65 protein-coding genes (1 of these 65 running past the window's edge) are annotated in these 57671 nt (G+C 37.5%); 21 read left to right on the top strand and 44 right to left on the bottom strand.

From position 1 onward, the window contains the following. Positions 1-319, bottom strand: partial view of an erythromycin esterase family protein gene (locus ACVBAX_RS17520; RefSeq protein ID WP_447118162.1) — the start only. 941 nt of this gene lie to the left of the window's left edge; the window shows 319 of its 1260 coding nt (coding positions 1-319); it begins with the start codon at positions 317-319; its stop codon lies off the left edge, out of view. A gap of 132 nt (positions 320-451) precedes the next feature. On the opposite strand from ACVBAX_RS17520, the gene ACVBAX_RS17515 reads away from it, so the two are divergent. After that, entirely contained in the window at positions 452-637 is a 186-nt protein-coding gene (locus ACVBAX_RS17515) for a hypothetical protein (protein ID WP_447118161.1), read from the top strand. A 33-nt stretch (positions 638-670) separates the two neighbouring features. Here the strand turns inward: ACVBAX_RS17515 and ACVBAX_RS17510 are convergent, their stop codons facing one another. Further along, positions 671-856: a hypothetical protein gene (locus tag ACVBAX_RS17510; RefSeq protein WP_447118160.1), complete on the bottom strand. Its 186-nt coding sequence runs from the start codon at positions 854-856 to the stop codon at positions 671-673. Between the two features lie 88 nt (positions 857-944). On the opposite strand from ACVBAX_RS17510, the gene ACVBAX_RS17505 reads away from it, so the two are divergent. Then, a complete protein-coding gene (locus tag ACVBAX_RS17505; RefSeq protein WP_447118159.1) occupies positions 945-1115 on the top strand; it encodes an SE1832 family protein in 171 nt (56 codons plus the stop codon). 108 nt (positions 1116-1223) lie between these two features. Here the strand turns inward: ACVBAX_RS17505 and ACVBAX_RS17500 are convergent, their stop codons facing one another. Then, the gene (locus tag ACVBAX_RS17500) at positions 1224-1397 is read right to left on the bottom strand and encodes an asparagine synthase (protein ID WP_119708622.1); all 174 of its coding nucleotides are present in this window, start codon (positions 1395-1397) and stop codon (positions 1224-1226) included. An 85-nt stretch (positions 1398-1482) separates the two neighbouring features. Continuing rightward, positions 1483-2481: a glycosyltransferase gene (locus tag ACVBAX_RS17495; RefSeq protein ID WP_447118158.1), complete on the bottom strand. Its 999-nt coding sequence runs from the start codon at positions 2479-2481 to the stop codon at positions 1483-1485. A 133-nt stretch (positions 2482-2614) separates the two neighbouring features. Here ACVBAX_RS17495 and ACVBAX_RS17490 point away from each other — a divergent pair, with 133 nt between their 5' ends. Next, entirely contained in the window at positions 2615-3613 is a 999-nt protein-coding gene (locus ACVBAX_RS17490) for an LLM class flavin-dependent oxidoreductase (RefSeq protein ID WP_447118157.1), read from the top strand. A gap of 38 nt (positions 3614-3651) precedes the next feature. Here ACVBAX_RS17490 and ACVBAX_RS17485 read toward each other — a convergent pair whose 3' ends face one another. From ACVBAX_RS17485 to ACVBAX_RS17450, 8 genes are all read right to left on the bottom strand, one after another. Then, positions 3652-4284: a DUF421 domain-containing protein gene (locus ACVBAX_RS17485; RefSeq protein WP_447118156.1), complete on the bottom strand. Its 633-nt coding sequence runs from the start codon at positions 4282-4284 to the stop codon at positions 3652-3654. A 58-nt stretch (positions 4285-4342) separates the two neighbouring features. Then, positions 4343-5299: a formimidoylglutamase gene (gene hutG, locus ACVBAX_RS17480; RefSeq protein WP_447118155.1), complete on the bottom strand. Its 957-nt coding sequence runs from the start codon at positions 5297-5299 to the stop codon at positions 4343-4345. Continuing rightward, positions 5299-6543, bottom strand: a complete 1245-nt coding sequence (gene hutI / locus ACVBAX_RS17475) for an imidazolonepropionase (RefSeq protein WP_447118233.1) — start codon at positions 6541-6543, stop codon at positions 5299-5301. The genes hutG and hutI overlap by 1 nt, the downstream gene beginning before the upstream one ends. Before the next feature lie 24 nt (positions 6544-6567). Then, positions 6568-8238, bottom strand: a complete 1671-nt coding sequence (gene hutU / locus ACVBAX_RS17470; RefSeq protein ID WP_447118154.1) for a urocanate hydratase — start codon at positions 8236-8238, stop codon at positions 6568-6570. Between the two features lie 59 nt (positions 8239-8297). After that, positions 8298-9788 carry a histidine ammonia-lyase gene (gene hutH / locus ACVBAX_RS17465; protein WP_447118153.1) on the bottom strand — a complete coding sequence of 497 codons (1491 nt, stop codon included), beginning with the start codon at positions 9786-9788 and terminating at the stop codon, positions 8298-8300. A gap of 226 nt (positions 9789-10014) precedes the next feature. Further along, positions 10015-10584, bottom strand: a complete 570-nt coding sequence (gene cotJC / locus ACVBAX_RS17460; protein ID WP_430773440.1) for a spore coat protein CotJC — start codon at positions 10582-10584, stop codon at positions 10015-10017. A gap of 16 nt (positions 10585-10600) precedes the next feature. Continuing rightward, a complete protein-coding gene (locus tag ACVBAX_RS17455; protein ID WP_119708630.1) occupies positions 10601-10861 on the bottom strand; it encodes a spore coat protein CotJB in 261 nt (86 codons plus the stop codon). Continuing rightward, positions 10858-11106, bottom strand: a complete 249-nt coding sequence (locus ACVBAX_RS17450) for a spore coat associated protein CotJA (RefSeq protein ID WP_430773438.1) — start codon at positions 11104-11106, stop codon at positions 10858-10860. Before ACVBAX_RS17450 ends, ACVBAX_RS17455 begins: the two co-directional genes overlap by 4 nt. A 148-nt stretch (positions 11107-11254) precedes the next feature. Here ACVBAX_RS17450 and shc point away from each other — a divergent pair, with 148 nt between their 5' ends. Together shc and ACVBAX_RS17440 are read left to right on the top strand one after the other, a co-directional pair. Next, on the top strand, positions 11255-13135 hold the full coding sequence (shc, locus tag ACVBAX_RS17445) for a squalene--hopene cyclase (protein ID WP_447118152.1): 1881 nt from the start codon (positions 11255-11257) through the stop codon (positions 13133-13135). A gap of 86 nt (positions 13136-13221) precedes the next feature. Beyond that, a complete protein-coding gene (locus tag ACVBAX_RS17440; protein WP_447118151.1) occupies positions 13222-14781 on the top strand; it encodes a LysM peptidoglycan-binding domain-containing protein in 1560 nt (519 codons plus the stop codon). Between the two features lie 47 nt (positions 14782-14828). Here the strand turns inward: ACVBAX_RS17440 and ACVBAX_RS17435 are convergent, their stop codons facing one another. The 12 genes from ACVBAX_RS17435 to ACVBAX_RS17380 all read right to left on the bottom strand — a co-directional run bounded on the left by ACVBAX_RS17435 (position 14829) and on the right by ACVBAX_RS17380 (position 23436). Beyond that, complete coding sequence (locus ACVBAX_RS17435) at positions 14829-15314, bottom strand: spore coat protein (RefSeq protein WP_447118150.1); 486 nt, start codon at positions 15312-15314, stop codon at positions 14829-14831. 170 nt (positions 15315-15484) lie between these two features. Continuing rightward, positions 15485-15679 carry a hypothetical protein gene (locus ACVBAX_RS17430; protein ID WP_251519512.1) on the bottom strand — a complete coding sequence of 65 codons (195 nt, stop codon included), beginning with the start codon at positions 15677-15679 and terminating at the stop codon, positions 15485-15487. Positions 15680-15821: 142 nt separating this feature from the next. Then, positions 15822-16421 (bottom strand): response regulator, encoded by a 600-nt coding sequence (locus ACVBAX_RS17425; RefSeq protein WP_430773434.1) that lies wholly within the window; start codon positions 16419-16421, stop codon positions 15822-15824. Next, entirely contained in the window at positions 16418-17548 is a 1131-nt protein-coding gene (locus ACVBAX_RS17420) for a sensor histidine kinase (RefSeq protein WP_447118149.1), read from the bottom strand. Before ACVBAX_RS17420 ends, ACVBAX_RS17425 begins: the two co-directional genes overlap by 4 nt. 106 nt (positions 17549-17654) lie before the next feature. Further along, positions 17655-18164 carry a hypothetical protein gene (locus tag ACVBAX_RS17415; protein WP_447118148.1) on the bottom strand — a complete coding sequence of 170 codons (510 nt, stop codon included), beginning with the start codon at positions 18162-18164 and terminating at the stop codon, positions 17655-17657. 94 nt (positions 18165-18258) lie between these two features. Next, positions 18259-18783 (bottom strand): type 1 glutamine amidotransferase domain-containing protein, encoded by a 525-nt coding sequence (locus ACVBAX_RS17410; RefSeq protein WP_447118147.1) that lies wholly within the window; start codon positions 18781-18783, stop codon positions 18259-18261. Positions 18784-18808: 25 nt separating this feature from the next. Then, a complete protein-coding gene (locus tag ACVBAX_RS17405) occupies positions 18809-19528 on the bottom strand; it encodes a DsbA family oxidoreductase (protein WP_430773430.1) in 720 nt (239 codons plus the stop codon). 166 nt (positions 19529-19694) lie between these two features. Then, on the bottom strand, positions 19695-20609 hold the full coding sequence (locus tag ACVBAX_RS17400; protein ID WP_447118146.1) for a DUF1002 domain-containing protein: 915 nt from the start codon (positions 20607-20609) through the stop codon (positions 19695-19697). Between the two features lie 73 nt (positions 20610-20682). Further along, entirely contained in the window at positions 20683-21255 is a 573-nt protein-coding gene (locus ACVBAX_RS17395; RefSeq protein ID WP_447118145.1) for a branched-chain amino acid aminotransferase, read from the bottom strand. A 36-nt stretch (positions 21256-21291) separates the two neighbouring features. Continuing rightward, positions 21292-22047, bottom strand: a complete 756-nt coding sequence (locus ACVBAX_RS17390) for an exodeoxyribonuclease III (RefSeq protein ID WP_447118144.1) — start codon at positions 22045-22047, stop codon at positions 21292-21294. 97 nt (positions 22048-22144) lie between these two features. Next, on the bottom strand, positions 22145-23059 hold the full coding sequence (locus tag ACVBAX_RS17385; protein ID WP_447118143.1) for a CBASS cGAMP-activated phospholipase: 915 nt from the start codon (positions 23057-23059) through the stop codon (positions 22145-22147). A gap of 83 nt (positions 23060-23142) precedes the next feature. Next, positions 23143-23436 carry a putative quinol monooxygenase gene (locus tag ACVBAX_RS17380; RefSeq protein ID WP_447118142.1) on the bottom strand — a complete coding sequence of 98 codons (294 nt, stop codon included), beginning with the start codon at positions 23434-23436 and terminating at the stop codon, positions 23143-23145. 80 nt (positions 23437-23516) lie between these two features. Here ACVBAX_RS17380 and ACVBAX_RS17375 point away from each other — a divergent pair, with 80 nt between their 5' ends. Further along, positions 23517-23951 (top strand): hypothetical protein, encoded by a 435-nt coding sequence (locus tag ACVBAX_RS17375; RefSeq protein ID WP_447118141.1) that lies wholly within the window; start codon positions 23517-23519, stop codon positions 23949-23951. Between the two features lie 26 nt (positions 23952-23977). Here ACVBAX_RS17375 and dacB read toward each other — a convergent pair whose 3' ends face one another. Beyond that, positions 23978-25459, bottom strand: coding sequence for a D-alanyl-D-alanine carboxypeptidase/D-alanyl-D-alanine endopeptidase (dacB, locus tag ACVBAX_RS17370; protein ID WP_447118140.1), 1482 nt, complete (start codon positions 25457-25459; stop codon positions 23978-23980). 69 nt (positions 25460-25528) lie between these two features. Continuing rightward, positions 25529-26368 carry an SDR family oxidoreductase gene (locus ACVBAX_RS17365; RefSeq protein ID WP_447118232.1) on the bottom strand — a complete coding sequence of 280 codons (840 nt, stop codon included), beginning with the start codon at positions 26366-26368 and terminating at the stop codon, positions 25529-25531. 221 nt (positions 26369-26589) lie between these two features. Between ACVBAX_RS17365 and ACVBAX_RS17360 the strand changes: the two genes are divergently transcribed. Next, complete coding sequence (locus tag ACVBAX_RS17360; protein ID WP_430773547.1) at positions 26590-27072, top strand: ribonuclease H-like YkuK family protein; 483 nt, start codon at positions 26590-26592, stop codon at positions 27070-27072. Between the two features lie 4 nt (positions 27073-27076). On the opposite strand, the gene ACVBAX_RS17355 is transcribed toward ACVBAX_RS17360, so the two are convergent. Next, positions 27077-29632, bottom strand: coding sequence for a helicase-related protein (locus tag ACVBAX_RS17355; protein WP_447118139.1), 2556 nt, complete (start codon positions 29630-29632; stop codon positions 27077-27079). Between the two features lie 236 nt (positions 29633-29868). Here ACVBAX_RS17355 and ACVBAX_RS17350 point away from each other — a divergent pair, with 236 nt between their 5' ends. The 4 genes from ACVBAX_RS17350 (at position 29869) to ACVBAX_RS17335 (ending at position 32584) form a co-directional block, all read left to right on the top strand. Continuing rightward, positions 29869-30129 (top strand): DUF2533 family protein, encoded by a 261-nt coding sequence (locus ACVBAX_RS17350; protein ID WP_430773420.1) that lies wholly within the window; start codon positions 29869-29871, stop codon positions 30127-30129. A 135-nt stretch (positions 30130-30264) separates the two neighbouring features. Beyond that, positions 30265-30795 carry a MerR family transcriptional regulator gene (locus tag ACVBAX_RS17345; RefSeq protein WP_430773419.1) on the top strand — a complete coding sequence of 177 codons (531 nt, stop codon included), beginning with the start codon at positions 30265-30267 and terminating at the stop codon, positions 30793-30795. Positions 30796-30953: 158 nt separating this feature from the next. Beyond that, positions 30954-31571, top strand: a complete 618-nt coding sequence (locus tag ACVBAX_RS17340) for a DUF47 domain-containing protein (protein ID WP_447118231.1) — start codon at positions 30954-30956, stop codon at positions 31569-31571. Positions 31572-31585: 14 nt separating this feature from the next. Next, the gene (locus tag ACVBAX_RS17335; RefSeq protein WP_430773417.1) at positions 31586-32584 is read left to right on the top strand and encodes an inorganic phosphate transporter; all 999 of its coding nucleotides are present in this window, start codon (positions 31586-31588) and stop codon (positions 32582-32584) included. Positions 32585-32616: 32 nt separating this feature from the next. Here ACVBAX_RS17335 and ACVBAX_RS17330 read toward each other — a convergent pair whose 3' ends face one another. From ACVBAX_RS17330 to ACVBAX_RS17295, 8 genes are all read right to left on the bottom strand, one after another. Then, positions 32617-32811: a hypothetical protein gene (locus ACVBAX_RS17330; RefSeq protein ID WP_447118137.1), complete on the bottom strand. Its 195-nt coding sequence runs from the start codon at positions 32809-32811 to the stop codon at positions 32617-32619. Between the two features lie 125 nt (positions 32812-32936). Further along, the gene (locus tag ACVBAX_RS17325; protein WP_430773416.1) at positions 32937-33908 is read right to left on the bottom strand and encodes a ring-cleaving dioxygenase; all 972 of its coding nucleotides are present in this window, start codon (positions 33906-33908) and stop codon (positions 32937-32939) included. Positions 33909-34165: 257 nt separating this feature from the next. Next, the gene (locus ACVBAX_RS17320; RefSeq protein ID WP_447118136.1) at positions 34166-36349 is read right to left on the bottom strand and encodes an AAA domain-containing protein; all 2184 of its coding nucleotides are present in this window, start codon (positions 36347-36349) and stop codon (positions 34166-34168) included. Between the two features lie 94 nt (positions 36350-36443). Next, positions 36444-37487, bottom strand: coding sequence for a glycosyltransferase family 2 protein (locus tag ACVBAX_RS17315; RefSeq protein ID WP_447118135.1), 1044 nt, complete (start codon positions 37485-37487; stop codon positions 36444-36446). Positions 37488-37508: 21 nt separating this feature from the next. After that, complete coding sequence (locus ACVBAX_RS17310) at positions 37509-39182, bottom strand: DUF6044 family protein (RefSeq protein ID WP_447118134.1); 1674 nt, start codon at positions 39180-39182, stop codon at positions 37509-37511. Between the two features lie 109 nt (positions 39183-39291). Beyond that, positions 39292-39984, bottom strand: coding sequence for a CAP domain-containing protein (locus tag ACVBAX_RS17305; RefSeq protein ID WP_447118230.1), 693 nt, complete (start codon positions 39982-39984; stop codon positions 39292-39294). A 505-nt stretch (positions 39985-40489) separates the two neighbouring features. Next, positions 40490-41524: a low-specificity L-threonine aldolase gene (ltaE, locus tag ACVBAX_RS17300; RefSeq protein ID WP_447118133.1), complete on the bottom strand. Its 1035-nt coding sequence runs from the start codon at positions 41522-41524 to the stop codon at positions 40490-40492. Between the two features lie 107 nt (positions 41525-41631). Then, positions 41632-42051: a hypothetical protein gene (locus ACVBAX_RS17295; RefSeq protein ID WP_447118132.1), complete on the bottom strand. Its 420-nt coding sequence runs from the start codon at positions 42049-42051 to the stop codon at positions 41632-41634. 137 nt (positions 42052-42188) lie between these two features. Between ACVBAX_RS17295 and ACVBAX_RS17290 the strand changes: the two genes are divergently transcribed. Further along, positions 42189-42911, top strand: a complete 723-nt coding sequence (locus tag ACVBAX_RS17290) for a hypothetical protein (RefSeq protein WP_447118131.1) — start codon at positions 42189-42191, stop codon at positions 42909-42911. Positions 42912-42952: 41 nt separating this feature from the next. On the opposite strand, the gene ACVBAX_RS17285 is transcribed toward ACVBAX_RS17290, so the two are convergent. Beyond that, positions 42953-45115: a PAS domain-containing protein gene (locus tag ACVBAX_RS17285; protein ID WP_447118130.1), complete on the bottom strand. Its 2163-nt coding sequence runs from the start codon at positions 45113-45115 to the stop codon at positions 42953-42955. 267 nt (positions 45116-45382) lie between these two features. Between ACVBAX_RS17285 and yhfH the strand changes: the two genes are divergently transcribed. The 3 genes from yhfH (at position 45383) to ACVBAX_RS17270 (ending at position 48572) form a co-directional block, all read left to right on the top strand. Then, on the top strand, positions 45383-45520 hold the full coding sequence (gene yhfH, locus ACVBAX_RS17280) for a protein YhfH (protein ID WP_430773408.1): 138 nt from the start codon (positions 45383-45385) through the stop codon (positions 45518-45520). A 146-nt stretch (positions 45521-45666) separates the two neighbouring features. After that, entirely contained in the window at positions 45667-47481 is a 1815-nt protein-coding gene (gene pepF / locus ACVBAX_RS17275; protein WP_447118129.1) for an oligoendopeptidase F, read from the top strand. Between the two features lie 839 nt (positions 47482-48320). Beyond that, the gene (locus ACVBAX_RS17270) at positions 48321-48572 is read left to right on the top strand and encodes a transcriptional regulator SplA domain-containing protein (RefSeq protein WP_430773406.1); all 252 of its coding nucleotides are present in this window, start codon (positions 48321-48323) and stop codon (positions 48570-48572) included. A 30-nt stretch (positions 48573-48602) separates the two neighbouring features. Here ACVBAX_RS17270 and ACVBAX_RS17265 read toward each other — a convergent pair whose 3' ends face one another. The 4 genes from ACVBAX_RS17265 to ACVBAX_RS17250 all read right to left on the bottom strand — a co-directional run bounded on the left by ACVBAX_RS17265 (position 48603) and on the right by ACVBAX_RS17250 (position 50170). Continuing rightward, on the bottom strand, positions 48603-48890 hold the full coding sequence (locus ACVBAX_RS17265; protein ID WP_430773405.1) for a cold-inducible protein YdjO-related protein: 288 nt from the start codon (positions 48888-48890) through the stop codon (positions 48603-48605). Positions 48891-48926: 36 nt separating this feature from the next. Beyond that, a complete protein-coding gene (locus ACVBAX_RS17260; RefSeq protein ID WP_430773404.1) occupies positions 48927-49040 on the bottom strand; it encodes a YjcZ family sporulation protein in 114 nt (37 codons plus the stop codon). A gap of 32 nt (positions 49041-49072) precedes the next feature. Continuing rightward, the gene (locus ACVBAX_RS17255) at positions 49073-49180 is read right to left on the bottom strand and encodes a YjcZ family sporulation protein (protein ID WP_084361915.1); all 108 of its coding nucleotides are present in this window, start codon (positions 49178-49180) and stop codon (positions 49073-49075) included. A 141-nt stretch (positions 49181-49321) separates the two neighbouring features. After that, a complete protein-coding gene (locus ACVBAX_RS17250) occupies positions 49322-50170 on the bottom strand; it encodes a formate/nitrite transporter family protein (protein WP_447118128.1) in 849 nt (282 codons plus the stop codon). A gap of 356 nt (positions 50171-50526) precedes the next feature. On the opposite strand from ACVBAX_RS17250, the gene ACVBAX_RS17245 reads away from it, so the two are divergent. Both ACVBAX_RS17245 and ACVBAX_RS17240 read left to right on the top strand, forming a co-directional pair. Further along, the gene (locus ACVBAX_RS17245) at positions 50527-51228 is read left to right on the top strand and encodes a Crp/Fnr family transcriptional regulator (RefSeq protein WP_447118126.1); all 702 of its coding nucleotides are present in this window, start codon (positions 50527-50529) and stop codon (positions 51226-51228) included. Positions 51229-51406: 178 nt separating this feature from the next. Continuing rightward, positions 51407-52891: an aldehyde dehydrogenase family protein gene (locus ACVBAX_RS17240; protein WP_447118125.1), complete on the top strand. Its 1485-nt coding sequence runs from the start codon at positions 51407-51409 to the stop codon at positions 52889-52891. A 50-nt stretch (positions 52892-52941) separates the two neighbouring features. On the opposite strand, the gene ACVBAX_RS17235 is transcribed toward ACVBAX_RS17240, so the two are convergent. Further along, the gene (locus ACVBAX_RS17235; RefSeq protein WP_119708667.1) at positions 52942-53043 is read right to left on the bottom strand and encodes a YjcZ family sporulation protein; all 102 of its coding nucleotides are present in this window, start codon (positions 53041-53043) and stop codon (positions 52942-52944) included. A 161-nt stretch (positions 53044-53204) separates the two neighbouring features. Between ACVBAX_RS17235 and ACVBAX_RS17230 the strand changes: the two genes are divergently transcribed. Beyond that, entirely contained in the window at positions 53205-53807 is a 603-nt protein-coding gene (locus tag ACVBAX_RS17230) for an SCO family protein (protein WP_447118124.1), read from the top strand. A 30-nt stretch (positions 53808-53837) separates the two neighbouring features. On the opposite strand, the gene ACVBAX_RS17225 is transcribed toward ACVBAX_RS17230, so the two are convergent. After that, entirely contained in the window at positions 53838-53972 is a 135-nt protein-coding gene (locus tag ACVBAX_RS17225; RefSeq protein WP_340904102.1) for a hypothetical protein, read from the bottom strand. A 209-nt stretch (positions 53973-54181) separates the two neighbouring features. Here ACVBAX_RS17225 and ACVBAX_RS17220 point away from each other — a divergent pair, with 209 nt between their 5' ends. Next, positions 54182-55801 (top strand): ABC-F family ATP-binding cassette domain-containing protein, encoded by a 1620-nt coding sequence (locus tag ACVBAX_RS17220; protein WP_430773398.1) that lies wholly within the window; start codon positions 54182-54184, stop codon positions 55799-55801. 28 nt (positions 55802-55829) lie between these two features. Here ACVBAX_RS17220 and ACVBAX_RS17215 read toward each other — a convergent pair whose 3' ends face one another. Continuing rightward, positions 55830-55961 carry a YuzL family protein gene (locus ACVBAX_RS17215; protein ID WP_447118123.1) on the bottom strand — a complete coding sequence of 44 codons (132 nt, stop codon included), beginning with the start codon at positions 55959-55961 and terminating at the stop codon, positions 55830-55832. Positions 55962-56107: 146 nt separating this feature from the next. Between ACVBAX_RS17215 and modA the strand changes: the two genes are divergently transcribed. Both modA and modB read left to right on the top strand, forming a co-directional pair. After that, a complete protein-coding gene (gene modA, locus ACVBAX_RS17210) occupies positions 56108-56878 on the top strand; it encodes a molybdate ABC transporter substrate-binding protein (RefSeq protein ID WP_447118122.1) in 771 nt (256 codons plus the stop codon). Between the two features lie 4 nt (positions 56879-56882). Continuing rightward, positions 56883-57536 (top strand): molybdate ABC transporter permease subunit, encoded by a 654-nt coding sequence (gene modB, locus ACVBAX_RS17205; RefSeq protein ID WP_447118121.1) that lies wholly within the window; start codon positions 56883-56885, stop codon positions 57534-57536. A gap of 55 nt (positions 57537-57591) precedes the next feature. Here modB and ACVBAX_RS17200 read toward each other — a convergent pair. Continuing rightward, positions 57592-57671: IS3 family transposase (locus ACVBAX_RS17200; protein ID WP_447117691.1), on the bottom strand; the 80-nt coding region annotated here is incomplete at its 5' end.

Here is a 57671-nt window from a genome sequence, read left to right as displayed (position 1 = left end):
TCCAAGTTGGCCAGCGGTTAAAATGAGAAAAGGCATTTTTTACTTCCCCATCACGATAGCCCTTAACATACTCATTAACCGTAAAACAAGAGGGCCAATCTCCCTCGACAGCAACAAAGGAAAAGCCCTTTTCTTCTATTAATTTCTTTGTAATTTCAGCTCGAATTTTATAAAATTCACTGGTACCGTGGGTAGCCTCCCCTAATAAAACAAAGTCAGCTTCCCCAGCTACCTCCACTATTTCGGATAAATCATCATAGGTGTCAAAACGAACAGAGTGATTTTGTATATCTTTAATTCTTTTGTCATTAATATGCATATGTCTCCTCCTAATCATCACTTTATTTTTTCCATACAGAAGATGAACAAAGCATGGAAATTCCTGCAGAACACATTTGGGCATAAACAATTAAAAATTGTCAAAGCCTATTAAAAAAAGGAGATGATATGGTTGAAAAAAAATAACGAATACTTAACCAATGCAGTCAGTCAAAATCAAGTGACCATCCAAAATGGGGGGGATTACCCTAATTTGAAAAATATCCCTGGTGATTCGGTTGATGAGCACAAAGTTCAAGAAGTAGCAAACCAAATCATTACGGGAGATGAAATCAAACAGCAAAATGAAAACTTATAAAAAGCACCCCATAAGGGTGCCTTAGCAAACAGATCAGCCCATGCCTGGCGGGTGGCTTTTTAATTGCTTGTTAATTAGATCGTCTCTCTCTCCCCCATCTGCTAGCTCTTCTGAAAATGTATGGGTGTCTGCACCCTTCTGTCCAACAAGCTTAGATGTACGAATGGTTTTAGGAGAAAGATTATTATTTGGTGCCGCTTGTTCGTTCCAGTCACTCACTTTTCATACCTCCTTACTTTTTTTGTACATCTTAGGTTTCTGCGTTACACTAAAACTATGCATAAAAAATAGAAAGTGGTGTGAAAGGATGACAAATCAAGAAATTGAAGTAAAGATTTCAGAACTAAAAGTGGAATATGTACAAATTCAAAACGATATTGAAAAGCTTGAATCATTTGATCAATCTGTTGAAAAACTAGAAGGAAAGCTTCAGGAAATTGAGAAGGAATTAGCGTATTATCATTCGATGGAGAAATAAGAGTAAAGTGGCTCATTAAAAGCCACTTTGAATTCTGATTTTAGTTTACATAATATAATTACTGTTAACTAAAAAAAGAAACGAGCAGCATTCGCTGCCCGTTTCTTTTTAACGACGGTGTTGGACAAGGTCAATGACCCCTAAAACGACATGTGCTAAGCCGAAACCAAAAACCGTATTCGCAACCATTTTGTTTGCTCCACGTTTTTGTTTCAGTGCATACCCAGTGGCTGTCACAGCAGAACCTAATGCAGTTGGAATTAAACCTTCGCGTATATTCATCGCTTGAATCCCTCCACACATCGTTATTGGGTGTTGTAACACCCTCCTTATTTTGCTCTTAGGTTGGGTTGTTATGCTAGCTACTTTATTTGATCCACCCATTGAAAAATTTATCATATCCTTTTTTCATTACAGTACTTGAGAATGCACTAAACGCATAGTCTCGATTGGCCATTGATGTCTGAATAGAAGAATTTAACGCCATATTTACTAGCTCAAACCAATTTTGCTCATTACCAGCAAAAGAATGTGGTGCACTAATATGGTTGTAGCAAGGATGTTCAGGCTTTACAACAATCTTGCCCATAGCTAGTGCCTCGGTTAGCGGCATGGCAAATGTGTCAAACTTTGAGCTGCTCCAATAGACTTTGGAAGAATTCATCAAAGCAAAAACTTCATCTTGTGAAAGTGCAAATTGTAGTTTCACGTTTGAAGGAATATCATATTTTTTCATACTTTCCCTATAACGCTCACCCCCAAAGACCATGTACACTTCCGTTTGAGGGTTTTGTTTTGCATATTCAATCACTAGATCTGGACGCCTATTTTCTTCATCTCTTCCAATCCAAAGGAGACGATTGTTAACTACTTGGGAAGGGTCATAATATTTAGTTGCCATCTCCTCATTAAAGCCAATCGGTATGACTGTCACATCGTGAACACCAAAATTTCTCGCCATTTCCCCTTTTAAAAATTCAGTTTGAACAATAGCCTTGTCCACAATGGAGTAAAACGGCTTCATCATTTCATATCCTGTTAAAGCTGGATCTGGGAAGCTATGTGGAAATAAAACACTATTCTTTAAGAACATATTTAAAAAAGTAAAACCAGAGACCGTGTAAATCACATGGTCTATTTTTTGAGAATAGATTTGGTCTAAGACGATATCATAATTGACAAGATCTCCTTTTTCATGTTCATAACCTGGAAGCCAATCATATCCACTTACATGTCTTTCAGGAGAAATAAATACAATTTCTATTCCAAGCTCACTTGAAATTGATTTTAAACGTTCTGCAAATATTCGAGGACCTTGTGCCTCGCTAAACTGTATCTTTCTCATAACTAACCCGACTTTTGTCATACACTTCATCCCCAATATTTAATTCAATAAAATGATTTTAACATATTTACAAAGCAAATTATTTTGATAACAAGCAATTACTTGCTAAAATACAACTGCTCATTATTTAGGAAAACGAAAGAAGATGATAGATATGATTGAAAATAAAAACATTCCTCTGTCTGTATTGGATTTAGTTCCCATTGTACAAGGAGGATCTGCTTCACAAGCATTGCGTAATTCTGCCTCTCTTGCTCAGCATGTAGAATCATTAGGTTACCACCGCTATTGGCTAGCAGAGCATCACAATATGCCAGGGATAGCAAGTGCAGCGACCTCTGTCGTTATCTCTCATGTGGCTGGCCATACGTCAACGATCCGTGTTGGTTCAGGTGGAATCATGCTCCCTAACCATGCTCCCCTTGTTATTGCAGAACAGTTTGGTACTCTTGATGCTTTGTTTCCTGGCCGAATTGATTTAGGACTTGGCCGTGCTCCTGGAACCGACCAAATAACGGCTCATGCATTAAGAAGAGAGAGAAGAAGTGATGGCAACGATTTTCCTGAGCAGCTCGAGGAATTACAATCCTACTTCATACCGAGTGATGATAAAAGGGTTCGTGCCTTTCCTGGTGAAGGTCAAACCGTTCCTATTTGGCTACTTGGTTCAAGCGGTTTTAGTGCGCAACTTGCTGGACAACTAGGGCTACCTTTCGCCTTTGCTAGCCATTTTTCACCTTTATATACTTTACCTGCTTTGCAATTATACCGCCAACATTTCCGTCCATCTGAAGTGTTAGACAAACCATACGCTATGGTTGCGGCAAATGTCGTTGCGGCAGATACTGGTGAAGAAGCAAAAAGACTAGCAACCAGCATGCAACAACAATTTCTTAATCTAATTAGAGGTAACCCTGGTCAGCTTCCACCACCTGTTGAAAACATGGATGAGATTTGGAGTCCGTATGAAAAGGCAACTCTACTGCAGCAGTTTGGTGAACCAATTGTCGGGGACCGTGACACGGTAAAAGCAAAACTCGAGGACTTTTTACATGACACACAAGCAGACGAGTTAATGATTCATACGCAAATTTTCGACCATGAAGCAAGACTGAAGTCATACGAGATTGTTGCAGATACACTAAGAAAATAATAGAAAGGAGTAGCTATTCAAAAAGCTACTCCTTTCTATTATTGTAGATGCTTCGGTACATCATATTCATGTGATTTGTTTTTAACCTCTTTGAACAAGTCACTATTGTTTTGTAAAGGATCCTGCTTTGGAACACTTGTATCTGATAGCATAAATGCCTCTAACAAAGTCTTTATCGTTTGTACGTCTTGTTTTAGAGATTCAAACTGTTTTGTTGTAACTGGTTGTGCTGATGTTTTTAAAATGAATGCAACTCTTCCATTTGGCTCTAATGTTGCCCACTCTACATCTGAAATCTTATTTACACTTGATTGTCTTAATGCCATTTCAAGCTGATCAACAGTCATACGTAGCTTTCTCAGGGCTTTTTCATTTAATTGACCTTTTTCTATTAGTATCTTAGATTTACCGGTAATAAATTTTTCAATTTTGTCTGATTTAATCTGCAAAAATTCTATTACGACAAGAGTTAAGACAAGTACTCCTCCAACTGCAAAGGTAACAAAAAGACCTCGTCCAGTGACTGGTTGTATCAATAGTGACCCAAGCCCAATCATTATCACTGTCTGAGCAAGTGTCATCTGCGAAATGGATTTCCTACCCGCAACGCGAAGGAGTAACGTGCCAACAATTACAATTAATATGGCGTGCCATACCCAATCAAACTGCAATACTCTTCCTCCTAGGTGATGTAATTTATGGGTATAGTGTTCCAGTCACTCACTCTTTTCATTCAAATGTTTCCCTTTTCGAGTACATAAACTTCAACATTGAAAAAGCAGCAAGTCTTGAAGTCATCTCACGAACATCCTTTGATGGGTCAACTTCAACAATATCCATAGCCTTTACCTTTGGATGAGCAGAAGCTATTTCAATAGAAGATAGTAACTCTCTACTCGTAAAACCTCCGGGACCGATAGCTGGACAGCCTGGAGCAAAGGCTTGATCCACAACATCCATATCAACAGACAAGTATAGATAATCTACTTCTTTCTCTAAACGTGTCAATTCATTTATTAGAATCGCAGCTAATCCTATTTTTTCTATATCACCCATTGTGTAAACCTGTATCCCTTTTTCTCTTGTGTATTCACGATAAACCTTTGAATTAGAAAAATCTCTTATTCCAATTTGAACAAGGTCATCTCCCTTAAGATATCCACTTTCAATTAAACTACGAAAAGGGGTACCATTTGTTCGTCCACTATCTTCAAAATTTCGTACATCATGATGAGCATCCCATTGAATGACTCCTATTCGGCCAAGGTTTTCCGAAAAGGCACGAATCGAGGGAAAACTCACACCATGGTCACCACCTAAGATCACATAACGTTCACAGGATTTCTCCTTAAGCATATCTGACACACTTTGATATATTCGCTCAATCGACTCAGTTAAATCAGTTGGATGAGTGAGGCAATCACCATAGTCTAGTATTTTCATGTCATGGTGATCCTTGTCTGTTTCCCCAGAATAGGTGGTGAAGCTTTTAAAGTGAGAACGAATTTTTTGCGGTGCCTCGGCTGCCTGTGAAAGAGAGATAGATGTTTTCGAGAGTGGGAGACCGATGATACCAATCTCTCCTTTCTCACCTTTACTAAATGGCACTATGGTTTCAGACACCTTTGTCACATGTCGATCTCGGAAGACAGCTTCCTTCCCAAACGTTACGTATTCAAAGCTCATTACTCATTCCTCCGAATCATTTTCCCTGCAACATACACGGAGTTTGCATGATTCACACCAAAATGGTACGGAAGATATTGATAATTGGGAATATCCCATATAACAAAATTGGCTAGTGCACCAATTTTTAATGTTCCTGCCACATTCTCTTTCCCGATAGCAAAGGCTGCGTTTATCGTTACAGCGTTCCATATCTCCTCTGCTGACATCTTTAGTTTTAATGCTGCTAAAGACATAATCATTTGGAGATTCTCCGTTACACAGCTTCCTGGATTAAAGTCTGTTGCCAAAGCCACAGCTGCACCTCCGTCGATCATTTTTCTCGCCTTTGCATAATGCTCTTTCCCCAGATAAAACGTAGTACCTGGTAATAACACCGCTACCGTATTACTAGCACCTAGCTGTTTAATTCCTTCTTCAGAAGCTGCCACTAAATGGTCGGCACTCGTTGCGCCTATTGATACCGCTAACTCTGTGCCACCAAGTGAATCAATTTCATCTGCATGGATTTTCATTCCAAAACCAAGCCTCTTCCCTTCTTCTAAAAACCGCTTAGATTGGTCGACAGTGAAAACTCCTGTTTCACAAAAAATATCTACATACTCAGCAAGTGACTTCTCTTTAATGTCCTTTAACATAGAAATCATCTCATCTAAAAATAGATCACTTTTCCCCTTAAATTCGGGCGGAACTGCATGAGGACCTAGGAAGGTTGATACCAATTGAATGGGATACTTTTCCTGTAGTTTCTTCATTACCCGTAGCTGCTTTAGTTCCGTTTCGCGATCAAGACCATAACCACTTTTACCTTCCACCGTTGTTACTCCATAAGAGATCATTCGATCTAGATGAAAAGAAGACTTTGCAAGCAATTCGTCTTCAGTACTGTTTTTTGTGGATTGGACCGTTGATAGAATTCCTCCTCCAGAGGCTAGAATGTCCAGATAAGGAACGCCCGCCTGTTTTAGTGCCAATTCATGTTCCCGAGATCCTGCAAATACAAAATGGGTATGAGGATCAACTAGACCAGGAGAGACCACTTTACCCTGGACGTCTAGCAAAGACAAAGCTTCTAGCTTCTCCCCTTCTTCCGAATGACCTATCCATGCAACTCTTCCCTCTTTTACCGCAAGTGCTGCTTTTTCGATTACGTGTAGATGCTTCATTTCCTCGCCTTTTAGTGGACGAGATGAGGAAGCAGGGAGAATCAGCTGACCGATATTAAATAAAAGCAAATCGTACATCATGATCACCTTTCCCTAAAAATATCATTTTTTATAACGGACCATCGGAATATCCACGCCCTTTTCTTTTGCTACTTCAATCGCTTTTTCATATCCAGCGTCAGCATGGCGGACAATCCCCATACCAGGATCCGTTGTTAACACACGTTGTAATCTTTCCTCTGCAAGTTTTGTCCCGTCAGCTACAGCAACCATTCCCGCATGCAGGGAATAGCCCATGCCAACACCTCCTCCATGATGAACAGAAATCCAAGATCCGCCAGCAGCCACATTGATTAATGCATTTAATATAGCCCAATCACCAACGGTATCACTTCCATCCTTCATTGCTTCTGTCTCCCTGTTTGGAGATGCCACTGAGCCACAATCTAAATGGTCACGCCCAATAACGATAGGTGCTTTTAGCTCTCCTTTTTTCACCAACTCATTAATCCCAAGGCCCATTTTCACTCGTTCACCATATCCTAACCAGCAAATACGAGACGGAAGTCCTTGGAAACTCACCTTTTCTTGAGCCATGGTAATCCATCTTTGCAATGGTTCATTTTCAGGAAAAAGCTCCCTGATTAACTGATCAGTGCGGTAAATATCATTGGGGTCCCCTGATAAAGCTGCCCAGCGAAACGGTCCTTTTCCTTCACAAAACAATGGCCGAATAAAAGCCGGTACAAAGCCTGGAAAATCAAAGGCGTTTTGTTCTCCTTCATCAAACGCCACTTGCCGAATATTATTTCCGTAGTCAAAAGTGATCGAACCTATTTGTTGAAACTCAAGCATCGCTTGAACATGGGCCATTATAGATTTCTTTGACAAACTTATATATTTTTTAGGATCTTCCTTTCGAAGGATTTGAGCTTCTTCAAGTGATAAACCAATTGGAATATAACCATTTAGTGGATCATGCGCGGATGTTTGATCCGTTACAATGTCTATAGGTATCTTCTTTTGTAACAATTCGTGATGAACATCAACAGCATTACCAACGAGAGCAATGGAAAGTGGTAATCCCTTTACCTTTGCCTCCTGCGCCCAGGCAATTGCCTCATCAACTGAGTGTGTAAAACGATCACAATATTTTGTTTTGATTCTTTTTTGCACCCGCTCAACGTCTACCTCAACCGCAATACAAACTCCTCGATTCATCGTGACTGCCAAAGGCTGAGCACCTCCCATACCACCCAAACCAGCAGTTAAGGTAATCGTACCTTGCAAGGAACCACCAAAATGCTGCCTTGCTAACTCAGCAAACGTTTCATACGTACCCTGTAAAATTCCTTGCGTTCCGATGTAGATCCAGCTACCTGCCGTCATTTGTCCATACATCATGAGTCCCTTTTGATCCAACTCGTGAAAATGTTCCCAATTTGCCCACTTCGGAACAATGACCGAATTGGATAAAAGTACACGAGGTGCAGCATCATGTGTTTTGAAAACGGCTACAGGTTTCCCAGATTGAATGAGCAACGTTTCATCGTTTTCAAGCCTTTTTAACGTTTCAACGATCGAGTCAAATGCCTCCCAATTTCGAGCAGCTTTCCCAATTCCACCATAGACGACAAGCTCTTCCGGTTTCTCCGCCACATCAGGATCTAAATTATTACAAAGCATGCGAAGTGCCGCCTCCTGTTCCCAACCTTTGCACTCCAGTTCGTTTCCTCGTTTGGCTATGACTATACGATTTTGATTTGCATTCATTGAACATATCCTCCTTTTTTTGAAGCAGTGGGTGGTGGTCCATTATTAAAATTAATTGTTCATTTTATATCCGTTTCCTTCAACCAGGCCGCCATCTTTTCAATATCTTTCGAAAATATTCGATCACTATCAATAGATGGGACAATGTTTCTTGCTTCTTTATAAAAAGCTAGGGTAGTTGGGGCCATTTTTTCAATCCCACGGTATTGGACAGCTTGAAGCGCACATATGCATTCGATTGCTAGGACACGTCGTACATTTTGAATTATCATATGAGCGTGCCGGGAGGCAATTGTTCCCATGCTTACGTGGTCTTCTTGATTGGCTGAGGATGGGATGGAGTCTACACTAGCTGGATGTGCTAGCGTTTTATTTTCAGAAACGAGAGAAGCAGCACAATACTGCATGATCATTGCTCCAGACTGTAATCCTGGTTGGGGACTTAAAAACGGTGGGAGGTCATTTAATCCCGGGTTTACGAGCCGTTCAATTCGACGTTCTGATATATTAGCGAGTTCAGCCATGGCAATTTTCATAAAATCCATTGCGAACGCGATCGGTTGACCGTGGAAATTCCCACCTGATATGACCATTTGGCCATCATCAAAAATTAGTGGATTATCGGTTGCTGCATTCATTTCAATTTCGAGCTTTTCCTTTACATAATCAAGCGCTTGTAACGTCGCACCATGTACCTGAGGAATGCAGCGTAAAGAATACGCGTCTTGAACTCTCTTTTCGCCTTGACTTGTTATTAGCTTACTTTCTTTAAGCAGCTCACACATTCTTGCAGCAACTTCTGTTTGCTGCACATATCCACGTGCTTCATGAATAGCAGGATGGAAGGCATCAATAATTCCTTCTAATCCTTCAATGGTCATAGCTGCAATGATTTCACTTTGATAAAACAATCTCATTGATTCAATCCAATTGATGACACCTTGCGCAGTCATTGCTTGTGTTCCATTAATTAAGGCTAACCCTTCCTTTGCCTTTAAAGAAATAGGTTGAATTCCTTTTTCTTTTAGTATGAGGTTCGCTTCATATATTCCTCCTTCAACATGCACTTGTCCTTCACCAATAAGCACAAGTGCTAAATGTGATAAAGGAGCTAGGTCTCCTGATGCGCCTAACGAACCCTGCTGGGGGACAACCGGATGGATTCGCTCATTCAATAGGGTTTGGAGCTGCTGGATAATCTCTACCCTTACTCCTGAAAACCCTTTAAGCAGGGCATTTAAACGGAGGAGCACCATTGCACGTGAGACAACTTCTGGAAATGGATCACCCACTCCACATGCGTGAGAGCGGATCAAATTTAACTGCAAATCATTCACATCTTTTTCCGCAATCATACAATCGCTAAATTTCCCAAAGCCGGTAGTGATTCCATAGATCGTTTTCTTTTTTGATACAATTTCCTCAACAGAGTATCGAGATTGCTCAACTTTCCTTATACTTTCTTCTGCTATCTCTACAGTTGCAAAACCATAACAAATATCCTTTATTTGCGATAACGTTAAGGACTGACCTGTTAACACAACCTTCATGTTGCTCCCTCCACCTTCACCACTTTATGCGACTAACATTCAAATAATATATTCTGAAAGTTTTAATAATTCTATTGTAAGTGGATGTTTTTAGAAAGGTCAACAAAAAATTGGTAAATTTTAGTATGTTAGAATGTTAGTTTACTACTCTGGTAAAGGGACAGAGCAAGTTAAAAACAAGAAATGCCAGCTATAACATTTAGCTGGCATTTCTTGTTTTATTATTTTAAAATATCTTCTTTCGATCTCTTTCTTCCTTCAAGAGTTCAACAGCCTCACGAAATCTTTGCGAATGAATCACCTCCCTTTCCCTTAAAAAGCGAAGTGAATCATTTAAATCAGGATCATCTGACATATTTATAATCCATTGATAAGTGGCACGAGCCTTCTCTTCTGCCGCAATATCCTCGTAAAGATCGGCAATAGGATCTCCTTTCGCTTGAATATACGAAGCGGTAAAAGGAACCCCAGCAGCATTATGATAAAAGATAGCTGAATCATGGTTCGCATAGTGATCAGATATACCTGCAGCCTTTAATTGCTCTGGTGTGGCATCCTTTGTCAACTTATAAATCATCGTTGCAATCATTTCTAAATGTGCAAATTCCTCTGTCCCAATATCAGTTAACAGACCAACCACTTTGTCTGGAATCGTATATCTTTGGTTTAAGTATCTTAACGCAGCAGCCAATTCTCCATCTGCTCCGCCATATTGTTCTATTAAAAATTTTGCTAAGGTTGGATTACAGGTTGTTACTTTTACCGGGTATTGCAATTTCTTTTCATATACCCACATTTTTTACCCTCCCTTTCTACACCTGCCAGGGCCAAGGAGATGTTCCCCAACTCCAATTTGCATCTGTATAACTATTTCCATATTGAAGAAGTGGACCGAACTCTGCTTCAAACTGTTGTTTAATCTGTTTACTGTATTGTGCAAATTGATTAAATTGCTGCATCGCTTGTTGATCGGTTTGGTGAGTATCTAAGTACAATGTGAGTTCTACTAGGACGAAGTCAACGGCTTGAATTTCTTCCATTAATTGATAGTATCTTTCAGGCAACTGCTTCATAAGCCCTCCCTCCTTTTTGATTCATAAGGGTTTTCATAATAATCATAAAAAATAGGCCATAGCGTGCCTTTTTGTAACGCTTCTTTCGGAGAGAATTGCTGAAGATTAGGCGGTTGAAATCCTACATAAAGATTTGGTGGTGTTGAGTAAAACTTAACTCCAATCGGACGACAAGGATCGAACGGACTGTGGTAAGGTTGGTACGTTTTCATGTGAGTAAATACTTGTTTAGGCTGGTTAGCCATAATTTCCACCTCTTTTTACCCAGTTTATAAAATATACTCGAATACCGCTTGTCACTATGTCTAAAAAGTTCTTTTCATTCAAATCGTATGTTTTCTTATCCAGCCACATATTTTTAACTGACAATCTCGAATAAGAGGTGTGGTGCGAATGAGAAATGAAAAGGTAAAGAAGACCAAAGATCAATTAATTGAAAGTCTGAGAGGTAAGCAGAGAAGAGATGGTTCGTGGAAGTTTTGTTTTGAAGGAAGTTTAATGACAAATGCATATATGATTATTTTGTTACGGTCATTGAATATCCAATCTGAGGAGATGCTCATTAAACGACTGGTGCATGAGATATGTAAAAAACAAGAAAACAATGGGGCATGGAAATTATATTATGATGAAAGATTCGGAAACTTATCTAATACAATTGAATGTTATTTTGCACTACTTTATTCCGGTTACTTACCAAGGGATTCTGATGTTCTCCAAAAGGCAAAGTCTTTTATTATCAATAATGGGGGAATTCAAAAATCTGAGTGGTTAACAAAATCCATGTTAGCTATTACGGGACAAATCCCCTGGCCAACCATTATTAAACTCATTCCAATAGAAATCATGCTTTTACCAACATGGTCACCCATTTCCTTGTTTGAAATCGTTGGCTACGCTAGAGCTCACTGGGTACCTATTATCATTTGTTCGAATAAAAATTATAAAAACGTTCACCCACAACGTCCTTCACTAGAAGACTTGAATTTAGGGAGAGGAGATGATCAGTCGCAAGTAGATGACCGTTCAATGAAATTGATCTCAAAAATTAAATCAGAAGCTATCAAACTAGCAGAAATACCAGAACAAATTCATGAAGAGTCATTTCATAAAGGTGAAACGTACATGCTTGAAAGAATAGAATCGAATGGTACATTATATAGCTATTTTAGCTCTACCTTTTTTATGATTTACTCCCTGTTGGCACTTGGATACAAAAAAGATCATCACATTATTAAAAATGCCATTGAGGGGATGAAATCTTTTCTTTTTGAAGAGAAAGACCTCTATTTTATTGAAAACTCACCATCTACGGTTTGGGATACCGCACTAATAAGTAATGCCTTGCATATTGCTGGTGTAAAGGATACGGATCCAATGATAAGAAGATCAACTCAATATTTATTAAACCACCAGCATACTACCTTTGGTGATTGGATGATAAATTGCCCAGACACTCCACCGGGTGGATGGGGTTTTTCTCCAATCAATACAATGATTCCAGATATAGATGATACGACCGCTGCTTTACGTGCGCTTACACCTTCCACTATTGCAAAACAAATCCCTTCAACTGCTTGGGAAAAAGGAGTTAACTGGGTAATTTCCATGCAGAACAACGACGGTGGGTGGGCAGCTTTTGAAAAAAATACCACGAATAAGTGGCTCTCCTTTATCCCTTTCAGATACGAGGATCGAGTTCTATTTGACCCTTCCACTGCTGATTTGACTGGTAGGACACTTCATTTTCTTGGAGAATACACGAATATCGAAAGAAAATCAGCCACAATCAATAAAGGAATTAACTGGCTTAAAAAGCATCAACTCGAGGATGGCTCATGGTATGGTCGGTGGGGAATTTGCTATATTTACGGTACTTGGGCTGCCGTTACCGGATTATTAGCTTGCGGAGTTAGCCGATCCGATCCTACCATCAAACGGGCGGTAAATTGGTTGGTTTCGATTCAAAACAATAATGGTGGATGGGGTGAATCATGCTCTAGTGACATGAAAAAGAAATATACGCCACTTTATGCAAGTACCCCCTCACAAACCGCATGGGCTTTAGATGCACTGATTTATTATTATGAGAAACCAACAATACAAATAGAGAATGGAATGGAATTTCTTTTTTCGTCACTCGAAAAATCGAATTGGACGATTGAGTATCCAACAGGGGCAGGTTTGCCTGGAGGTTTTTATATTCATTATCACAGTTATAACTACATTTGGCCCCTCGTTACAATTAGCAATTATCAACGAAAATATTTATAGAATTCAAGTGAATAAGACCGTTTATGCATAACATTTTTTTTACTGTGGAAAATACCTCCTAAGTAGTCTTACTAGGAGGTATTTGAATGGACACTTTTATCAGGCATAAGTTACTCCAAAATCGTGACGGAGCATATGAACTCATTCTTTACTTAGACGATACTTTAACGGAGTTTTCACAGGAACTTGGCACTAAGTCATCCATCCGCTCTGATATTATGAAGCAAGCAACTCTTTTAATAAAAAATCGTTATCCTTCGATCAGAATTACAGTTGTCAAGATTGTGTTAGGTGGTTTCGTCATGAGCACCTTGCCAATAGCAGCTGATCGCGCATTTGCTAATGCTTCTATTCAGCAAACAAATTCAAACGTCTTTTACTCCGTTTCTCCTGGAGATACACTATGGGGATTAAGCAAAAAATTTGGGACCTCTATGGATCTTATAAAAAGTGCGAATAAGCTATCCTCTGACACCTTAACGATCGGACAAAAGCTAGTTATACCAAAAGCGATACATACGGTCCAAGCTGGAGATACATTATATAGTTTATCGAAAAAATACAATACAACCGTTGATAGCATTAGAGAAGCCAATCAAATGCCATCCACTACATTATCTTTAAATCAAAAACTGATTATTCCAGCTGTACTAGAAATACCTCAATCACATGAAGTTACAGACACCCCAGCCACACCTACTAGTGTCACCCACACGGTTGTTGCTGGAGATACACTTTATAGCCTTGCGAAAAAGTATCATACTACGGTTGTTGCTTTAAAAAAGGAAAATCAGCTAACAAGCGACATATTAAGTTTGGGACAGAGATTAACCATTCCTTCAACACAAACGGTAGATCCAGCTCTCATGCCGACCTCAACTGCCCCATCCGTTCCTGACACTTATACGGTTGTTAGCGGGGATAATCTGTATTCAATTGCACTAAAATTTGGATTAACAGTTGATGAACTTAGATCTCGAAACCAACTAGTTAGTGATGTATTACGAATTGGTCAAGTTTTACAAATTAGTGATAAGTCAGCTTCCACTCCTATCAGTACAGTTAGCTATACCACGCATAAAATTCAAGCTGGTGATTCGATTTGGAGTCTGAGTATTAAATACGGAATTCCACAGGCAGAACTTTTACAAGCGAATGGGTTAACCACGTCAAGTATGCTCTCGATCGGTCAAGAGTTACGAATTCCCGTTCATAATATACCTGTGAAAGAGACCGTCAGTCCGAATCATGGTGAATTATTAAATTGGTGGACAGAAGCCCAATATGTATTTACTATTGGCAAAGTAGCAAAGGTAACAGATCTTGCTACAGGCAAATCATTTAATATTAAACGGACAATCGGTGCGAATCATGCAGATAGTGAAACGGTCACAGTAACTGATTCAAATACTGCCAAAACCATATGGGGAGGCTATTCCTGGACACCACGAGCTGTCATAGTGGAGGTTGATGGAAGAAAACTGGCCGCCAGTATGAGCTTCTACCCTCATGAAAGAGAATACATTATGAACAATGGAATTACGGGTCACTTTGATGTGTACTTTTCAGGTAGTTCAAGACATGTGGACGGCAAACCAGATCCTTCCCACCAAGCCCAAGTGGAAAAGGCTGCTGGAGTGAGATAAATAAAGAAACAAGGAGCTTTTAATCAGCTCCTTGTTTTTTCTCATGATTATAAGATGTCTAATCTAGCAACTAGAGCTAGTAGAACTTGTAAAAGCACTTGTACGTTAACAGCTAAATCTGTATCAGTAGTTGTTACTTTTACACCACGAGAGTTTTCAATATACGTTTGTTGGCGATTCACTTGCTTATTGATTAGTTTTTGCGTTAATTCTTGAGTTAATACTTCAGCTTGATCGCTACTTGCAATTGAGATGCTGATGACTAGTTGAATAGCTGCTTGAAGAGCAACTTGAAGGTTAATGGCTGCTTGCGTGTCAGTAGTGATTACTTCAACATCACAAGAATCTTTGATTACGATTGACTCGTAAGATGCTTGCACGCTTTTAGTTGTTTGATCTGCTTCTTGTGTGTCGTTATCACATTCCCAAGGGTGTGTGCTGCTAGGGTCTAATGCATTAAATCTTTGAGGTGCTGCGCATCCTCTGTTGTCAGAAAGAACTGGCGCCTGGCCTCTCCATACTTTTGAACTCATATATGATTTCCTCCTTATTGAATTTAGTTATTACACTATTGGTATATGTAAGTTTGACCCGGTCTGGCAGGGCAAAAGACTATATTTATAGAAAAATGGACTATAGACTAGTCATTTTTTTAGGTAAAAAACTAGAAAAAGTGGTTGCTTGTCACAACCACTTTTACAACTTACTTTTTTGTAATATTAGTAAGAGACTCTACATTTTGCTTAAGTCCTTCAATCAGACTTCTTAATTCAGCTCTATCTTCATCTGAAAGCTGTGGCTTTGTATTAAGATTGATGCCATGTCTTTTTAAAGTAGCATTAATCAATAAATCCATACTTTGTTTTGAAATTTTTTCAAATTCTTCTTTATTGCTCATTCAAATCCCTCCTACCTTTTTAATATAGGTTATGTCACGATACTTCTTGATGTGTTAAGGGTATATGACCAATTTTCAATGAAAAAATAAAAACCATAGGAATTTATCCTATGGTAAGTTAGGTGGACATGTATAGAGGTTTTTACTTAAACCAACCTTTTTCTTTCGATTGTGTAATGGCTTCAATTCTGTTCGTAACTTCAAGTTTCTCCAAAATCGCTGATATGTAATTTCTAACTGTTCCTGTTTTAATGTTTAACTGCTCAGCGATCTCCTTCGTATTCCTTCCCTCAGCAACGAGCTCAAGAACCTCACGTTCTCTTTCCGTCAAAGGATTTTCCTCTGTATAAAGATCATCCATTAGTTCTGGTGCATAAATTCGCTTGCCAGCTACAATATTTCTAATCGAGCTTGCCAATTCTTCACTTGGACTATCCTTTAAGAGATACCCTCTTACACCCGCCTTTAACGCACGCTGGAAATAGCCTGAACGCGCAAATGTCGTTAGAATAATCACTTTACAGTTCCCACCCTTTAGCTCTTCAGCCGCTTCAAGCCCTGTCTTTTCTGGCATTTCAATATCCATGATACATATATCAGGTTGTAATTGTTTCACAAGGGAAACAGCTTCATTTCCATTATTCGCCTTCCCAATCACTTCCATATCATCCTCTAGGCTTAAAAGTGATCCTAAAGCGCCTAACAGCATTCGCTGGTCCTCTGCAATGACAATTTTGATCATACTAAATTTTCCTCCTTTGCGACCTGGACAAGAGGCACCTTCATAATTAGCTTGGTTCCACCATCACCGATAATTTTAAGACTTCCATTCACGAAATCAAGACGTTCTCTCATCCCAATTAACCCATGTCCTGGTGATTGGCTCTGCTTTTGCCAAAGACCTATACCATCATCTTGTACAATAATCGTTATGTCTTTTGATGATTGTTTTATTGTGAGTTGAACGACATTTGCCTGACTGTGCTTAACGACATTCGTTATTGCTTCTTTGATACACATGCTTAAAATATTTTCAAGAAATAGTGATACATGTGTAACTGGTTTTTCTTGACTATAAATAAACTCAATATCTGCTGCTTTTAATATTTGTCTAACGAGTACAATTTCTTCATCCAGCCGAATCCCTCTCATTTGTGATACTAATTGTCGAACCTCATTTAACGCAGTTCTTGCAGTTTGCTGCACATCCCTTAGCTCATCCTTGGCCTGTTCAGGATCCTTTGTAATCAATCTTCGAGCTAAGTCACTTTTTAAGCCGATAAGGGAAAGCTTCTGTCCCAAAGTATCATGTAAATCGCGAGCAATCCGTTGCCGTTCCTCTTGTTTCACCAATTCGGCAATCCGCTTGTTGGCATCCTCCAACTTTTCTTCAAGTACCTCTTGTTTTTTACGATTATATATATTAAAAGGTAATAAAATAACACTTATCCAGATAATAATGACAAATGGCAGCTGTCTTAAAAACTGAGGATCTTGTAGAACCACATTGTAATTAATTGCGAATGTGGTTGCGACAAGATGAATAACATATAAAGTCATAAAAGCAACACGTTTTTTAATATTACCGTTGTAATACGCTATGTAAAAGGCAAAGTACACAAACGAAAAAAGTATAGCCATGGTAATAGAAATACTGATTAATATCATCGTCCATAAGTAGACTGGCCATCGTTTAGATAAGAACGCAAATCGTAAGGTAATGAAAAATATAACAGTCAGAATGATTCCTGCGACAATTTCAGGAGTGGATGATGATTGGAAGATAAAATAAAAAGGAAGTATACTGATAACGCTCCAAATATATGGCGAAATGCCCCAATTTCTTTTTGATATTGTATTTTTTAACACGAACCAAACCTCATTTTCTTACCAGCTTTTTCTATATAGTATCATATCTTTTAGAAATGAAAAGAAGGTTGCCTATAATAGGCACCCTTTGTAAGTGAACATTAAATTATGTTGCGGCATTTGATGAGTTATTACGCTTTTGTATAGCGTTTACCCCCATGATTACAGCTATTAATTCTGGTGATGTTATCGTATTAGAGTGATTGTCTAATTCGTAAGCAGCGGAAGAAAACATACCACTTACTTTCTTAAAAGTCGCAATTACCGTTTCGTCTGCTTCTCGCTTGATCACATATTCCTTTGAAAACAATTCTGAATCAATAAAAAAAGTGTCTCGATCATATGCTTCATACAAATATTTTTTTGAAAAGAAAGCAAATTTCTCCTTTAACTTTCCTAACTCTGAACCTTCACTATCTAATACTCTCCAATGAATACCTAACATCGGAAACTTTCCACTCACTAAAACCTCTTGTTTTCCATTCAATATATCTACAGATGAAGAAAACATACTTTTAAGATCGATCTCTCCAATCTTTTCTTCCTCTTCGGTTAATATATCCGTCTTCCCCGTAGAAAAGAATGAATCGGAAAAGTACAGTTTCTTTTGGTTCACCGGAAATCCCCCTAACTTGCTTTTAACTTATCTTTAATACGGGTCAACTTTTAAAAAGATTCAAAAATTAAAAAACCACTCAAATGAGTGGTGACTACTTACTGGCTAAAACTGCAATAAATTCTCTCATATAATCAGGTAAGTCTGGTGGACGGCGACTTGAGATAATATGTCCATCGACGATAACTGGAACATCTACCCACTCAGCTCCCGCATTGATCATATCATCTTTTATTCCTGGAGTACTTGTTACCTTTCTACCTGATAGGATTTTTGCAGAGATTAATACCCATCCGGCGTGACAGATTTGACCAATCGGTTTTTCAGACTGATCCATGGAACGAACCATGGAGAGAATACTTTCAAATCTTCTTAATAAATCCGGTGACCATCCACCCGGTACAAGAATGGCGTCATAATCTTCTGGGTTAATATCTTTAAAGGCCAGATCAGATTTAATAGGAACTCCATATTTCCCGATATACGTTTCTCCAGCTTTTTCTCCAACAATATCAACGATTGCCCCTTCTTCACGAAGTCGCAGAACCGGATACCATAATTCTAAGTCCTCGAAATCATTGCTAACCAACTGGATGATTTTTTTTCCTACTAACTTCAATCCTTCTCACTCCTTTTGTATAGTCTTACTTCTCTGGGATCTCACATGAATCATCTGTACATACTCCCGCAGTGTCGGAAGACAGATTTTGAAGTGGAATATTTGCGTTTTCCTCTTCCCAAACCTTTTCTAGCGCGTTTTTAAACGTTTCCATAGGCTGCGCTCCGGAAATTCCATATTTATTATTCACAACAAAGAATGGTACGCCTGTTATTTTGTATTGCTGGGCAATCGTTTCATCGATACGAACATCATTCGCGTAAAGAGTGTTATCATCTAACACTTTCATTGCGTCCGCTCTTTCAATACCCACACTTTCAGCAATTTCTACTAATACTTCTTTTTTAGATAACTGTTTGTTCTCCGTAAAATAAGCATATAAAAGCTTTTCGGTCAGTTCCTTTTCTTTCCCTACCGTTTTGGCATACTTGGCTAAACGGTGAGCATCAAAGGTATTACTAGGCATCATATCGTCAAAGCGGAATTGTAATCCGACAGAATCCGCTTGCTTCGCCATATTTTCATTTGCTCGTTTGGCTTCGTCCACACTCATCCCATATTTCTTTGCCAACGACTCATGAATTTTCATAGTTGGCTCTAACGGCGAGTTAGGATCCAATTCGAAAGCTTTAAACTCTACTTCTACTTGGTCTTTATGTTCAAATTGATTAATTGCTTCCTCTAGTCTTCTTTTGCCAATATAACAAAATGGACAAACAAAATCTGACCATACTTCAATCTTCATAGAAACCCCACCTACTACAATATTTATTTGCATATGAACCATAGTTTGCAACAACAAAAAGTAATTAAACACACTTGTGATTTGTTAATTGTACCCCTCTCATATTATGCTGTAAATTATTCTGCTCACATGAAAAAATCCCACTCTCACAGGTGGGATCCCAGTTTTATGAGAACAAGCTTTTCAAACTATCTATAAACGACTTAAAGAAATTTGCAATGGTATCCAAAAACCCTTTATTTTCACTAATTGCATTCTCAATACGATTTTGGATATCCTTTGATAGATCTTCAAGCTGTGATTGAACATTATCAAAATTAATATTCAGATTACGCATTTTCTCAAAAAGGTCAATTAATAGCTGACGATCTTCTTCACTTAATTGAACATTTAAGGTTTGGAGCTTTTCGTCAATCAATTGCTCCAATTCTTCCTTTGTTGCTGGTTTTTGTTCGGCAATTTCTTTCTTTATTTCCGTTAGCAGCTCACTTACCTTATCTTCATCGAGCCCTTCTTTTTTGGCTAGATCTGTGGCTAGCGTTAGTTCTTCATTCGCTACTTCAGTTCGCTCCTGATTCAGCTCGGTCCCTTCACCCTCGTCGTAAGCTTTATAAATACCAACAAGAGCGGAGTGTCCACTTACCTTAACCGGAGATGCTACATCTACGACTGCGTCCTCAATCCCCGCAGTCAATAATGCATTGGCGTACATTTCTCTCGTTACTTCTGTAATGTTTTCTGGTGTAACTTGGTTAATAACCAGTCCTTCCCCTTTTTCCTTACGAGTAATCTTTGCGGAAGAGTACATATTTGAGTTTTTATCTCCATCAATATAATAAACAAGGTCTTCACCTGTTACGGTGATTTCAGTTACTTTACTTGTATCCTTCACCCCGAGCAGGTCTCTAACCTCTGTTTTCTGACTGTCTGACAAGGCTTCACCATATACAACAATCGGAAGACCAAATTTTTCATTAATACTTTCTTCGTCATTTGAATCAGTAGAGGCATAAACCATTTGAGTTGAACTGACCACTCCAAAAGCTAGGGCAATCATACAAATCCATTTTAACAACTTCATTTATCTTTCCTCCTAATAGTGGGTAAGCATGTACTCTCTATCCTATGTTCTTGACTTATTAATATTTCATTAATTAAATCGTTTGAACAAATGAAAAGATAAATGCGTATACCAGTTGGTAAGCCTCCGCAACGGTCATATCCTCTCGAAAACCTGGAAGTGTATGTAGGGAAAAGTTAATATTCCAAATGCCTTCTTGCGCGTCGAACATTAAGTCTACAGGCTCTTCAGGAACTTCTGAGTGTTCCGTAAAATAGTCTCTAAGCTTTGAGGAATACTTCTTTTGAATTTTGAGACCGAGCATCACATCGTAGGTTCCAAATAAGTCGTCAACTTCAAAGGAAATCGCATCGATTCCAATTAACGTAAACCATTTTGATTCCATATATAAAAACTCATTCATATGCTCCTTAAAATACGTAATCCGCTCATTTAAAAAGCTCGCATTTTCCTCTGCCAGAAATTCTTCTGTTTCCTTATTTGAGCGCTCCATATAGGCATCATGAAATCTAGATTTCCCGTCAATTTTAACTACTTCCGTATCTGAGTTGATTAATCCATTGTCTATTACAAAATTGTATTCCTCTGGATACAATTCAACCTTGCTTTGATTTTTCATTAAATTCTGTAATGACTCTTTTAACATGAGAGAATCCTCCTAAGTAATTGCTATTTTCAGTTTTTACAAACTCACTTCAATGCATACCGGGCAGTGGTCACTTCCCATTACATCGCAATGAATCTGTGAGTCTAATAAATTCATAGCAATCCTATTTGATAAAATGAAATAATCAATACGCCATCCGATGTTCCTTTCTCTGACCTTACTCATATATGACCACCAAGTGTACGTATCTTTTTGTTCTGGGTATAAATAGCGGAAAGAGTCTACAAAGCCAGAACTGAGCAGGTTGGACATTTTACCTCTTTCTTCCGATGTAAAACCAGAGTTTCCGATATTGCTTTTTGGATTTTTCAAATCAATCTCTTCATGGGCCACATTTAAATCCCCACAATAGATGACCGGTTTTTTCTTATCTAGTTGTGTTAAGTAGTCTGATAATTCATCCTCCCATTTCAAACGAAGGGGCAATCTAGCTAAATCACGTTGTGAATTCGGTGTATACACATTTACTAGATAGAAGTTTTCATACTCAAGGGTAATTATTCGTCCTTCTGACTGCGATTCATGTTCACCCACACCATAAGAAACAGAGAGGGGTTTATATTTTGTAAAGATGGCAGTACCTGAATAACCCTTCTTTTCCGCGTAATTCCAAAATTGATAATAACCGTCTAACTGTAAATCAATTTGACCTTCTTGCAGCTTCGTTTCTTGTAACGAAAAAAAATCTGCATCCATTTCATTAAAATAGTCTAAAAAGCCTTTTTTTACACAAGCTCTTAAACCATTCACATTCCAAGATATAAACTTCATCTATCTTTCTCCTCTATCTAAATCTGAGGCTCATTTTACTATAATTTAAAACGTCTGTCCAAATTGAATAAGGATGCACGTTTATGCATCCTCATTTTTAGGTTTGTATAAACTGAAGAATTTCCCGCTTTTTCTCCTTGTAAACTTGTCTGCCTAATTCTATTAGCCATTCAATTGTCTCTACCTGATCAAAAGGAACTTCCTTGCCTAAATCCGTATTTAATCGTAAGTAGTTTTCTCCAAGTAAATGTTGACACTGATACGAGATTGATTCAGACGATAAATGAAGGGCAAGGTCCAAGAGCTTTGGCGTAAAGGTCATTGTATGTAACCGGAAAGGCATCCAATGCTTAATCCCCCACAAATGAGATTTTTTAGAATTGAAATTGATTTTTTGTTGACCAAGTCCAATCGATAATATTTTTATTTGTTTCATTTCTAATTCGTAATGGTCTATCGCTTCCGTAATACATACGAGTGAAGGATTGTTGGCCCAGAGACCTCCATCAATAGTAATGACTTCATTATTAATATTGTTTGGTGGAAAATAGATAGGAGCAGAGCAGGAGGAAAGTACAGCATCCCAGAGCATGATATGATCATTTTCACCTTTCTCATGAACGGCATAATGCGACCGATGAACATATGGTTTCCCCTCTGTTACATTTACTGCAGGAATTAATAGTGGAATACCTACCTCGGCAAGTGATTTATCCTTGAATGCTTTTTGAATAAAACGGCGTAGATCCCGATCACTATAAATACTGCGAAACAAGCCAATTCTTGCTTTTCGTTTAAAAATTCTTCTTCCATAGTGGCGGTACCCTTCGAGGAGTTCATCCATTTCCCTTTCTACAGCAATTGAAGCAGCTATGATTGAGCCTGTACTTGTACCTGCAACAAGGTCGATGGAATCTCGAATGCTCATTCCTATATCCTTTTCTAATTCCTGAAGAATGGCAACGGCAAAAACCCCACGAATTCCTCCACCATCAATACATAACATCTTCATGTTTTCACCTTTCCTCCATTCTTCTTAACTTCCCCAAACAAAAAAAAAACAACCAATTACATGATTGTTTTTTATTATGAATATTAATTTTTCTTAGTTGCTTCAAAAACAGACACAACAGGTGGAGCTGCAAGATAGGTTGAGCTTACCTTCCCCCAGTCTTTATAGTGCGGAGTTTCATTATGAAACTTAATCGCTTCCATGTCTTTCCATTCCTCTAACACGACAAATGTATTAATGTCCGTTGTTAACTCATATAGTTCATAACGGATATTCCCCTCTTCCGCTTGTGAACCCTCTACTAACGGCTTAACCACTTCCAAAAATTCTTCACGTTTTTCTGGCTTTATTTTTAAATGTGCATGAATAATATTCATTACGAATCCCTCCTTTTTTCAACTTCTTTTATTTTAGCAAAATTTCGGTTAAATTGGGAATAATAGCTATGAGGTGATGCATGATGAAAATAAAAACTCTAGTTATTTGTTTCGTATTTTTCCTTCTAGCCCCACTTGTTAGTTTTGCCGAACAAAAGCCTATTGAAATTTTTGATATCGAAGAAGGAAAGGTGGTTCAGGAAAGTCCTACAACTTCTGATATTCAAAAGGAAACAGAAAAAATCATTAAAAGTATTTCAGGCGTATACAAAAATCTAGATCCCCTTCCGAAAAAAGGTGTGATGGTCAAGATACCTCTAGATCCACCCATCACGTTAAAAAATGAATGGTTTAATGATTTTGTCAATGAAGCTGTTCTTATTTTCTCATATGAGGAGAAAGATCCGTATATCCTCATTTGGGATGATGAAAACCATCCTCACTTTTACACCTTTAAAGGTCCAACCGAAAAGCTAATGAAGTTATTAAAGTTTCAACCCAAAGAAAAGGAATAGAACCTAGGGCTGTTTCCCTAGGTTCTTTATTGATTCGCTAATATCGATATCATTCGGTCTTCTACTTTTTTGGCTTTTTCTTCATCCATTACATTATTTATAAGAATTGAAAATATCAAATTAGCCTCTGATCTTGTTTTTACATAACCGGAAATGGAGCTTACTGTCGTTAACGTTCCGGTTTTTGCCACAACATTCCCTACTAAAGGTTCTTGCTTCATCCTATATCGTAATGTTCCACCTATCAGCTTTTCTTTTGCCCCAGATACTGGCAAGGCACGATAATAGCTTGGAAACCAGCTCTTTGATTGAATGGAGAACAATAGCTTCGTAATTTCATTCGGTTGTATTAAATTCACATGAGAGATCCCTGACCCATCTCTTATCACTTGGTTGGCAAATTCCATTCCAAATGGGGTTAGCTTCTCATTCATCACAGCTAATCCTGCTTCAAAACTCCCTTTTCCTTTTATAACCTTTCCCATTTCCTTCACTAATAGCTCCCCGTGGCCATTATTGCTAAGCTTCATAAACGGTAGTAGTAACTCTCTTAGGGTTATCGATTTATGCTCATTGACTAAACGCGCATGACTGGGTGTCACTCCTAATCGGTATGCTTTATCTACTTTGATACCAACTTTTTTTAACTCCTCTTCAAATAGATGTACAACAAACTTACTAGCATGAAAAACAGCTATCCACTCACTTTCACTTGTAGCACCTTGAGGAATTTGACCAGAAATCGTAATCGTATTGGTAGAGTGATCCCTTGAGAACGTAAGGTCCTCCTTACTATCTTTTGCGCTAGTTACTGCCTTATTTACAATCTGAACATATGTATTATCTGGCCTCATCGTAAAGCTTACTTTTTCTCCAACCTTTTTTGCAGGCTTTACTTCTAATGCTACTGTCCCCGCATCATAATCTTGATCGGGCGATAAAGTTAATGCAGATATTTCTGCGCCATAATAGGCTTCTTCATCGCTCCAAGGCATATCGATGGAATAACGAATATCATCATACCTTGTATCGTCTCCTACGATTTGTCCACCAATTCTTTTAATTCCGATCTCCTTGAGACTTTGAGCAAAAGCTTGTAAATCCGCTTGCTGTAGGGTAGGGTCCCCACCCCCTTGTAAGATTACATCTCCCTTTAGCACTCCTTTTTCAACCCTTCCATTTACAAAAAGCTTAGTAGAGAAAGTATAGTTTTCCCCAAGCACTTCCAAGGCACTAGCTGCCGTGAATAATTTTAAATTGGAAGCAGGCCGAAGTCTGGTTGATCCGAGATGATCATAAATTAATTCACCTGTTTGTTGATTTCTAATACTAACACCGACCATTGCTCCCGCAAAAAGTGGCTCTTCATTAATAAACGAATCCAATTGCTGACTGAGAACTGAGCCTTGAGTATTTGCTTTTACATGGGGAGCAGTAGCAGTGAGAGCAGGTAAAAACCAAGTAAATAGTATACTTAAGACGATGACTGTAATTTTATACCGGGACAATATCTCTGCTCCTTTATTATTCGTTTCAGTCCTACTAATATATGTTACAGAAATTCAATCTATGTAAATCTACTCTATTTTTTTCCTTACCATACGCTCCCAAAGCCCCCATGGAAGACAGCCCTTTAGGAACAAAGTAAGTCTTACTCCCTTCCCTATTGGGTACCTAAGCTTAGTCGAGGAATATTGGCATATTTTTGCAATGAGGTTAGCTACCTCTACTGGGTCGCCATAGGAGGCTTCTCCCTTTTCCAGTTGTAACGAAAGTTTTTTCATATAAGAAAAATAGGGGGATTGCATCTGTAATGATTTATCTGTTATATGCTTTCCAGACGACCAAATACTCGTTTGAAACGAACCTGGTTCCACTAACACCACATCAATGCCAAAAGGTCCTACCTCCAATCTTAAGCTTTCGCTCCAACCCTCTAACGCATGTTTGGACGCTACATAAGGTGAAAGCCCCGGAAAACCAACTCTTCCACTAATGCTGCTAACATTAATAATTTTCCCCTGCCTCTGATCTCGCATCAAAGGAAGGCATAATTGAGTGACAGAAATCGCCCCGAACACATTTGTTTCAAACTGCTGTCGATACTCTTCAATCGGTATCTCTTCAGAAAACCCAGCGCCAGCATAACCTGCATTATTGACTAACACATCTACTCGACCAAGTTCTCTAAGTTTCTCTTTAAATACAAATAAAGAATGGTCATTGGTTACATCCAAAGGAAAAATCTCTACAAGTTTGGTAACCTTTGCTTCTCCCGCCCTCTCTAGTAAAGCTACCTTTTTATCTACATTTCTCATTGTCGCCACTACATAATAATTTTGTTTAGCTAGCTCAATGCTTGTTAACATGCCAAAACCACTTGATGCACCTGTTACAACGGCTATTTTTTTACCGATCATAAATGTCCCCCATTCACTTTATATTGCTTATTTTAGCAAAAATAAAGCCAAGGACCCATCCTTAGGACCCCTGACCATTTATAAGGTAGAAAAAAAGAAAGATGACAACTTCCTCGAGTATAAGCCATATACTTTTCTAAGAGCATGCGAAAGTAGGTGGCGGTTTGTCTCACAAACAAAAGGAAATAATTCTGTTTCAAAACCTTCAAGAAAATCACATGTCATTTGAAGATATATTTGAAAGAATGATTACGTTTATGAAGCTGCACCCCAGTGGAAACTACCGTCTGATGGTTGGAACAGACTCCCAGGTTCACCATAATCGTACCCTTTTTATCAGTGGAGTTGTCATTCAAAACATTGGTAAAGGTGCCTGGGCCTGTATCCGGAAGGTTGTAGAACCCAGAGAAATGAAACAGCTTCATGAACGGATTTCCTATGAAACGACTCTTACCGAAAGAATTGTCTCCCTCTTTACCGAAGCACATAAAAATCGACTTATCGATATCGTGCTTCCCCATATATACCATGGTGCCTCATTTACGATGGAAGGACATATTGATATCGGTTCAGGACAGCGAAACAAAACCCGTGAATATGTGGAAGAAATGGTGACAAGAATCGAATCAATGGGTTTTGAACCTAAGATCAAACCTGACTCCTTTGTTGCATCTAGCTATGCGAATCGTTATACAAAATAAATCTTTATGACCTTTTATAGCGTGCTGCATGGCATTGGTCACAAATTGGAAATTCATAATTCCATGGCAAATGCCGTCCACAACTACGGCATCTTTTTGCAAAAGAACCAACATCTGTTTGAAGCTTTTCATGGACCTCGTCACTCAACTCATCCCTTACTCTTTCCCAATAAATTGCCTCTGTTCTCCGATCTAAGCGATATAAAAACAATAAATGCAATCCTAATTTCTTATACGATAATTCGAGGTCCTCCAAGGTTCGCTTTTTTATATTTGGCTCTGGTAGGTCTTCGTTATTAATGATTGCAAATATGGTTTCATACCATTGCTGAATTAAGGCTTGCTCCCTTGAAGCAAAAGGAAGATGTAAAAATCCATATAAATCCTGTAAAGAAAGGCGGGCTTCAATTTCACTTCCCTTTACAATATCGTAAAGCTCCCGCTCTTCAGCTAAACTCGCCTTTTCCGTACCCCTTGGATTTTTAAAACGATCCCATAATTCAAAAAAATTACCAAGGTCACGATAATACGTTTGAAATCTTTCCAACACACCGGTTGTAGGTGCAATCGCAAAAGTATGAACAGGTTCATCTTCTTGTTCTAGTTTCCTTCTCATAAGACGGATATCCTTTGTAAATGCCACTTTTCCAACATCATAAATCCCTTTTCTGCCTGCCCTCCCTGCAATTTGCTTGATCTCCTGTGAAGTTAAAAGTCTTCTTTTTGTACCATCAAATTTCTCATTTTCCAAAAATACAATTCGGCGAATCGGTAAATTAAGACCCATCCCAATTGCATCCGTTGAAACGATGACCTTCGACTTTCCTTCGATGAATTGTTGAATTTGTTTTTTTCTTGTCTCAGGAGGCATGCTACCATAAATCACACTGACCGAATGACGATCGTTTTGAAGTCTTGATGCCGTTTCTAATACTCTTCGACGAGAGAAGCAAATTAGTGCATCTCCCTTTCGCACATGTTTGATGGAAAATTCATTTCCTTCCACCTCAAGCGGAATGTCTCGTTTATATTCATGAATTTCCGTTTTTGACTCTCCTAGTAATTGCAAAATCATATTTTTTGAATTTCTGCTTCCTATGATATGAACTTCCCGAGCTCTTGCCTTCGTAATCGCCTTAAACCACGAAAACCCTCTATCCTTATCAGTGATCATTTGAGCTTCATCAATGACTATACAATCGTATCGATCTTTTTCATGAAACATTTCAACAGTTGAAGCAATATGGCTTGCTCCTGGAGTCAATTTCTCTTCTTCTCCTGTTTTTAAAGAACAAGGTATGCCTTCCGCATTTAATTTATCATATACCTCAAGTGCAAGAAGTCTGAGTGGTCCAAGGTAGAGACCGCTTGTTGCTTTTTTCATTCTTTCAAGAGCGTGATGTGTTTTACCCGTATTAGTTTCTCCTACATGGATGACATATTCGACATTTGGATCATAGATCACTCCATATTCCCTGCCAAATATATCGTCCATCATACGCTCTTCTTCTTCAATCTTTCTTTGTCGTTCAGCCTCCTCATCGGCTTTCCGTTTCTCTCTTTCAGCTTTTTGCTCTATATATAATTTGCTATGAAAATCAAGATCATAAGGTGTTTCCACTGCTTGTAACAAATGATCAATATATTCTTCTTCTAAATCAGAAAGCATTTTCGAAAATAGAGTTTCAAGCTCTTCTTCCACAAGTTCCTTCATCTTTGATTTCGACAGAGCTTGACCGGTTAGCTGGATGTAATCATTTTTTGTTTCTTCATCAAGATTTGTCATCACTTTTGATGGAGCAAGAGACAAAAGATTTTTCCAAACAAAGGAACTATACAGGTCGCCATAGGTTTCATATTCATAATAAAACCTACCATCATAATTCGTTTTCTGAATATCCCCTGTTAGTTCATCCAAAAAGAAAGAAAAGGGCAAATCACGAAGCTCCTCGAAGCTACCTTCTATTTCAAGCTTCTCTTCAAGTGCATATGTATCCAGCCTTTTATATCTTGGCTTAGCTTGAAGATCTGCTTTCATCTGTAAACCAACTAAATATCTAATATACAAATAAAGACTTTGATAGCCACCTGTGAATACAAACGAAGCTTTTTCCTTTATCGCTTCTAAGACAGACTCCTTTTTTATTAATTTCTGAGTCGCTTCTTCTCTCTTTTGCACTTGCTCCATTGTACGATCATATAAATCATTCCATTTATCATAATCATGAGCGTATGTTTCTTCGAGCCAGTCTGTTACAATAAACGGTTCATACTCTCTGACTTCTGTTCGGAACAGGTGGTCAATCATTTTTCTAGCCATTCCCTCTGTTTCAATTCCACGGTCCTGCAAAAATTCTTTTTTATCTAATCGAGGAACCTGGTTAGACACTCTTGTAAGCCAAACATTTAGCCAAATTTGATTCAAATAATGACCCCTTGTGCGTAAGTACTCTTCAAAGGTTGGTCTCTCTTCCTGTTGCTCGAAGAATGACTCTATATCCTGATGGATCTTCATCTTTGTATGTACCATACTTTCATCATGTATTTTTTGTAATAACATTTTTCACCCTCCAAATAACCTTCTAATCGATTAACCATACCATTATTTGATATTGTTTTAAATCATATGGTTTTTTATCCTTTTATTGACCTTTGCGTCATCTCAAAAAAGATGCTATGATTATATTGCTCCCTCCGAACATTCGCTTGTTGCGGGACACTTAACCATGTACGGACGGAGGGAGTTGGTGTCTGCTTAGCAGACACCATTTTTAATAACTAAAGGGGCGAATTTCTGTGAGTGTACATAAAGCATTATCTGATCATGCGAAAAAACTAAACGCTATACTAACCCAATACGCAAATCTTGACCGGGAACGAGAATCCTACATAGAAGAAGCATTATCTCTTTATAAAAGAGGACTCCCTTTCACTACCGATCACATTAATTCTATTACGATTCAAATGAACAAACTTTCTAATAAAATTGAAAATCTTCCACCTCGAAAACTTGTAACCAAGGAAATGGTCGAAGAATATGCAAATAGACGAAAATAAGTGAAACAGAAGGCCGTGACCTTCTGTTTTTTGTTTTAAAAAATTGCACTTCTTTTGGCGAAATAAAAGAAGTTTTGTCGCCAAGATAGGAATTCAATTTTTAAAGCAGAACATTACTGTAAAGGAGTTGAGAATATGAATACAAGTTCGGTTGCGAAACAATTAGGAGTTTCTTCAAGTACCGTAAAACGTTGGGTAAAACAACTAAAACTAAACTTAGAGAAGAACGAAATGGGGCACTTCACCTACCGGCAAGAAGATATTGACCTATTAATGACTTATAAGGAACAGCAAAACGAGGCTTTACTCGTTTACAATGAGATAGCAGCTGGTAAAGACTATTTACGAAGAGGCTCCGTTCATACATCCATTGTTGATGAAAATTCGGTTCTACTAAATCGTATTAACTGTCTAGAGTCCATTGTTCAGTCAAAGGCGGACCAGGTCGTTGAATATCAGATACTCCAGCATCGGAGAGAAATGGAAGAAATGCAAGCTACAATTGAAAAACTTGAAGAAAGAATTCGGTTATTAGAATCACAACAAGCACCTCCTTCATCCCTTAATCCCCATTCCGAACAATCCATAAATATAAAGCCGCGAAGAAAGAAAAAACAGAATATCCTACAAAGTGTTTTCCGTTCTTCCACCCAACACAGTTCTTAGCATCTAAGATGTTTTTTTTTTTTTGCGTTTTACAGAAACTTATATGAACAATTTGTGAAAAAACCTGTATTTCTTCGACAAAATTCTTTCCTATTTAATAGTTTTCGTATAAAATTAATCTCGTTTGGATGAAGTGATATATTACTGGAGGTTACATGATGGTTTTCAAAAAGAAAGACAAGTTTAATACTTTGTTAAGCAGCATTGCACTAAACCTTAAAGAAGGTGCAGATTATTTCGCTGATTACAAGTTGAAAAATGTGAGCGATCTAAAAATATTCTCCGAGACATTAAAGGACTACGAAACAAAAGGAGATACATATGTACACGAAGTAATAAAAGAGTTAAATAACGCTTTTATTACTCCAATTGAGCGCGAAGATATCCTTGCTCTAGCTATGAGTATGGATGATGTAATTGATGGAATTGAGCATTGTGCAGCTATGTTTGAAATGTACAATATCACTCAAGCTGACGAATTTATGATCAAGTTTGTAGAAGCGATCAGAAATTGTGCGATTGAAATTCAGCAATCGGTTGAACTACTTTCAACAAAAAAACTTCCAGCGATTCGTGAACACGCGATTAAAATTAAAGACTATGAGTCAAAATGTGATGGAATCCTTCGTCAGTCAATCAAGCATTTATTCTCAGTTGAAAAAGATCCAATACGAGTTATTCAATACAAAGAAATTTACGAAGAACTTGAAGAGATTGCTGATAGCTGTCAAGGCGTGGCAAACACACTTGAAACCATCATCATGAAAAATGCATAAGGGGACACACTAACATGGATGCATTATTTGTGATAACGATTTTAATTGTGATCGGTGCCCTTGCATTTGACTTTATCAATGGTTTTCACGATACAGCAAATGCGATTGCAACCGCTGTTTCTACAAAAGCGTTAAAACCAAGGCACGCGATTATCCTTGCTGCAGTCATGAACTTCTTGGGAGCAATGACATTTACAGGTGTAGCCAAAACAATAACAAAAGACATTGTTGATCCCTTTACTCTTCAAAACGGATCTCTTGTTATTTTAGCCGCCTTAATTGCAGCCATCTTTTGGAACTTACTAACTTGGTATTATGGTATTCCAAGCAGTTCGTCGCATGCCATTATTGGATCTATTGCAGGTGCAGCCATTGCTGCTGCCGGATTCACTGCATTAAATTACACTGGATTCTTAAAAATCTTACAAGCGTTGATTTTTTCTCCGATCCTTGCGTTTGTCGCTGGATATATCGTTTACAGTATTTTTAAAGTTATCTTTAAGAACAATAATTTAGCTAAAACTAACAGAAGTTTCCGTACTTTTCAAATTTTTACCGCTGCCCTGCAAGCTTATACACATGGAACAAACGACGCTCAAAAAGCGATGGGGATTATTACGATGGCATTGATCGCCAACGGGTTTACTACTTCAACAGATATTCCTTTGTGGGTTCAATTTTCCTGTGCATTAGCCATGGGATTAGGAACTAGTGTTGGTGGTTGGAAAATCATCAAAACAGTTGGTGGAAAAATCATGAAAATTAGACCTGTTAATGGGGTTGCCGCTGACTTAACTGGAGCAATGATCATTTTTGGTGCAACGTATATTCACCTACCAGTAAGTACAACTCATGTTATTTCGTCTTCTATTTTAGGAGTCGGTGCTTCTCACCGTCTGAAGGGTGTGAAATGGGGAACAGCTCAAAGAATGTTAATCACTTGGGTTATTACCTTACCAATTTCAGCAACTATCGCAGCTCTATGCTATTTTATCCTTAATATGATTTTTTAAAATAAAACTTCGAGTTCACCACTCGAAGTTTTTTATATTTTTCTAATATTTTTCTTTTGTTTATTCATTACCTCATAAGATTTATCAATAATATCCGTAAGTACATCACCTTTATAGACTCTTCCTATTTTTGTATGCTCCTGATAATACTCAACAATTTCATCAAGTTTTTCTAATGTTTCTTTGGTCACTCGTACATTTAGTTGGATTCTTTTCTCTTCTCCCATCCCTGTAACCATCCTCCTAGTTCTTTTTTATCAATTTGCTAGCATCTGCTAACATAATTATATCAGTATAAACGACATTGTCTATCAAAAAAGATGCCCATTTTCTACGGACATCTTTTAACTCTTTATTCTTTTGTATCTAACGGCTTTAATTTAGCCTCTATGCTGCTTCTTTGTGCTTCAAAATATGGAGGAAGAGCAAGACGCTCTCCAAGATTCTCAAACGATTCATCACCCTCAAACCCTGGTCCATCCGTTGCTAATTCGAATAATATTCCATTAGCCTCTCGAAAATATAAAGACTTAAAGTAATATCTTTCTACAAATCCTGAGCTAGGGATACGCAACTCTTTTAAATACTGAACCCACTTTCGCAATTGTTCTTCATTTTCCACTCGAAAAGCTACGTGATGAACACTTCCACGTCCTGGTCTTTCCACAGGAAGATCTGACTCTTCAAGAACATGTATTTCGGCTCCAGTTCCTCCTAATCCGGTTTCAAATACTGTCACTTTCTTCTCTTGTATCATATAGGTTCCTACTTCATTAAATCCTAAAACCCGAGTTAAAATCATAGATGTGGATTCAAGCTTTGCTACCGTCAGCATCACAGGCCCCAATCCTATTATTGCATGTTCAACGGGAACTGGGCTTTTCTCCCAAGGTCTTCCCCCTTCAACCCCATGATTATTCTCATCAGATACAAGCATCAATCTTTGCCCTTCAAAATCCTTAAATGCAAGAGATAATCTTTCGTATACGTTTTGTTCCTCATATTGTATACCTAAGGAATCAAATCTTTCCTTCCAATACTGAATCGCAGAATCTGATGGAACACGTAAAGAAGTGGTTGAAATACTATTTGTACCGTATCTTGTTTGGGCTGCATTAGGTATTTCAAAAAATGTCAGATCGGTGCCAGGATTCCCTCTTTCATCTGCATAAAATAAATGATAGACAGAAGTATCATCTTGGTTTACAGTTTTCTTCACAAGTCGTAAACCTAGAGTTTTAGTATAAAATTCATAATTCCCCTTCGCATTAGCTGTTATGGCCGATACATGATGTTGTCCTTTTAAAGGTAATAATTGCTCCATCATTAGCACTCCCTTATCTCTAATTAAAATATCTCAGTTTAAAAGTATTTATTTTATTGTGCACTATTTTTCATCTGATTGCAAATAAATAAATTTTTCTTGTACTAAATGATAAGACATGCTATAGTAATAAAGCGATGAGCTGAATTGCATAAGTCGAGAGACACTCCTTAATTGGAATACACGAATGTGGCGTGTAGTCTCGTCGCCGCAATACGCAGAAAAGACTCCTACGGGGGTCTTTTCTTTTTTTACTTCTATAATTGTGATAAAAAATAGGTACAAAGTCTCTCTGAATGGACTCGGACAGATATATATGGTGGTAAAGTTCCAATGGCAGCCTCATAAGGGACTCCAAGCCAGAGTATTTTGTTATCAACCATGACAAAAGGAAACGGTGGTTGTTTCTCTTCTTGTTTAAATATTTGCTTTATGGAAGCACCTTGTAGAAGCCGGTTCCACTCATTTGATAATTCTTTTCCTTCTGGAAGTGAAACGAGAATTTCAGATTTGGCTGACCTTACATCGCTCGTTAATTTCTCAAGTTTTTTCGCATGCATCCAGGTTACTTCTTCATGTTGATTTTTTATCCAGCTGCCTATTTGTCCAGGAGTGATAAGCTGATTCGTACTTTCCTGAAATTCTACTAACTTTCGAATCGTTTTATCTCTATATACCTTCTGTTTTATGTAATTTCGGTTAGCAAGATGAACAAATTTTCCCTTTGTCCTTGTCACTGCTACATTAATTAACCTCTCACTCTCTTTTCCTGTTAATAACATACTAGGTCTACTCTCAGGAAACGAATCAACCGTATCAAAAACCATTACTTCCCTTTCACTACCTTGAAACTTGTGTACCGTTGCAGACAGGATTTCCCCTTTCTGAAGCTGTTGATTATATAAATCTTGTAACAGTGTATCCATCAGTTCTGCTTGGGCACGGTACGGAGTCGTATACCCTATATTTTTAGAACCACCCACATATAATTCATGAATAACCTGAAATGAGAGCAAAACCTGTAACAAATTAAATCGTGAACCTGAGGTGGAACGCATACAATACTCCCCCATATGGCTCGTATCTAATAAGATCGACGCCATCTTTGGAAATGGAGCTCTATTTGCGATCGGCTCTCTTACGGTATACATACTTTTGTAGTCTTTTACCAAATCAAAATATACAAACTGATTTGTGAATGCTGAGATGTCAGGATGCATTCTCCTTTGTTCTGATAGCAAGAATATATGAGGATGCAATGTTCCCTCTTTCAACCCCTTTACAACTCCAGATTTATGAAACACATCCTCTTTTAACCATTCATTTACTAGAGGGTGATTGGCATGTGCAATAGGCGGAAGCTGTTTGAAATCACCACATACAATGCTCTTTTTTCCTAAAGAAACTGAGAAAGCAACTTGCGGGATATATGCCATGCTTACCTCGTCAATAATAACGAGATCATATTCCTTTTCATAAATAGCAGGATCTGATGCAGCTTTAGCAAGTGTAGTACCGATTACCTCAGCATCTTTTAGAAAAACCATTTCTTTCGCGCGAATTTTATCTAGTACTTGAGCTAACTTTTTTTCTACTTCTAAAAGTGTTTCAGAGTCTCTTGTGGAGAAAGAACCTACTAAATCTTTTTTTAATAGTTGCCGCTCATTCCTCATTTCTTCTTTTTGCTCTGAAAGTTCAGGGTGATTTTTCTTTAATAAATAATCAATGGTTAAAGGAGTGTCCTGTAATAGTTCACTTACTTGCGATCCATATCTTAGCAACTCTCCAATTTGTAGCTTGTTTTGTTTGTCAACAAAACGCAGTATCTCTAACATAAGCACATCAACAGCTTGGTTACTTTGAGACAAAACAAGAACCTTTTTTCCTTTTAAATATTTATTTGCAACGACTCTAGCTAGTGTATATGTCTTTCCAGTTCCAGGTGGGCCCCAAACAAAGGTAATCGGATTATATTTTGACCGAAGCACAAGCTCATGTACATTCGTTTTTATTTTTTCTATTGGATGGAGAGGGTCCATGTTTGGCTCCATCAATTTTTGAATCCTGGCCCTTTTCTTCTTGCTTGAACGAATGTCTTGAAGCCGATTAATTAATTCGTCTAAAAGTTCCCACGGGTCATATTGGAGCATGAGTTCACTTAAGTTAGCTCCAATATATTGTTCGAGTTCTACCATCATACTTTTTCCTTCTGATGATAAAACTCGACCTGCTATTTTTTGCTCTCCCCACCATAATGTCACCTTAGATCCAATGGGAATATTTGTCGTTGTTGATGCTGTATTAAAATAATAAATATAAGGTGGCCTTTCATTAATCGCATAGCCATAAGTAAGGCGATACCTTGTACTTCCGTACTTTTTTAAATATGAAATCTCCATTTGCAGTGCCTTTTGCCATAGTTGTAAATAAGTTGCCATCATTGTCTTCCCTTATATTAATAGTAAAAACTCAGAGAGTACACACTGAGTTTTGTCCCGAGCCCATATTATACCTTAATTGGACCAAAAAAGTGGTTTAATTGTTATATTCAGTTAGGCTATGGATTGGCATATGGTCATCCTTGAACAACTCTTGATCCTCTTCAAGCGCAAAGTTTCGTCCGAGTGGCAACTTAAACATATCAATATCAACGATGTATTTTGGACGTCGTTTGGACTCTTTGTATATTTTTCCGATATATTCCCCGATTAATCCAATTGCGATTAATTGAAGACCACCAATCAGCCAAATAGATGTGATAAGGGAAGTCCAGCCAAGCTCTGTATTTCCAAAAAACTTTAAACTTAGAAAATAAAGGGCAAAGAAAAGACTGATAAAAAAAGATACTAAACCTCCCACGAGGACTAACCGAATCGGAGTAACTGAAAAGGAAGTAATTCCATTAAATGCAAACGAAAGCATTTTACGCAAAGGATATTTACTCTCACCTGCTGTTCGTTCTTTTCTTTCATAATATACCTTTGTAGATTGAAAACCAAGAAGGGGAATAATTCCTCTTAAAAACATATTCACTTCTTCAAATCCTTGAAGGTACTCTGCTGCACGCTTGCTTAATAAACGATAGTCCGCATGATTATAAATAAGCTCTACTCCCATTTTGTTCATTAGCTTATAAAATGATTCAGCAGTAAATCGTTTAAAGAATGTATCTGCATCACGCTTCTCCCTTACACCGTAGATAACTTCATATCCCATCTGATATTTCTCAATAAACTCCCGCATAACATAAATATCGTCCTGTAAATCTGCATCAATCGTAATAATAGCATCCGATGAATCTGTTGCTATGTGTATTCCTGCTAATATGGCATTTTGATGCCCTACATTTCTAGACAGCTTCACTCCCTTAATCTTTCCGTTTTTTAACGTTTCTTTATATATTAGTTTCCATGTTTGGTCTATACTACCGTCATCTACAAACAGTATCTTACTCTTTGAAGAGACTAGTCCATCATCAATCATACTAGTCAACAAGTTCGATAACTCAGAAAAGGTTTTGTGTAATATTTCTTCTTCATTGTAACAAGGTACAACAATCGTTACGTTTGTTGAATTCAAAGTATTGCTCCTCCTAGCTGTTTAATATAATTTGTATAGATAAATGGTCCAAGCAGAGCTTTCAGATTGAAATACTTTTTCAAGTTGTAATTCGTTTTCATCCGCATTCTTAATAGGCATTGCTGAAAATACATACTCCCCACCTAATTCCTTTAATTTAGATGACTGCAGCTGCAGATTTTTGAGAGTTTTAGATGAATTCTTTTTGACCATATAATGCTTTCCAATTTGGGCAGTAAAAATATAGCATCTCCCCCCCCATTCATCGAAATACCTTTTGATTTTTTTATTTTTCCTTAATTCCTTTTCAATAATGGTTCGAAATTGATGCTTATATGTTAAAGGATAGAAGTTATTATACGTATCAAGTGTGTAGAAACCGTTATACTGTGCGATTGCTGGGTGAATACCGATACTTACCACACGATAGTCGGTTACTGGTCTTCCAATAAACGTTTTTATGTTGGCAAATTGTTCGGTGGCGTAAAATTGTTTTACGGTTGGCTTTCGATAATTAATGATCTCTTCATTAAAAGCAAATAACAGCAGGATCTGCGCAACAAGGATGTATCGAATATATCCGTTTTTTTGAATGTATGTCTTAATAATAGACAAGGCTTGTGCGAAATTGATATAAATAATAAGCGGTCTAAGAAAGTGAAACCTCGCGAAATTAAACGTATTCAAAAAATGAAATCTTTCTACGATTGGAGCCCACCCTTCATAAAACCAAAATGCATACCAAAGGGATAAGAAAAAGTTTAAAACGAATAAGGTAAGATACACTTTATGAACTTTCCAACTCTTATTTTTTAATATTAAAAAAAGAGCAATTAAGAGAATCGGAAGGATGACTAAACCATGAACAGTCATCACATGTGTATGTCCTAGGATGAAATTCTTAAAGGTTAAGCGAATCACGCGCCATAATGGAAGCGTGGCATGAATATATTCATCTCGACTGTTTGGTTCACTGGCCACGAGGAAGGAACTAACCAGACGATATTCTACGAGCAAAAAAACCACTGTCATATACACGATAGAAAGAAGAAAGCGTATTTGAAGTTTTTTTCTCGTTAAAAGCTCGTAAAACCAAAAGATGCCCACCGCTACCAAAAAGAAGAAAAAACCTAGTACAAAGCTAGAGTAGAAAGGTAAAAAAGTAAAAATGATTACGTTACTCCAAGTTTTCTTTCCCCTACGAACATTAAGCAATGCCCAAAAGGCCAAAGGCATACCAAGTGTACTTAACATCCCTGATGGCCAAAAGGGAGTTAACGCAAACGCTAAAGCGACACCTATACGAATCAGCGTTTCAGGGCTCCTGGTCACAAAGTAATCCCGAAGCAATAAGTACATACCAAGAAAAGCAAAAAAACGAGTGATCGCTTGGCTAATGGCATACGCTGTCATCGTTGGAAGAAAATGATGAAGCCAAACGATTCCACTAAATTCAGTTCCAAATGCATTTCTAGGCAGACCGTTTATGACTTGTGGGATTACAGCATCAATCCCTCCAAATAGTTCGCCACTCCGGGAAAGAACTTTATACCAAGCAAGATTCGAATCCAAGTTATCATGAACTCGTATATGTGCATTTTCTCCTAATACAAATAAAGGCAGTAAGTACACAGCTATTACTACTAATGCGAACACGAACATTTTCCGCTCAAAAACAGTTGAAGATTTGAACAAACTAGCCACCTCATTCAATAAAGCTCCATTTCTAACTTTTGCATTATTACCGTAATTATTCCATTTTGTTTTTCAAACTAAAAAAGCCCCCAAGATGGGAGCTTTTTTACTATTTCTTTATAAACATTTGGGTCCAGTGATTTCCAGCTTCGACATAACCAACACCAATATGTGAATAGTTACCACTTAAAATGTTTTTACGGTGTCCTTCACTATTCATCCATGCTTGGACAACTTCCTCAGGAGTTCTCTGTCCCTTTGCAATGTTCTCTCCAGCACTTTGATACGTAATTCCGAAATCACGCATCATATCAAATGGAGAGCCGTAGGTCGGACTGGTATGTGAGAAATATCCTTTTTGTTGCATATCACGTGATTTCTCACGAGCTACGTTACTTAGCTTAGTATCTGCTTGAAGCGCAGGTAAACCAGCTTTTTTACGTTCCGCATTCGTTAACTCAATTACTCGCGATTCAATCGAGCTAATGGAACCAGCAGCAGGTGTAGTTTTTGGTGCTGGAGCTGGGGTAGCAGGAGCTGCTTGGTTTTGATTTTGTGTTGGCGCTTGTTGCGGCTGTGTCGCCTTCGGCTGTTGTTGTGTAGGTTGTTGCTGTCCAGCTTGACCAGTAACAATCTTCCATTGACCTTGCTTGATAATCTGGCTATGAGGATATTTACCACTTGGTGTACTTGTACTATAAGCATTTGGGTCAATTGTGATAACACCCGTTTTAATTTTTAATATGTCACCGTTATGTGCTAATGCTTTGGATTTGCCTTGTTCGTTTTGCGACCCGTTCATCCCAGCGGCTCCGGAGCCTCGATTCTCTCCTCGGCCTTTTTTCACATACCGATAATCATCGGTTGGGGACGGATTAGTTCCCACATCTGTACGGCCAATCTCTCTTCCGCCTCGGTAATCAGAGTCCATATGATATTGATGATCTCCTCGACCTAAACGAACAAGAGGATTCATATCGGTATTATTCACTCGTTGAGTTCTGTTTGTTGTATATCTTGATGCTTGGTCACTTGTAAATCCTACATCTGAAGTACCGGTCGTGCGGTTATTAGTATCTTCGGCTGCATTGTTGTTACAAGCAGTAAGCAACATTAAAGAAAAACCTACAGAAATTAGACGCTTGTTCAATGTAAACCCCTCCTTTTAGTAAATAAGTGTTACATATGTATTGTTTCTTCTTTCGAGACAAAACATAGATGGGAAAAATCGAGAATAAAAATGGCATAAACAAGGAAAAATGACATAAAAAAAAGATAGCCTTATTAAAGGCTATCTCAGGTGTCTTTTATTTTGATGGTACAGCTGATATCTTTGCAACCAGATCAATAGTACGTTCGATATCCAGTTTGTTCACTTGATGATGAGTAGTAAACCTAACAGAGGTTGGTCCAAAGGTGACAGCTAGCACTCCCTGTTTTTCTAATTCATTTACAAATGTTTGAGAGCTCATTTGTAAATTTGCTACATCAACAACCACAATATTTGTTTCTACTTCATTGACCACTTGTATCCCCTTTATATTCTTTAGGGCATCAGAAAAGCCCCTAGCTAACTGATGGTCTTCAATTAACCTTTCTCTCATAGTCGTTAAAGCTACATACGCTGGTGCCGCAATCAGCCCAGCCTGCCGTAATCCTCCACCTAATCTTTTTCTCCACTTTCTTGCTTTGACAATAAAATCTTTATCTCCAGCCAAGATGGAACCAACAGGTGCGCCAAGCCCTTTTGATAAACATACTTGTACAGTATCACAGTACTGTGTAAAATCAGTTACAGAAACACCTAAAGCTGCAGCTGCATTAAACAACCTAGCTCCATCCACATGTACAGGTACATGATTTTCTACTCCTATTTCATAGATCTGTTTCATGTTTTCAACAGGAACGACCGCACCACCTGCGCGATTATGTGTATTTTCCAAGCAAATTAAGCCCGTATCCGGAAAATGAATGTCCTCGGGACGAATAGCCGAACGTACTAATTGTGGATCCATCGCTCCTCTAGAGCCTTGTATCGTTCTAGTTTGCACTCCAGCTAACGCGGACACCGCACCTGACTCATAATAAAAAATATGTGATTCTGCTTCTAGTAAAAGCTCTTGTCCCGGACGGCAATGGGTTAGAACAGCAATTTGGTTCCCTTGTGTCCCACTTGTTACGAATAGTGCCGCTTCCTTACCAAGAATGGCAGCAGCTTCCTCTTCTAATTTATTAACAGCTGGATCCTCTCCATACACATCGTCACCAACCTCTGCATTAAAAGCAGCCTCTCTCATTTCCTTTGTCGGTTTTGTCACTGTATCACTTCGTAAATCAATCACTATGTTTACACTTCCTTTTATTTCGTATCTCTAAATTATAAAACTTGATCCACCATTTTTGTATAAAAAAAACCAGATCTTAAAAAAGTTCTGGTTATGACTAAGATTTAATGACAGTTTTTTGGGTTAATGTCCTGAAATAAAGTAGCGAAGGTGGACTTATAATTCTTCGTTATCGTTAATAATTCATTCTCTCCATAAGCTTGACAATAATGAATAAAATCATCTAGTTCATAATAGATGTTTTCAACCACCTGTAATGGCAGGGAAATTGTAGTCAACTGCTCTCCTTCGTCAGCTTCTGGAACACACATTAAAAACTTGTGGTATAGAAAGTCAAAAAACTGTAACTCATGATGAAGATGCTCCCTCTCCACATCATCAAGACCCTCGTTTTCTTCCACCTCATAACCACGCCAATGCAAGTGAAAGGAAGAAAAATGAATCCAAAACATTAATATCTCCGAGTTAATCATTAGCTTAATATCATTCGTTTCAACAGAAGAATCTAAAGAAAATAACTCCATAAAAAATGCCCCCTCATTTTAAAGACATTTTAACTTCACAGTTTTGCAGAACGCCTATAAACAAATAACCGATACTCATCATAACATAAAGGAAGGGTTCCACCTATTTACTTTTAATTCCATAAAGGAGAGATTTGATGACGCTTAAAAATCAAAATCCGTTAATACTTTCCAACCAAGGAGAACCAAACTCCAATCAGACTGTATTCCGCTATTCCTACTTTGAAGACGTCCTGCAAAACCAAAAAATAACTAACTCTACTTTATCTCAATCCATTGAATCATTTCATAGCACGCTTAGTGAAACCACCTCCTCTCATCAGATAAAATTTAATGAGTTATTACAAGAAATCAGCCGATCAGAACAATCTTTACGGGACATTGCATCAATAATGATTGAACAAAGTAAAACAAATCAAAAAATTCTTGAGAGACTCGATAAGCTTGAAAAAGAAAATGAACTTGTCCTTAATGAAATTACAAAAGAAGGGCTTATGCACGAAGCAATGGTGGATCAACTGTCTTTACAAGATCAACGTTTACTCGAGATTAGTTCAACTCTGTCTGCACACGAACAACAAACAGTTGAGTTAACAAAACAACTACATGTACATGAAAATATGTACGAAGAGATTTCAGAAAAAATGGGATTACAAGAGGTATTTCATCAAACAGTGATGGAAAGGTTAGACCATCAAGAGGCCATGTCGGAAAAAATTCAAAGACAACTCGATCATTTAAAGACTGCCATTTATGAGAGAGCCTCACACTTGGCAGAAACAATTGAGACGAACATTAGCAAAGTTACAAAACCCGTTCATCGATTTTTTGTACAAAAAGTAAAAAGTGAGCAAAAATAATAAAGAAAAAAACCCCAGTTTAAAATGACTGGGGTTAAAGCTTAAGCAGTTTTTGCAGGTAATATGATATTAAAGGTGGTGCCTTTGTTTATTTCACTTTCTATATATACTTTCCCTTGGTGGCTCTCAATGATTTTAAAGCTAACCATTAACCCAAGACCGTTGCCTTCCTTTTTGGTTGTATAGAACGGTTCACCAATCCTTTTCAGCTTATCCTCTGGTATCCCAACTCCCGTATCTTGAATTGAGATTTGTACTTGGCTACCCTCGACACTTACTTTAACGGTTAGTTCCCCACCATTTGGCATAGCCTCAATACCGTTCTTTACAAAGTTTAGAAACACCTGTTTTAGTCTATCCTCATCACACTCAATTTGAATGATTTCCTCGTTTGCTTCAAAACTCATTTTTACATTCTTTTTTCGTGCTTCGAATTCTAATAGTGAAAATACATTTTTTATAATCGTGATGATATTTTTTTCTTCAAGTTCTACAGCCTTAGGCTTGGCAAGAACCATAAAATCCTCAACAATCGTATTTACTCGGCCAATCTCATCAAGAATGATCTCAATAAACTCTCTTCTTTGTGGATCGGTTTCATCCTCTAGTAAAAACTCTCCATATCCCTTCATAGAAGTAAGCGGGTTTCTTATTTCATGGGCAACCCCAGCAGCTAACTGACCGACAGCAGCGAGCTTATCCTGACGATGAAGTGTTTCTTCTGTTTTCTTTCTTTCAGTAATATCATTTCTTATAGCAAGATATTGATACGGTTTCCCTTTTTCATTCATAAACGGAATGATGGTTGTATCTACCCAATAATATGTTCCGTCCTTTGCTTTGTTTCTTATTTCACCTTTCCAAACATGTCCGTTCCCTATTGTGCTCCACAACTCCTTAAAGAAAGCTTTGGAATGTAACCCAGAATTTAAAATTCTGTGATCTTCCCCAATAAGCTCTTCACGTGTGTATTTAGAAATCTCACAAAATTTATCATTCACTTTTGTAATTTTTCCCTTTTCATCCGTAAAAGCAACAATGGAAGATTGATCTAAAGCAAAATTTATGTCGTTGACTTCTTTTAACGAATCTTTTAATTTCTCTTCTGCTAATTTTCTATTGGTGATATCATGTCGAATCGCGACATATTGATACGGTTTGCCATTTTTCCCTAGAAACGGAACAATGGTCGTATCCACCCAATAGAAACTTCCATCCTTCGCTCTATTTTGAATTTCACCTTTCCAAACTCTCCCTGAGCTAATCTCTTTCCAGAGTTGTTGGAAATAACTACGTGGATGGTAACCTGAATTTAATATCCGATGATCCATACCGAGAAGCTCTTCTCTTTGATACTTAGAGATTTCAACAAATTTGTCATTAACAAAGGTAATTTTCCCTTTTGGATCTGTAATAGCAACAATGGAAGACTCGTCTAATGCAGCTGTGATATCTTTAAGATTTGTGTCAGTAATAACCAACTTTCTGCTGATAAACGCTGAAGATGAAATTAACCCTATTAAGATGACTATCGATAAGAAGAGTACAAAATAAATGAATAACCTTTCATCGTACATATTCTCTAATTGATCAGTATTCTTAAACCTAATAATTTCAGCTGATTTTACAAGTAAAAAATGCCCTTCCACAATAGCTATCGTTAATACTAAAGCTGCTAAAGGCTTCATCCATATACGATGACTTACTGAAAAGTTTTTAGCAAAAAACAGCATCCAAAATACAAACCAAAAAGAAGCACACATTAAAATAAGAGCAACGACAAGGATAAGAGGATTATAAGAAAAAACGATTTCCAGTCCTAGCATCCCAACCATATGAACGAACAAAACTGCACAAGTCATAAAAATACTTCCTAATATCAGGCTCGTTTTATGGAAGTGCTGTGTTGTAACAGTATAAAACGCAAGCCCTACAAAGCTAATACCAATTATCAGTGATAACAAAAGTAATGGAATACGATAATGAAAGGAAGCTGCTCCATCTATAGTAAGCATTCCAATAAAATTCATTAACCAAATACCAACACCCATTGATAAGGTACCGGCTATTAATAAAAACCTCCTATTTCGTTCAGAGGAATGCAGCATTGCAACAAGGTTCATTGAAGTATAGGAAGCCATTATCGTTAAAATAAATGCAGAAAAAATTAAAATAGGATTGTACGATCCAATAATTTCTTGCATAAAAGAGATGCCTCCTTTTTTAAAACAGTTTATATCTACTTGATTTTAATGGATAGATACCGTTTATAAAAGAAAAAGTTTTGTTTTTTGTCACAATTATTTTCTTTTGTTTTCTCACCGAAAATGATATTTTAGTACACTTCGCTTATTTATAAAAATATTTTGAATTTTTTACGAAAAGGGTCTACACATTTTAAACATCCTCGTGTATACTGTACTATAACAATAGGTAATATAAAATTCTGTATTATATAAGGAGGAGTAAAAATGTTAATTAGTCCAGTTGAGTTTTTCCGTACATTACCCAAAAAGGTTTGTCCCGAGTGTGGTCAACAAGTACATGAACAGGCTGAATCGTACATCCTGGAATGTGACAGATGCCTTTCAAAGAAAATGGAAGAGTAACAGTAACTGAGCACGGTGAGATCAAATGATCTCACCGTTTTTTTTGTATTAATTTGTTAAAATATTTAGAAAAATCCTTCCGAATCATGTATACTAAAAATGTATATACTTAGGAATACGAAATACATAGTTAGGGGGAAAGGAAAATGGAGAAAACATCTCAAAAAAGGTATTTACGTGGGGAGGTACCCGAGCATTTAACATGGGACTTGAGTGATTTGTTTGCCTCTGAAGACGCATGGCAAGACCATCTCAAATTGGTGGAAAACGATCTTAGTCTGTTTGATGCTTTTAAAGGAAAAGTAACCGAAAACTCCGTTACGTTACTCGAATGTTTAGAACAACGTGAAAAGTTTACCCATAAATTAATAAAAATTTCTACTTTTGCTTCTTTAAAGCAATCTGAAGATGGAACAAATCCAATCAATCAGGCGAATGTTGGAAAGCTTTCATCGCTACTATCCAATATAAATTCATCATTATCCTTTATTGATTCAGAATTATTAAAACTTGACGAAGTGACCCTTTCACAATTCGTACAAGAACAACCGAATCTCCTTCCTTTTCAGAGTATGCTAAATGATTTACTTGAGACAAAAAAGTATCGTTTATCCCCCGAAACTGAACAAGTACTTGCTGCTCTTGGAGAAGTTTACGGAGCACCTTACCAAATTTATCAAACAAGTAAATCTGCCGACATGACTTTTTCTTCGTTTTTAGACGCCGAAGGAAATGAGTTACCAAATAGCTTTGCTTTATTCGAAGACCGATACGAATTTTCACCAGATCCAATAGTGAGAAGAAATTCCTATGAATCATTTGTAACTACATTAAGCAAGTACAAAAATACGTACGCTACTGTGTATGCAACCGAAGTAAAAAAACAAGTCGCTTTGTCTAAATTACGGGGTTATGACTCTGTAACAGATATGCTTTTACATCCACAAAAAGTTGATAAAGTTACCTATGAGAATCAATTGAATGTTATTCAAAGGGAGCTTGCTCCGCATATGAGAAGGTTTGCTCAGTTAAAAAAGCGTGTTCTTGGGCTTGAAACGATGAGATTCTGTGATTTAAAGGCACCTTTAGATCCCTCTTTTAATCCATCTACGACCTATGAGGAAGCAAGCCAAGTGATTTTAGAGGCATTAAAAGTAATGGGACCTGAGTATAGTAGCATCATGAAAAAAGGATTAACGGAAAGATGGGTTGACTTAGCTGATAATGTTGGAAAATCAACCGGTGCATTCTGTTCTAGCCCTTACGGCTCCCACCCGTATATTCTTATAACATGGACAGACACCATGAGAGGTGCTTTTGTACTTGCCCATGAGCTTGGACACGCAGGACATTTTTATTTAGCAAACAAAAATCAACGAATTATGAATACTCGCCCATCCATGTATTTTATTGAAGCCCCCTCAACAATGAATGAAATGCTTTTGGGTGACTACTTACTCTCTCAAACGAATGATGTACAAATGAAGCGCTGGGTGGTATTACAATTGTTAGGAACGTATTATCATAACTTTGTTACACATCTTCTAGAGGGAGAATTCCAAAGAAGAGTTTATCTTTTAGCTGAGGAAGGTGTACCATTAACAGCTAAAACACTTTGCGAACAAAAAGCAAATGTGCTGACGGACTTCTGGGGTGATACAGTTGAGATCGATGAAGGTGCAAGTCTCACATGGATGAGACAGCCTCATTACTATATGGGACTATATCCATATACATATTCCGCTGGCTTAACTGCTTCAACTGCTATGGCTCAGTTAATAAAGGAAGAAGGTCAACCGGCTGTTGAGCGTTGGCTAGAGGTGTTAAAAGCTGGAGGGACTCTGCGTCCATTAGAGCTCCTAAAACATGCTGGAATTGACATGTCATCACCAGCCCCTATTGAGAAAGCCGTAAGCTACGTGGGGACATTAATTGATGAGCTAGAAGCAAGCTATCAATAATAAAAAGAGCACAGATTACTTTTACGTAGTCTGTGCTTTTCAGTGCAAATAAAAACTCTCTAGTTATAACTAGAGAGAAAGTCAACATCTTAGGGGACCCAACCATTTTTCACCAGCTTTGCTTCCGGTTTAGTTATTTTCCTACTTCAAATAACAAGGTTAAGCTTTTTTAAAACCTTTGCTGATGTGTGTTTGTTCCGTTTTAGGATTACGTTGGATGATCTCACACTCTTAGAGAGAAGTGAGAAGGTATTCCTTCCGAATAACAAACAGCCTTATTAAGTTTTAATTTTTAACTCTCATACACATAAAGGGAAGCTTTATTATCATTCTATAAAGGAAGTTGTAATTTCCATTACCAAATTTTCCGTTTTTGGTCAACTTTTTAACCCAAGGCTTTGGCTTCTTTTCCCTTTTTTTCTCGCAACTATTTTTTCTTAACACTATATCGCTGCAATACTTAAAATGAGAATTTCAGCTTCAGGTCTTTGCTACTTACTAAGTAGCTTTTTACTGAATAAGTAGTGATTAAAAAGTAGGGATTTCACATTTTACCTTTCTTTTACCGCTTCACAAATTATGTGTGAACTATATAGTTTACTCGTTCTCAATACACTTACTTACGGAACGAACACTATATGGTTGAGTCTCCTAAAATGTTAACTCCTTTCTTTTTTGAATTATTTTCTTTACACTCTTATTATATCACCTGAAAAAAGGAATACTCCCCAAAACTGTGATAGTTATGTGAACGTTTCCATTCCTTCAGAAAGAATAACACTTGAAATTGATGAGAACGATATATATATGCTCATCAACTAAAAGGAGGTAATCATGAGATGGAGATGATCAATCCAAAAGAGGTCAAAGTAGGAGATGAGGTGTTTGTGATCTATAATAACCCACATACTCCGACTGTATCTAATATAAGAGCTGCTGAAATCGTACAACATCCTCATAATCCTGATGCAGTAGCCTTATTTTTAAATGAGACCTTTCATGTAATTGAAGATGATGATGCCCTTTTTGCTTCTGAAACTGCTGCTGAACAAGCATTTAATGACCATTACTTTAATTCGGATACACACTAAAGAAGCAAGGCTACGCCTTGCTTCTAATCCCTAATTGATTTTGGGGAGCTCTCTAACTTCCATTGTTGTGTCATGTCCGCACAATGGACATTTTAAATCGGAGCTTGCAAACTCTTTTCTCATCCAACCAATACAATCGTTATCAGCACATGTATACACTTCAATATCCATTAAAATATCTTCTGGTTTTTCTTCTTGAGCTTTTCTGTTAAAGAACATAGCAATTGCCCCCATTCTAGAGATTCTTTCGTTCTTTTTATTTAGTATGTACAAATTATTATATTTTAAAAGTATTTTTTCCTGTGTATCCAAAAACAAACAACCTGCCCCTTCAAGCAGGTTGTTTCTATCTTCTTATAACCAAGAAGCTCCTACAATGATTAATAAGATAAATAATACGACGATTAACACGAATCCTCCGTATCCAGTGCCACATCCACCATAACCATATCCGTAGTTATAGCCCATAGCATTCAACCCCTTTAATTATCAATTACTAATTAATATCCCCATCCTACGTATGCTGCTCCCACAATAATCAATAGGATGAATAAAACGACGATCAAAGCAAATCCACCGCCGTAGCCGAATCCAGCTTCTGCGCTCATTACTTCCACCTCCCATGACATCTATCGGCAGTATATGTGTGCAAAAGTTGTCCTGTATGGGCGTTTTCACTAAATCATTTTTTTCATCATCAAAAAAACTCCTTGAGCTGTATCAAGGAGTGATTGCATACCATTAAATTCTTACATTTTCGCTACTCTTTTCTCTGAAACGGAAAAAGAAACCTCATTTTCTATTACTTTCTTTTCTTTAACAACAGGCTTTTTATTTAAATACACATAGAAAGCTCCGACAAAAATACTTCCTCCAATTAAATTTCCAAGGGTTACAGGTATGATGTTATGGATTGCTGACCAAATGGTAATCGTTTCTGGATGTGGAACCATTAGTGCAATACCAAATAGCGCCATATTTGCAATGCTGTGTTCATAGCCAGAGATAACAAAACCAAATACAAGTAAGAGGGTTAAAAGGAGTTTTGCTACGTCACCTTTTACATGCATTGGTAACCAAATGGCTAAACATACAAGCCAATTACAAAGAATCGCACGAAAAAAGATTTCTAATGTATGTCCGTGCATCTTATAACTTGCAACGTCCATCAAAAGTTCCGATTTGTCTGGTGATAAAAATAAACCTGATAGCATGATCAGAACAGAAAAAAACAATGTACCAGCTAAATTACCAAAGTAACAAGCCACCCAGACTTGGAACGTCTCATACCAGGTAGTTTCCTTTTTTAACGTTCCGATGGTCATTGTCATTGTGTTACTTGTAAACAACTCCGCCCCACCGTAAATAATCATTACGAGTGCAGTCCCAAAGAAAATAGCTACCAGCATCATGGCAGACGGAGACCCGGCATCAAAGAAAAATTCCCCCGTTTTATAAGATACCATGATTCCAAAACCAATATAGACCCCAGCAAGCATCGCCTTAATAAAGTAATGTAGTTTAGAAGACATCCACGTATCTCTTTTTTTCCTAGCGTTTAATGCCGCTTCCTCAATGGGTGTAAGCTCATTATACATGTTCAGGATCCTTTCTCTTTTCAAAATGTGAAAAACGTCACAATATTCACTGTCATTTTACCCCTCATTTTTGCTTTTGTTAATAGAAAAACTAATGAACGCTTCGTGACTCTTTATGAAGCGGTTACATAATTCTTATTTCATCATTAAAATATTGAAAACTAGGGTTTTCAATATAGGAATATTAAAAACCTCCCTTTCTCTCCTGTTACAAATATCACACTTATAAAGAAATTTTTAAATTAACCGTGATTTCTGTCACAAAACGTTAACTTTTTGTGAAGTAAACTATATTGACCAGATACATAACATTCTTTTAAATAAACTATATGGCCAGCGCTTAAAGGAGGATACGAATGGTGAAGCAAAAATATAAGGAAGAATTGTCCTACGAACTTGGCGAATTATTAAAATCGGCTGAACGAATTGTACCTATAAAAAAAGGAAGCTTTCTATTTAAAGAAGGACAAGAAGCCAGAGAAATGTATATTATCTTATCAGGTAAGGTTCAAATATCAAAAATGAACGCCGAAGGAAACGAACTGAGTTTAAGACTTTGTAAGCATAATGATATTGTAGGAGAATTAACCTTATTTACTGTAGATCCAAGGTATATATTTAATGCCAAAGTCATAGAAAATGGTGAAGCAGCAGCCATAAATATTGCTGCTCTTGAACAAGCATTTTTTAAAAATAGCGAGTTGGCATTTGAATTCCTAAGATGGATGAATGATCATATAAGAAAAACCATTACTAAGTTTCGTGATTTAGTGTTAAATGGAAAAAAAGGCGCACTCTATTCTACCATTATCAGATTATGTAACAGTTATGGGGTTTTAAGAGAAAATGGAATTGAAATATCGGTTCCATTAACCAATCAAGATCTAGCAAATTTCTGTGGTACAGCAAGAGAAAGCGTTAGTAGAATGCTGACTGAATTGAGGAAGAACCATACCATTTCTATTAGCAAAAAAATAATTACTGTTCATGACCTAAATTATTTAAAAAAAGAAATAGATTGTGAGAACTGTCCGATAGAATATTGTAATATTGATTAATCATAATCGCCTATATTAGGGCGATTATTTTATTTTTGTCGAAAAATCCTGTCAAATACTATCGGAATATTCACTATATTTATGATTGAAAAGTAGTTTTATAAAATGATAGTATTAACCATGTAAGCGTTGTCATAGTTTGGAAACTACTTAACCATTTAATAGCGGGAGGGAAACAATGAGTCAATTAACTGTTCAATTGCATGAAAAAGTAGAGAAGTTCCTATCAGGTAAAAAGAAGCTCTTTATTAATGGAGAATTCGTCGAGAGTCAAACTCAAAAAACATTCGAAACCTATAATCCTGCTACTGGCGAAGTGCTTGCAACTGTTTTTGAAGCCAATGAAGTAGATGTAGACCTTGCTGTGAAGGCAGCTAGAAAAGCTTTCGATGAAGGTCCTTGGTCTAAAATGGGTAGCGCTCAAAGAAGTAGATTAATGTATAAGCTTGCTGACCTAATGGAAGAAAATGCAGCTGAACTAGCTCAACTTGAAACATTGGACAACGGTAAACCAATAAAAGAAACAACAAATGCTGATATTCCTTTAGCTGTTGAACATATGCGATATTATGCTGGCTGGGCAACGAAAATCGTCGGGCAAACTATTCCGGTTAACGGGCCGTACTTTAACTATACTCGACACGAAGCGGTCGGTGTGGTTGGACAAATTATTCCTTGGAACTTCCCTCTTCTAATGGCCATGTGGAAGCTAGGTGCTGCACTAGCAACAGGATGTACAGTTGTACTAAAACCAGCTGAGCAAACACCTCTTTCTGCCTTGTACTTAGCTGAGTTAATTCAAGAGGCAGGTTTCCCTCCTGGTGTTGTCAATATCATTCCTGGATTCGGTGAAACCGCAGGTCAACCGCTTGTTGACCATCCACAGGTTGATAAAATTGCTTTCACCGGTTCAACTGAAATTGGGAAAATGATTATGGAGAGAGCAGCCAAAACGTTAAAGAGAGTAACCCTAGAACTTGGCGGAAAATCGCCAAACATCTTGCTCCCTGATGCTGACCTTTCAAAGGCAATTCCTGGAGCACTAAATGGGGTCATGTTTAACCAAGGTCAAGTGTGCTGTGCAGGTTCTCGTGTCTTTATTCAGAAAAAGCAATTTGATAATGTTGTTGCTGATATGGTTAGTCATGCGAAGAACATTAAGCAAGGAGCAGGTCTACACTCTGACACAGATATCGGACCTCTTGTTTCAAGTACACAACAAAAACGCGTTCTTGGGTATATTGAAAAAGGAATTGACGAAGGAGCCGAGCTATTAGTTGGTGGAAATAATCCATTTGAACAAGGATACTTTGTTTCACCAACGATCTTCGCCAATGTTAATGACCAAATGACGATCGCTAAAGAAGAAATATTTGGCCCTGTTATTTCTGCCCTTCCATATGAAGACTTAGATGAGCTTATAGCCCGTGCGAATCAAAGTGAATACGGCTTAGCTGCTGGGCTATGGACACGTGATGTAGCTCAAGCACACTACGTAGCCAACAATTTACGAGCTGGAACGGTTTGGGTGAACTGCTACAACGCATTTGATGCCGCTTCCCCGTTCGGTGGATATAAGCAATCCGGTCTTGGTCGTGAAATGGGCTCTTATGCACTTAACAACTATACTGAAGTTAAGAGTGTTTGGATCGGTATGAATTAATAAACACAAGAAAGCGAGAGGGTTTTCCCTCTCGCTTTTTTATAAACATATTAGTAGCCGTAGCCTCCACCGAAGAATCCTGCTCCAACAACGATTAGCAAGATAAACAGGACAACGATTAAAGCGAAGCCGCCTCCATAATTTCCACTCATGATAGTTAACCCTCCTCTATAGCCTTTTCACTTTTAGTGTATTCAGACGGGATGTCAACGGTATAGATGAATGTCCTATATGGGGTCAATTAAATAAGTTCACAATATGTCCATAGGATTTTCCCTGAAGATTCATTATCTTAAATAGAGGGGGTATGTTCATGAAGAAAATATATATGATTTGTTCAATTATAGTCATCGTTGGTATTACTGCTGGAATATCCTTTTTTTTAATTCGTGATGCCAATGCAACAATTCCTGATGATATCGTTTTGACGACAATGAACAATGAAAGCTTTGATTTTAGTAAAACCGAAAAAAAGATAAAACTGGTTGAATTCATGTATACGCATTGTCCTGATATTTGTCCCACCACAACATTGAAAATGAATCAATTAAAAAAGGATCTTGAAGAGGAAGGCGTATTCGGAGATAAGATTCAATTTCTAACCGTTAGTATTGATTCCTATCGTGATACACCGGAAGTGATGAAAAGTCACATGTCCCATTTTGAAATTAAAGACGATGGAAACTGGTTATTCTTAACTGGTGATCCCAGTAATATTAAGGAAGACCAAAAGGATATTGAACGGTTAGCAAATACCTTTCAGTTTCAATATAGAGATCCAGGTGATGGATTCTATGTACACTCTACTTTCGTTTTTCTTGTAGATGAAAACAATAAATTCATTAAGAAATTCCCTATGGGTGATGATTTTAATCGAGAAGATGTCTTTAATAAAATTATGAAGGAAATACAATAAAACGAGCGGCGTCAATAGCCGCTCGTTTTATTAATTTGTTGAAGAAGATAATTTTGCTTGTTGCTGCAGTAGGAGAATTGATTTTGGGCGAGGTTTTGAAAAGCTAACCTTAATTCCTGACCCCTTTAACCGATTAACTAAGTCTATTAATTGTTTTTTAGCCATATTAAAGACTCCTTTTCCGATCTGATTAGCTTTATTGTACATGATAAATATGAAAAAAATATGAAATTTCATCATTTTTTTCTATGAAAATAAAACTTTTATTTAAGCTTGATTTTTTTGGCAATGCTGAGGATATAGAAATTCATGCGAACAACCAGTAAAAAGTGTTATAATGAAAATTATTGTTTATTTTGTTTGGAGGAAAAGAAATGATTACAGTAACAGACGTAAGCCTACGATATGGTGACCGTAAACTATTTGAAGATGTAAATATTAAATTCACACCTGGTAATTGCTACGGATTAATTGGGGCAAATGGGGCAGGAAAATCAACATTTTTAAAAATCCTTTCTGGTGAAATAGAGTCACAAACCGGTCAAGTTTCCCTTGGACCTGGAGAAAGATTGGCGGTTTTAAAGCAAAACCACTATGAATTCGAAGAAGAAGAAGTAATGAAAGTAGTAATCATGGGACATAAGCGTCTATATGAAGTCATGCAAGAAAAAGACGCTATTTATATGAAGGCGGACTTTACAGATGAAGACGGAATGAAAGCTGCTGAGCTTGAAGGAGAATTTGCTGAGTTAAATGGTTGGGAAGCCGAATCAGAAGCTGCCATTTTATTAAAAGGGCTTGGAATCACTGAAGACCTTCACACAAAAAAAATGGCAGATATTTCAGGTTCTGATAAAGTAAAGGTACTTCTTGCGCAAGCTCTATTTGGTAAGCCTGATGTTCTTCTACTTGATGAGCCCACGAACCACTTAGACATAAAAGCAATCCAATGGTTAGAAGAATTTCTAATTAACTTTGAAAATACCGTTATTGTTGTATCCCATGATAGACATTTCCTTAATAAAGTATGTACGCATATTGCGGACTTAGACTTTTCAAAAATTCAAATCTACGTTGGAAACTACGATTTCTGGTATGAGTCAAGCCAGCTAGCACAGAGAATGGCTCAGGATCAAAATAAGAAAAAAGAAGAAAAAATCAAAGAACTTCAAGCATTTATCGCGAGATTTAGTGCTAACGCATCTAAATCAAAGCAAGCAACATCAAGAAAAAAATTACTTGATAAAATTTCTTTGGATGACATTCGTCCATCCTCTAGAAAATATCCATATGTTGGTTTTACTCCTGAAAGAGAAATAGGAAACGACCTGTTACGTGTTGAAGGAATAACAAAAACCATCGACGGAGAAAAAGTTTTAAACAATGTTAGTTTCGTAATGAATAAGGAAGATAAAATTGCACTTGTTGGAGCAAATGAACTTGCTAAAACAACCTTATTCAAGATTTTGACGGGCGAGATGGAAGCTGACAGTGGTACGTACAAATGGGGTGTCACTACTTCCCAGGCGTATTTCCCAAAAGACAACACTTCTTACTTTGAAGGAAGTGAGCTTAACCTGGTAGATTGGTTACGTCAGTTCTCCCCTGCTGATCAAAGTGAAAGCTTCCTTCGTGGCTTCTTAGGAAGAATGCTGTTCTCAGGAGAAGAAGTATTAAAGAAGGCGAGCGTTCTTTCCGGAGGAGAAAAGGTTCGCTGTATGCTATCCAAAATGATGCTAAGTGGTGCGAATGTCCTTCTATTAGATGAGCCAACAAACCACTTAGACTTAGAATCGATTACTGCGGTTAATAATGGGTTAATTAACTTTAAAGGCTCTCTTATGTTTGCATCTCATGACCATCAGTTCATTCAAACGATTGCCAACAGAATTATTGAGATTACTCCAAATGGTATCGTTGATAAGCAAATGACTTACGATGAATATCTTGAAAATAGTGAGATCCAAAAACAAGTAGAAGAAATGTATAAATAAAAATAAAAGAGAGCCAATTGGCTCTCTTTTATTGTCTTTTTGTTTTTCGTCTTGCACTATCTTTTTTTGTCCCAGCCATTTCATTCTCTGTTGTGCCTTGCCCTTCAACTTGCGGAGAACTTAATCCAACAGTAGAAGGATCTTTTTTTCTATTTGACATAATGAAAACACCTCCACATATATTTTTTTATATTTCGAAAGTTTTTATCCAAACCATAAAGCAATTTTTTTAATTATCACTGTCACAACTCTCTATTTTTCGCTATAATTTCTTGTATGCATAATATATAGGAGGCTTTTTAACTTTTGAGAAAAATAACCATTGCCATCCTCATTTCATGCTTGTTTAGCTTACTAAGTTCCTGCAGCCAGGAAAGTGAAGAACATATTCAAATGACGATCTCAGCTGCAGCAAGTATGAAAGATGTGTTAACTGAGCTTAAAGAACTATACGAACAAAATCATCAGGTTGACCTTCTGTTTAACTTTGGTGGTTCTGGAGCGTTAAAACAACAAATAATTCAAGGAGCACCTGTTGATCTATTTATTTCGGCATCAAAGGATCATGTTGATGAGTTAGTAGAAAAGGAACATATACTCACTAATTACTACTCTCCATTAGTAGCTAATTCCCTTGTTCTAATAGCGCCGAAGACTGATAACAGTATCCATTTGAGACTCTCTAATCTTCAAGGTCAGTCAATTGAAAAAATTGCTATTGGAATACCAGAAACGGTACCTGCCGGAAGTTATGCGAAGGAAGTATTGCTAAACGCTAAATTATGGAATCAAATTGAAAATAAATTAATATATACGAAAGATGTTTCTCAAGTGCTTACATATGTAGAAACGAAAAATGTGGATGCTGGAATAGTTTATAAAACTGATGCTTTAACATCAAAGAAAGTAGAAGTGACTGAAAACATAAATCCGTCTCTCCACTCCCCAATCATGTACTATTTTGGTGTTTTAGCAAATACAACCAACAGCAAAGAGAGTATATCCTTGTTTGAATTTCTACAATCACCCGCTGCACAACAAGTATTTAAAAAATATGGATTTAACGTATTGGATTGATTATATGAATTTACAATTTTGGTCACCAGTGCAACTATCCTTGACAGTTGCCTCTGTTTCACTACTTCTTGTGATTATTTCTGGCGTGTTCGTTTCTAGGATTATGTATCAATCTTCCTTTAAAGGTAAAACCATTATCGAAACAGCACTTCTTTTACCTATCGTTCTCCCCCCTACCGTTGTTGGATTTTTATTAATTATGATTTTTGGCGTTAATAGTCCTGTAGGGTATTTCATTGAACAAATTTTTAAGCAACCCGTTATGTTTACCTGGTGGGCAGCAGTAATCGCTTCAACAGTTGTTGCTTTCCCTCTTATGTATCAGTCTTGTAAGACCGGTTTTTTATCGGTAGATAGTGAAATAGAGGATGCGGCAAGAGTTGACGGTGCTGGAGAATGGAAGGTTTTTTTATTTATCGCTCTTCCTTTGAGTGTAAAAGCCATTGTTTCTGGTTCTATTCTTGCATTTGCCCGTGCCCTTGGTGAATTTGGAGCTACACTCATGTTCGCTGGAAACATTCCTGGAAAAACCCAAACCCTTCCAACAGCCATATATGTTGCCTTCGAGTCTGGTAATACTAGTCTCGCTTGGTCCTGGGTCCTTCTGATGATTTTTTTATCGTTTATTATGCTTTTTCTATCAAGCCATATAAAATAGCCATGAGAAATGAAGTGCCCCCCGTCAAGTAGACAGCGGAAATAAAAAAACGACACTAAGCGGCTTTAGCCCTGTATTCTAAGGGACTAAGGCCGTTTAGTCTTTTTTGTAATCTTTCATAATTATAAAATTTTA

Source organism: Robertmurraya sp. GLU-23, assembly GCF_052983275.1.
The sequence above is the reverse complement of the archived record's forward strand: the minus strand, read 5'-3'. Positions and strand labels throughout refer to the sequence as shown.

Bases quoted from the DNA above. Each gene is read 5' to 3' on its own strand.
- ACVBAX_RS17290 (WP_447118131.1), top strand. From the start codon at position 42,189: ATGACGCTTAAAAATCAAAATCCGTTAATACTTTCCAACCAAGGAGAA.
- ACVBAX_RS17375 (WP_447118141.1), top strand. From the start codon at position 23,517: ATGATGAAAATAAAAACTCTAGTTATTTGTTTCGTATTTTTCCTTCTA.
- ACVBAX_RS17450 (WP_430773438.1), bottom strand. From the start codon at position 11,106: ATGGCTAACCAGCCTAAACAAGTATTTACTCACATGAAAACGTACCAA.
- ACVBAX_RS17270 (WP_430773406.1), top strand. From the start codon at position 48,321: ATGGAGATGATCAATCCAAAAGAGGTCAAAGTAGGAGATGAGGTGTTT.
- ACVBAX_RS17455 (WP_119708630.1), bottom strand. From the start codon at position 10,861: ATGAAGCAGTTGCCTGAAAGATACTATCAATTAATGGAAGAAATTCAA.
- ACVBAX_RS17400 (WP_447118146.1), bottom strand. From the start codon at position 20,609: ATGAAGTTGTTAAAATGGATTTGTATGATTGCCCTAGCTTTTGGAGTG.
- ACVBAX_RS17355 (WP_447118139.1), bottom strand. From the start codon at position 29,632: ATGTTATTACAAAAAATACATGATGAAAGTATGGTACATACAAAGATG.
- ACVBAX_RS17320 (WP_447118136.1), bottom strand. From the start codon at position 36,349: ATGATGGCAACTTATTTACAACTATGGCAAAAGGCACTGCAAATGGAG.
- hutG (WP_447118155.1), bottom strand. From the start codon at position 5,299: ATGAGCTTTGAATACGTAACGTTTGGGAAGGAAGCTGTCTTCCGAGAT.
- ACVBAX_RS17215 (WP_447118123.1), bottom strand. From the start codon at position 55,961: ATGTCAAATAGAAAAAAAGATCCTTCTACTGTTGGATTAAGTTCTCCG.
- ACVBAX_RS17495 (WP_447118158.1), bottom strand. From the start codon at position 2,481: ATGACAAAAGTCGGGTTAGTTATGAGAAAGATACAGTTTAGCGAGGCA.
- ACVBAX_RS17305 (WP_447118230.1), bottom strand. From the start codon at position 39,984: ATGAACGGGTCGCAAAACGAACAAGGCAAATCCAAAGCATTAGCACAT.
- ACVBAX_RS17490 (WP_447118157.1), top strand. From the start codon at position 2,615: ATGATTGAAAATAAAAACATTCCTCTGTCTGTATTGGATTTAGTTCCC.
- ACVBAX_RS17385 (WP_447118143.1), bottom strand. From the start codon at position 23,059: ATGAAGATGTTATGTATTGATGGTGGAGGAATTCGTGGGGTTTTTGCC.
- hutI (WP_447118233.1), bottom strand. From the start codon at position 6,543: ATGTACGATTTGCTTTTATTTAATATCGGTCAGCTGATTCTCCCTGCT.
- ACVBAX_RS17230 (WP_447118124.1), top strand. From the start codon at position 53,205: ATGAAGAAAATATATATGATTTGTTCAATTATAGTCATCGTTGGTATT.
- pepF (WP_447118129.1), top strand. From the start codon at position 45,667: ATGGAGAAAACATCTCAAAAAAGGTATTTACGTGGGGAGGTACCCGAG.
- ACVBAX_RS17440 (WP_447118151.1), top strand. From the start codon at position 13,222: ATGGACACTTTTATCAGGCATAAGTTACTCCAAAATCGTGACGGAGCA.
- ACVBAX_RS17250 (WP_447118128.1), bottom strand. From the start codon at position 50,170: ATGTATAATGAGCTTACACCCATTGAGGAAGCGGCATTAAACGCTAGG.
- hutH (WP_447118153.1), bottom strand. From the start codon at position 9,788: ATGAAGGTTGTGTTAACAGGTCAGTCCTTAACGTTATCGCAAATAAAG.
- ACVBAX_RS17255 (WP_084361915.1), bottom strand. From the start codon at position 49,180: ATGAGCGCAGAAGCTGGATTCGGCTACGGCGGTGGATTTGCTTTGATC.
- ACVBAX_RS17240 (WP_447118125.1), top strand. From the start codon at position 51,407: ATGAGTCAATTAACTGTTCAATTGCATGAAAAAGTAGAGAAGTTCCTA.
- ACVBAX_RS17260 (WP_430773404.1), bottom strand. From the start codon at position 49,040: ATGGGCTATAACTACGGATATGGTTATGGTGGATGTGGCACTGGATAC.
- hutU (WP_447118154.1), bottom strand. From the start codon at position 8,238: ATGAATGCAAATCAAAATCGTATAGTCATAGCCAAACGAGGAAACGAA.
- ACVBAX_RS17340 (WP_447118231.1), top strand. From the start codon at position 30,954: ATGGTTTTCAAAAAGAAAGACAAGTTTAATACTTTGTTAAGCAGCATT.
- ACVBAX_RS17435 (WP_447118150.1), bottom strand. From the start codon at position 15,314: ATGAGTTCAAAAGTATGGAGAGGCCAGGCGCCAGTTCTTTCTGACAAC.
- ACVBAX_RS17330 (WP_447118137.1), bottom strand. From the start codon at position 32,811: ATGGGAGAAGAGAAAAGAATCCAACTAAATGTACGAGTGACCAAAGAA.
- ACVBAX_RS17345 (WP_430773419.1), top strand. From the start codon at position 30,265: ATGAATACAAGTTCGGTTGCGAAACAATTAGGAGTTTCTTCAAGTACC.
- ACVBAX_RS17390 (WP_447118144.1), bottom strand. From the start codon at position 22,047: ATGAAGTTTATATCTTGGAATGTGAATGGTTTAAGAGCTTGTGTAAAA.
- ACVBAX_RS17405 (WP_430773430.1), bottom strand. From the start codon at position 19,528: ATGAAGATTGAAGTATGGTCAGATTTTGTTTGTCCATTTTGTTATATT.
- ACVBAX_RS17395 (WP_447118145.1), bottom strand. From the start codon at position 21,255: ATGTTAAAAGAGTCATTACAGAATTTAATGAAAAATCAAAGCAAGGTT.
- ACVBAX_RS17325 (WP_430773416.1), bottom strand. From the start codon at position 33,908: ATGGAGCAATTATTACCTTTAAAAGGACAACATCATGTATCGGCCATA.
- ACVBAX_RS17335 (WP_430773417.1), top strand. From the start codon at position 31,586: ATGGATGCATTATTTGTGATAACGATTTTAATTGTGATCGGTGCCCTT.
- ACVBAX_RS17430 (WP_251519512.1), bottom strand. From the start codon at position 15,679: ATGAGCAATAAAGAAGAATTTGAAAAAATTTCAAAACAAAGTATGGAT.
- modB (WP_447118121.1), top strand. From the start codon at position 56,883: ATGAATTTACAATTTTGGTCACCAGTGCAACTATCCTTGACAGTTGCC.
- ACVBAX_RS17505 (WP_447118159.1), top strand. From the start codon at position 945: ATGACAAATCAAGAAATTGAAGTAAAGATTTCAGAACTAAAAGTGGAA.
- ACVBAX_RS17245 (WP_447118126.1), top strand. From the start codon at position 50,527: ATGGTGAAGCAAAAATATAAGGAAGAATTGTCCTACGAACTTGGCGAA.
- ACVBAX_RS17295 (WP_447118132.1), bottom strand. From the start codon at position 42,051: ATGGAGTTATTTTCTTTAGATTCTTCTGTTGAAACGAATGATATTAAG.
- cotJC (WP_430773440.1), bottom strand. From the start codon at position 10,584: ATGTGGGTATATGAAAAGAAATTGCAATACCCGGTAAAAGTAACAACC.
- ACVBAX_RS17360 (WP_430773547.1), top strand. From the start codon at position 26,590: ATGTCATTTGAAGATATATTTGAAAGAATGATTACGTTTATGAAGCTG.
- ACVBAX_RS17380 (WP_447118142.1), bottom strand. From the start codon at position 23,436: ATGAATATTATTCATGCACATTTAAAAATAAAGCCAGAAAAACGTGAA.
- shc (WP_447118152.1), top strand. From the start codon at position 11,255: ATGAGAAATGAAAAGGTAAAGAAGACCAAAGATCAATTAATTGAAAGT.
- ACVBAX_RS17500 (WP_119708622.1), bottom strand. From the start codon at position 1,397: ATGAATATACGCGAAGGTTTAATTCCAACTGCATTAGGTTCTGCTGTG.
- ACVBAX_RS17285 (WP_447118130.1), bottom strand. From the start codon at position 45,115: ATGCAAGAAATTATTGGATCGTACAATCCTATTTTAATTTTTTCTGCA.
- ACVBAX_RS17425 (WP_430773434.1), bottom strand. From the start codon at position 16,421: ATGATCAAAATTGTCATTGCAGAGGACCAGCGAATGCTGTTAGGCGCT.
- ACVBAX_RS17225 (WP_340904102.1), bottom strand. From the start codon at position 53,972: ATGGCTAAAAAACAATTAATAGACTTAGTTAATCGGTTAAAGGGGTCA.
- ACVBAX_RS17220 (WP_430773398.1), top strand. From the start codon at position 54,182: ATGATTACAGTAACAGACGTAAGCCTACGATATGGTGACCGTAAACTA.
- yhfH (WP_430773408.1), top strand. From the start codon at position 45,383: ATGTTAATTAGTCCAGTTGAGTTTTTCCGTACATTACCCAAAAAGGTT.
- ACVBAX_RS17235 (WP_119708667.1), bottom strand. From the start codon at position 53,043: ATGAGTGGAAATTATGGAGGCGGCTTCGCTTTAATCGTTGTCCTGTTT.